Origin of the sequence: Arthrobacter sp. CAU 1506, from assembly GCF_005047635.1 — a bacterium.
Classification (GTDB): Bacteria; Actinomycetota; Actinomycetes; order Actinomycetales; family Micrococcaceae; genus Crystallibacter.
In genome coordinates, this window is the sequence record NZ_SUKC01000009.1 from 57,672 (window position 1) to 112,845 (window position 55,174).

Annotated in this window: 56 protein-coding genes and 1 riboswitch (2 of these 57 only partly in view); of the genes, 28 read left to right on the plus strand and 28 right to left on the minus strand. The window is 67.2% G+C overall.

Annotation, left to right across the window (positions count from 1 at the left end):
• The 3 genes from E4J89_RS11485 to E4J89_RS11495 all read right to left on the minus strand — a co-directional run.
• A protein-coding gene (locus E4J89_RS11485; protein ID WP_136786280.1) for an ABC transporter ATP-binding protein crosses the window boundary here: on the minus strand, positions 1-168 show its beginning. The gene continues 573 nt to the left of window position 1, outside the view; the window shows 168 of its 741 coding nt (coding positions 1-168); it begins with the start codon at positions 166-168; its stop codon lies beyond the left edge, outside the window.
• Positions 165-1,472, minus strand: a complete 1,308-nt coding sequence (locus tag E4J89_RS11490; protein WP_169303990.1) for an ABC transporter substrate-binding protein — start codon at positions 1,470-1,472, stop codon at positions 165-167. The genes E4J89_RS11485 and E4J89_RS11490 overlap by 4 nt, the downstream gene beginning before the upstream one ends.
• A gap of 517 nt (positions 1,473-1,989) precedes the next feature.
• Positions 1,990-2,580, minus strand: coding sequence for a helix-turn-helix transcriptional regulator (locus E4J89_RS11495; RefSeq protein ID WP_136786282.1), 591 nt, complete (start codon positions 2,578-2,580; stop codon positions 1,990-1,992).
• A gap of 42 nt (positions 2,581-2,622) precedes the next feature.
• On the opposite strand from E4J89_RS11495, the gene E4J89_RS11500 reads away from it, so the two are divergent.
• Positions 2,623-3,114, plus strand: a complete 492-nt coding sequence (locus E4J89_RS11500) for a DUF2127 domain-containing protein (RefSeq protein WP_169303991.1) — start codon at positions 2,623-2,625, stop codon at positions 3,112-3,114.
• An 89-nt stretch (positions 3,115-3,203) separates the two neighbouring features.
• On the opposite strand, the gene E4J89_RS11505 is transcribed toward E4J89_RS11500, so the two are convergent.
• The 4 genes from E4J89_RS11505 to E4J89_RS11520 form a co-directional block, all read right to left on the minus strand.
• A complete protein-coding gene (locus E4J89_RS11505; RefSeq protein ID WP_136786284.1) occupies positions 3,204-3,578 on the minus strand; it encodes a PH domain-containing protein in 375 nt (124 codons plus the stop codon).
• A gap of 62 nt (positions 3,579-3,640) precedes the next feature.
• The gene (locus E4J89_RS11510; RefSeq protein ID WP_136786285.1) at positions 3,641-4,246 is read right to left on the minus strand and encodes an isochorismatase family cysteine hydrolase; all 606 of its coding nucleotides are present in this window, start codon (positions 4,244-4,246) and stop codon (positions 3,641-3,643) included.
• A 94-nt stretch (positions 4,247-4,340) separates the two neighbouring features.
• Entirely contained in the window at positions 4,341-5,276 is a 936-nt protein-coding gene (locus tag E4J89_RS11515) for a hypothetical protein (RefSeq protein WP_136786286.1), read from the minus strand.
• A gap of 55 nt (positions 5,277-5,331) precedes the next feature.
• Positions 5,332-5,748, minus strand: coding sequence for a ChaB family protein (locus E4J89_RS11520; RefSeq protein ID WP_136786287.1), 417 nt, complete (start codon positions 5,746-5,748; stop codon positions 5,332-5,334).
• Positions 5,749-5,891: 143 nt separating this feature from the next.
• Between E4J89_RS11520 and hrpB the strand changes: the two genes are divergently transcribed.
• Complete coding sequence (hrpB, locus tag E4J89_RS11525) at positions 5,892-8,636, plus strand: ATP-dependent helicase HrpB (RefSeq protein WP_205754482.1); 2,745 nt, start codon at positions 5,892-5,894, stop codon at positions 8,634-8,636.
• Positions 8,637-8,687: 51 nt separating this feature from the next.
• On the opposite strand, the gene E4J89_RS11530 is transcribed toward hrpB, so the two are convergent.
• Positions 8,688-9,830, minus strand: a complete 1,143-nt coding sequence (locus tag E4J89_RS11530) for an acyl-CoA dehydrogenase family protein (RefSeq protein ID WP_136786403.1) — start codon at positions 9,828-9,830, stop codon at positions 8,688-8,690.
• A gap of 296 nt (positions 9,831-10,126) precedes the next feature.
• Between E4J89_RS11530 and E4J89_RS11535 the strand changes: the two genes are divergently transcribed.
• The 4 genes from E4J89_RS11535 (at position 10,127) to E4J89_RS11550 (ending at position 14,137) form a co-directional block, all read left to right on the plus strand.
• Entirely contained in the window at positions 10,127-11,224 is a 1,098-nt protein-coding gene (locus E4J89_RS11535; protein WP_136786288.1) for a hypothetical protein, read from the plus strand.
• Positions 11,221-12,186 (plus strand): ABC transporter ATP-binding protein, encoded by a 966-nt coding sequence (locus E4J89_RS11540; protein WP_240691862.1) that lies wholly within the window; start codon positions 11,221-11,223, stop codon positions 12,184-12,186. The genes E4J89_RS11535 and E4J89_RS11540 overlap by 4 nt, the downstream gene beginning before the upstream one ends.
• A gap of 208 nt (positions 12,187-12,394) precedes the next feature.
• The gene (locus tag E4J89_RS11545; protein WP_205754486.1) at positions 12,395-13,249 is read left to right on the plus strand and encodes an ABC transporter permease subunit; all 855 of its coding nucleotides are present in this window, start codon (positions 12,395-12,397) and stop codon (positions 13,247-13,249) included.
• 102 nt (positions 13,250-13,351) lie between these two features.
• Entirely contained in the window at positions 13,352-14,137 is a 786-nt protein-coding gene (locus tag E4J89_RS11550; protein WP_136786290.1) for an isocitrate lyase/phosphoenolpyruvate mutase family protein, read from the plus strand.
• 93 nt (positions 14,138-14,230) lie between these two features.
• Here the strand turns inward: E4J89_RS11550 and E4J89_RS11555 are convergent, their stop codons facing one another.
• The 6 genes from E4J89_RS11555 to E4J89_RS11580 form a co-directional block, all read right to left on the minus strand.
• Entirely contained in the window at positions 14,231-16,282 is a 2,052-nt protein-coding gene (locus tag E4J89_RS11555) for a metallophosphoesterase family protein (RefSeq protein ID WP_136786291.1), read from the minus strand.
• A 320-nt stretch (positions 16,283-16,602) separates the two neighbouring features.
• On the minus strand, positions 16,603-16,830 hold the full coding sequence (locus E4J89_RS11560; RefSeq protein WP_136786292.1) for a hypothetical protein: 228 nt from the start codon (positions 16,828-16,830) through the stop codon (positions 16,603-16,605).
• Between the two features lie 300 nt (positions 16,831-17,130).
• A complete protein-coding gene (locus E4J89_RS11565) occupies positions 17,131-17,586 on the minus strand; it encodes an SRPBCC domain-containing protein (RefSeq protein ID WP_136786293.1) in 456 nt (151 codons plus the stop codon).
• Positions 17,579-17,917, minus strand: coding sequence for a metalloregulator ArsR/SmtB family transcription factor (locus tag E4J89_RS11570; protein ID WP_136786294.1), 339 nt, complete (start codon positions 17,915-17,917; stop codon positions 17,579-17,581). Before E4J89_RS11570 ends, E4J89_RS11565 begins: the two co-directional genes overlap by 8 nt.
• Before the next feature lie 84 nt (positions 17,918-18,001).
• On the minus strand, positions 18,002-19,438 hold the full coding sequence (locus E4J89_RS11575) for a DUF5129 domain-containing protein (RefSeq protein ID WP_136786295.1): 1,437 nt from the start codon (positions 19,436-19,438) through the stop codon (positions 18,002-18,004).
• 143 nt (positions 19,439-19,581) lie between these two features.
• Entirely contained in the window at positions 19,582-20,058 is a 477-nt protein-coding gene (locus E4J89_RS11580) for an SRPBCC family protein (RefSeq protein WP_136786296.1), read from the minus strand.
• Between the two features lie 159 nt (positions 20,059-20,217).
• Between E4J89_RS11580 and E4J89_RS11585 the strand changes: the two genes are divergently transcribed.
• Positions 20,218-21,264: an NAD(P)-dependent alcohol dehydrogenase gene (locus E4J89_RS11585; RefSeq protein WP_136786297.1), complete on the plus strand. Its 1,047-nt coding sequence runs from the start codon at positions 20,218-20,220 to the stop codon at positions 21,262-21,264.
• Between the two features lie 208 nt (positions 21,265-21,472).
• A complete protein-coding gene (locus tag E4J89_RS11590; RefSeq protein ID WP_136786298.1) occupies positions 21,473-22,816 on the plus strand; it encodes a DUF4232 domain-containing protein in 1,344 nt (447 codons plus the stop codon).
• Between the two features lie 103 nt (positions 22,817-22,919).
• On the opposite strand, the gene E4J89_RS11595 is transcribed toward E4J89_RS11590, so the two are convergent.
• Positions 22,920-23,483 (minus strand): dihydrofolate reductase family protein, encoded by a 564-nt coding sequence (locus E4J89_RS11595; protein ID WP_136786299.1) that lies wholly within the window; start codon positions 23,481-23,483, stop codon positions 22,920-22,922.
• Positions 23,484-23,580: 97 nt separating this feature from the next.
• Positions 23,581-24,060, minus strand: coding sequence for a hypothetical protein (locus tag E4J89_RS11600; protein ID WP_205754483.1), 480 nt, complete (start codon positions 24,058-24,060; stop codon positions 23,581-23,583).
• A 265-nt stretch (positions 24,061-24,325) separates the two neighbouring features.
• On the opposite strand from E4J89_RS11600, the gene E4J89_RS11605 reads away from it, so the two are divergent.
• Both E4J89_RS11605 and E4J89_RS11610 read left to right on the plus strand, forming a co-directional pair.
• The gene (locus E4J89_RS11605) at positions 24,326-24,928 is read left to right on the plus strand and encodes a TetR-like C-terminal domain-containing protein (protein WP_169303992.1); all 603 of its coding nucleotides are present in this window, start codon (positions 24,326-24,328) and stop codon (positions 24,926-24,928) included.
• A gap of 77 nt (positions 24,929-25,005) precedes the next feature.
• Positions 25,006-26,031: an LLM class flavin-dependent oxidoreductase gene (locus tag E4J89_RS11610; protein WP_240691868.1), complete on the plus strand. Its 1,026-nt coding sequence runs from the start codon at positions 25,006-25,008 to the stop codon at positions 26,029-26,031.
• A gap of 127 nt (positions 26,032-26,158) precedes the next feature.
• Here the strand turns inward: E4J89_RS11610 and E4J89_RS11615 are convergent, their stop codons facing one another.
• Together E4J89_RS11615 and E4J89_RS11620 are read right to left on the minus strand one after the other, a co-directional pair.
• Positions 26,159-27,223: an ATP-dependent DNA ligase gene (locus E4J89_RS11615; protein ID WP_136786302.1), complete on the minus strand. Its 1,065-nt coding sequence runs from the start codon at positions 27,221-27,223 to the stop codon at positions 26,159-26,161.
• A 213-nt stretch (positions 27,224-27,436) separates the two neighbouring features.
• A complete protein-coding gene (locus tag E4J89_RS11620; RefSeq protein ID WP_136786303.1) occupies positions 27,437-28,306 on the minus strand; it encodes an IclR family transcriptional regulator in 870 nt (289 codons plus the stop codon).
• A 129-nt stretch (positions 28,307-28,435) separates the two neighbouring features.
• On the opposite strand from E4J89_RS11620, the gene E4J89_RS11625 reads away from it, so the two are divergent.
• From E4J89_RS11625 to E4J89_RS11640, 4 genes are read left to right on the plus strand one after another with little or no spacing between them, the layout of a single operon-like run.
• Positions 28,436-29,404 (plus strand): ABC transporter substrate-binding protein, encoded by a 969-nt coding sequence (locus E4J89_RS11625; protein WP_136786304.1) that lies wholly within the window; start codon positions 28,436-28,438, stop codon positions 29,402-29,404.
• Positions 29,405-29,414: 10 nt separating this feature from the next.
• Positions 29,415-30,623 carry a cytochrome P450 gene (locus E4J89_RS11630; protein ID WP_136786305.1) on the plus strand — a complete coding sequence of 403 codons (1,209 nt, stop codon included), beginning with the start codon at positions 29,415-29,417 and terminating at the stop codon, positions 30,621-30,623.
• 21 nt (positions 30,624-30,644) lie between these two features.
• The gene (locus E4J89_RS11635; protein ID WP_136786306.1) at positions 30,645-30,959 is read left to right on the plus strand and encodes a 2Fe-2S iron-sulfur cluster-binding protein; all 315 of its coding nucleotides are present in this window, start codon (positions 30,645-30,647) and stop codon (positions 30,957-30,959) included.
• 2 nt (positions 30,960-30,961) lie between these two features.
• On the plus strand, positions 30,962-32,218 hold the full coding sequence (locus tag E4J89_RS11640; protein WP_136786307.1) for an FAD-dependent oxidoreductase: 1,257 nt from the start codon (positions 30,962-30,964) through the stop codon (positions 32,216-32,218).
• 153 nt (positions 32,219-32,371) lie between these two features.
• On the opposite strand, the gene E4J89_RS11645 is transcribed toward E4J89_RS11640, so the two are convergent.
• Complete coding sequence (locus E4J89_RS11645; RefSeq protein ID WP_136786308.1) at positions 32,372-33,778, minus strand: NAD-dependent succinate-semialdehyde dehydrogenase; 1,407 nt, start codon at positions 33,776-33,778, stop codon at positions 32,372-32,374.
• A 173-nt stretch (positions 33,779-33,951) separates the two neighbouring features.
• On the opposite strand from E4J89_RS11645, the gene E4J89_RS11650 reads away from it, so the two are divergent.
• A complete protein-coding gene (locus E4J89_RS11650) occupies positions 33,952-34,389 on the plus strand; it encodes an SRPBCC family protein (protein WP_136786309.1) in 438 nt (145 codons plus the stop codon).
• Between the two features lie 140 nt (positions 34,390-34,529).
• Here E4J89_RS11650 and E4J89_RS11655 read toward each other — a convergent pair whose 3' ends face one another.
• Complete coding sequence (locus tag E4J89_RS11655) at positions 34,530-34,913, minus strand: RNA-binding S4 domain-containing protein (RefSeq protein ID WP_136786310.1); 384 nt, start codon at positions 34,911-34,913, stop codon at positions 34,530-34,532.
• Positions 34,914-35,112: 199 nt separating this feature from the next.
• On the opposite strand from E4J89_RS11655, the gene E4J89_RS11660 reads away from it, so the two are divergent.
• Positions 35,113-36,369: a glycerophosphodiester phosphodiesterase family protein gene (locus tag E4J89_RS11660; RefSeq protein WP_346763381.1), complete on the plus strand. Its 1,257-nt coding sequence runs from the start codon at positions 35,113-35,115 to the stop codon at positions 36,367-36,369.
• Positions 36,370-36,483: 114 nt separating this feature from the next.
• Here the strand turns inward: E4J89_RS11660 and E4J89_RS11665 are convergent, their stop codons facing one another.
• A complete protein-coding gene (locus E4J89_RS11665) occupies positions 36,484-37,371 on the minus strand; it encodes a LysR family transcriptional regulator (protein WP_136786312.1) in 888 nt (295 codons plus the stop codon).
• A 139-nt stretch (positions 37,372-37,510) separates the two neighbouring features.
• Here E4J89_RS11665 and E4J89_RS11670 point away from each other — a divergent pair, with 139 nt between their 5' ends.
• The 7 genes from E4J89_RS11670 to E4J89_RS11700 all read left to right on the plus strand — a co-directional run bounded on the left by E4J89_RS11670 (position 37,511) and on the right by E4J89_RS11700 (position 45,567).
• Complete coding sequence (locus E4J89_RS11670; protein WP_136786313.1) at positions 37,511-38,833, plus strand: MFS transporter; 1,323 nt, start codon at positions 37,511-37,513, stop codon at positions 38,831-38,833.
• A gap of 149 nt (positions 38,834-38,982) precedes the next feature.
• The gene (locus E4J89_RS11675) at positions 38,983-40,530 is read left to right on the plus strand and encodes an amidohydrolase (RefSeq protein ID WP_240691864.1); all 1,548 of its coding nucleotides are present in this window, start codon (positions 38,983-38,985) and stop codon (positions 40,528-40,530) included.
• 67 nt (positions 40,531-40,597) lie between these two features.
• Positions 40,598-41,995, plus strand: a complete 1,398-nt coding sequence (locus tag E4J89_RS11680; RefSeq protein ID WP_240691865.1) for an MFS transporter — start codon at positions 40,598-40,600, stop codon at positions 41,993-41,995.
• A complete protein-coding gene (locus tag E4J89_RS11685; protein WP_136786315.1) occupies positions 41,992-42,804 on the plus strand; it encodes an FCD domain-containing protein in 813 nt (270 codons plus the stop codon). The genes E4J89_RS11680 and E4J89_RS11685 overlap by 4 nt, the downstream gene beginning before the upstream one ends.
• A 178-nt stretch (positions 42,805-42,982) precedes the next feature.
• Positions 42,983-43,915, plus strand: a complete 933-nt coding sequence (locus tag E4J89_RS11690) for a cytochrome b/b6 domain-containing protein (RefSeq protein WP_136786316.1) — start codon at positions 42,983-42,985, stop codon at positions 43,913-43,915.
• 156 nt (positions 43,916-44,071) lie between these two features.
• A complete protein-coding gene (locus E4J89_RS11695) occupies positions 44,072-44,449 on the plus strand; it encodes a hypothetical protein (protein ID WP_136786317.1) in 378 nt (125 codons plus the stop codon).
• 101 nt (positions 44,450-44,550) lie between these two features.
• Positions 44,551-45,567, plus strand: coding sequence for an alpha/beta hydrolase (locus E4J89_RS11700; RefSeq protein ID WP_136786318.1), 1,017 nt, complete (start codon positions 44,551-44,553; stop codon positions 45,565-45,567).
• Between the two features lie 14 nt (positions 45,568-45,581).
• On the opposite strand, the gene E4J89_RS11705 is transcribed toward E4J89_RS11700, so the two are convergent.
• Both E4J89_RS11705 and E4J89_RS11710 read right to left on the minus strand, forming a co-directional pair.
• The gene (locus tag E4J89_RS11705; RefSeq protein WP_136786319.1) at positions 45,582-46,577 is read right to left on the minus strand and encodes an aldo/keto reductase; all 996 of its coding nucleotides are present in this window, start codon (positions 46,575-46,577) and stop codon (positions 45,582-45,584) included.
• A 129-nt stretch (positions 46,578-46,706) separates the two neighbouring features.
• Entirely contained in the window at positions 46,707-48,335 is a 1,629-nt protein-coding gene (locus tag E4J89_RS11710) for an MDR family MFS transporter (RefSeq protein WP_136786320.1), read from the minus strand.
• Between the two features lie 169 nt (positions 48,336-48,504).
• Between E4J89_RS11710 and E4J89_RS11715 the strand changes: the two genes are divergently transcribed.
• Positions 48,505-49,497 carry an aldo/keto reductase gene (locus tag E4J89_RS11715; RefSeq protein ID WP_136786321.1) on the plus strand — a complete coding sequence of 331 codons (993 nt, stop codon included), beginning with the start codon at positions 48,505-48,507 and terminating at the stop codon, positions 49,495-49,497.
• A 35-nt stretch (positions 49,498-49,532) separates the two neighbouring features.
• Here E4J89_RS11715 and E4J89_RS11720 read toward each other — a convergent pair whose 3' ends face one another.
• Complete coding sequence (locus E4J89_RS11720; protein ID WP_136786322.1) at positions 49,533-50,039, minus strand: flavin reductase family protein; 507 nt, start codon at positions 50,037-50,039, stop codon at positions 49,533-49,535.
• Positions 50,040-50,081: 42 nt separating this feature from the next.
• A riboswitch (SAM riboswitch) is annotated at positions 50,082-50,196 on the minus strand.
• Positions 50,197-50,298: 102 nt separating this feature from the next.
• Positions 50,299-51,168, minus strand: a complete 870-nt coding sequence (locus tag E4J89_RS11725; protein WP_136786323.1) for a prephenate dehydratase — start codon at positions 51,166-51,168, stop codon at positions 50,299-50,301.
• Between the two features lie 95 nt (positions 51,169-51,263).
• Between E4J89_RS11725 and E4J89_RS11730 the strand changes: the two genes are divergently transcribed.
• Positions 51,264-51,467: a hypothetical protein gene (locus E4J89_RS11730; RefSeq protein WP_136786324.1), complete on the plus strand. Its 204-nt coding sequence runs from the start codon at positions 51,264-51,266 to the stop codon at positions 51,465-51,467.
• Here E4J89_RS11730 and soxR read toward each other — a convergent pair.
• Positions 51,464-51,979 carry a redox-sensitive transcriptional activator SoxR gene (soxR, locus tag E4J89_RS11735; protein WP_136786325.1) on the minus strand — a complete coding sequence of 172 codons (516 nt, stop codon included), beginning with the start codon at positions 51,977-51,979 and terminating at the stop codon, positions 51,464-51,466. The genes E4J89_RS11730 and soxR overlap by 4 nt on opposite strands.
• A 97-nt stretch (positions 51,980-52,076) precedes the next feature.
• Here soxR and E4J89_RS11740 point away from each other — a divergent pair, with 97 nt between their 5' ends.
• Genes E4J89_RS11740 through E4J89_RS11750 form a run of 3 tightly spaced genes read left to right on the plus strand, consistent with a single transcriptional unit; the run spans position 52,077 to position 54,391 of the window.
• Complete coding sequence (locus E4J89_RS11740; RefSeq protein ID WP_136786326.1) at positions 52,077-53,051, plus strand: zinc-binding dehydrogenase; 975 nt, start codon at positions 52,077-52,079, stop codon at positions 53,049-53,051.
• The gene (locus E4J89_RS11745) at positions 53,048-54,100 is read left to right on the plus strand and encodes an MFS transporter (protein WP_136786327.1); all 1,053 of its coding nucleotides are present in this window, start codon (positions 53,048-53,050) and stop codon (positions 54,098-54,100) included. The genes E4J89_RS11740 and E4J89_RS11745 overlap by 4 nt, the downstream gene beginning before the upstream one ends.
• Before the next feature lie 12 nt (positions 54,101-54,112).
• Positions 54,113-54,391 carry a hypothetical protein gene (locus tag E4J89_RS11750; protein WP_136786328.1) on the plus strand — a complete coding sequence of 93 codons (279 nt, stop codon included), beginning with the start codon at positions 54,113-54,115 and terminating at the stop codon, positions 54,389-54,391.
• Positions 54,392-54,446: 55 nt separating this feature from the next.
• On the opposite strand, the gene E4J89_RS11755 is transcribed toward E4J89_RS11750, so the two are convergent.
• On the minus strand, positions 54,447-55,019 hold the full coding sequence (locus E4J89_RS11755; protein WP_136786329.1) for an NADPH-dependent F420 reductase: 573 nt from the start codon (positions 55,017-55,019) through the stop codon (positions 54,447-54,449).
• A 118-nt stretch (positions 55,020-55,137) separates the two neighbouring features.
• A protein-coding gene (locus tag E4J89_RS11760) for a hypothetical protein (RefSeq protein WP_136786330.1) crosses the window boundary here: on the minus strand, positions 55,138-55,174 show its 3' end. The gene runs 176 nt beyond the window's last position; 37 of the gene's 213 nt are visible here — the last part of the coding sequence; its start codon lies beyond the right edge, outside the window; it ends in the stop codon at positions 55,138-55,140.

Sequence of the window (55,174 nt, forward strand, 5' to 3'; positions counted from 1 at the left end):
GGGCTTCAGATCTCCGGAAACCATCGCGAACAGCGATGACTTGCCGGCACCATTGGGGCCGACGATGCCGACGGCTTCGCCTTCCCCAACGGTGAGGTCAAGCGCTTCGGCCACCACTACCTGGCCGAAGCGCTTGTCCAGTCCGGACAGTTGGAGCAAAGGACTCACGCGTTGGTCGCCTCGAGATCGCCGCCCACCGGAACGTCCGGGTTGGGGGTGTTGTCCACGATGGTGATGTCCCAGTCGAACTTGGTGCCCTTGCGCCACTGGCCGCCCACCGGGTGCTGGACGGCGATGCCCGGCTCCGGTCCCTTGGTGAAGTCCAGCGGGCCGGACATGCCTACGGTGTTCATGTTGCGCAGCTTGTCCGCCACGTCGTCGCGGTCCTTCGGGTCGCTGGCCTGCTTGAAGCCTTCGACCGCCAGCTCGAACAGCGAGTAGACCGAGCCCAGGGCCTGGGTCCACTGGTTGCCGGTCTCCTCGGCGAAGCCGTCGGCCAGCTGCTGCGCGGTGGTACCGTCCAGCGAGGACTTGTACGGGTGGTACGGGCTCCACCAGATGTCGGTGGCGATGTTGTTGGACAGCTTGCCCAGCGCCTCGGCCTCGGACGGGAACAGCATCACCTTGGCGACGGTGGCCAGCTTCGGCCGGTAGTCCTGCTGCGCGGCCTGCTTCCAGAAGGTCTGGAAGTCCGGCGGGATCGGGGTGCAGGTGAACAGCTCCGCGTTCTCGGCCTTGAACTTGGCAATCTGCGAGCTGTAGTCGCTGGCGCCGTTCTGGAAGGCGCCGCCGTCGATCATCTTGAAGCCCTGGGCCTCGGCCAGCGGGGTCAGGCCCTTGCGGAAGGCGTTGGCGTCGGTGTCGTCCGGCCACAGCGCCGCGACGTTCTGGTTCGCCACGTCCATGCGCTTCCACATCGGGGTGAAGCAGTCGGCGAATTCCTGCATGCCGAAGAAGAACAGGGTGGTGTACTTGAAGCCCTCGCCGGAGACGCCGCTGCGGCCGTGGAACCACGCCTCCCACGGCGCGATCGTGGTGATGTTCGGGACGCCGGAGGCTTCACACTGGTCGGCGACCGGGTTGGTGGTGTCCGGGGTGCCGGAGCCGACGACGATGTCCACCTGGTCCTGGGTGATCAGTTCCTTGGTGACGGCGGTGGCGCGGGTGGAGTTGGACTGGGTGTCCTTGACGACGATTTCGATCTGCCGGGTGGAGCCGCCGGCGGTGAACCCCTTGGCCAGCGCCTGCTGGACCTGCTTGACCACGTAGTTGTCCGCGCTGGCGAAGCTGGCCAGCGGGCCGGTCTGCGGGCTGACGAAACCGATCTTGAGCACGTCGCTGGTGCCGCTCGCCGAGCCCTTGAGGCCACCGCAGGCCGTGAGCGTGGAGGCGCCGCCGATCGCGGCGGCGCTCAGGCCCAGGACCTTGAGCAGCTGGCGGCGGTCCATGCCGCCGACGATCGTTTTGGACATACGTGTCTCCTTTGACGCACAAAAAAGTGAACGGGGATGAGCGCCGGACACGAACCCGGCGTAACCGTCGAATGAACAAAGAACATTGCTGAATGAACACTGACCACACCAAGATATGGTGCACATCACCGTAGGTCAAATGGTCTGCATCACATTCGCGTCACGATGCGGGAAGGCCCTGGGTGGCGCCGTAGGACCGTCCTGTATCCGGCGGGCCGGCGTCCGGGCGTGACCGCGGGGCGGCGTGGTCGTCGGAGAACCGGTGATCGGCGTGGCCGTCGGGCTGGCGTGGTCGTCGGGCGGCCGGTGTCCGGTGTGGTTGTCACCGTTCCGCGGGCAGGATGCGCCACATTGTCGCCCACTGGTAAGCAAAGCTGGCGCTGCTTCGGTCAGCTGGTCCATATCACTGCGGAGCTACAGCGCCAGCAAGAGGAAAGCTGGCCCTTCCAGGGTGAATGTGGCGCCCACTGTACAAGCGGGGAGTATCTCGCGACGAGCGGCCCCCGCTAGCGGGAAATCAGCCGTTCTCTGGGGCCGGAACTTCTTTCAGGGCCGTGGTCCGCGGGAAGGTGTGCACGATCCACAACGTGCAGTCGCCGCCCTCGGCCTGCCAGCGGTGCGACTGGTCCGCAAGGTAGGTGACGTACGTGCCGGCGTGGACCAGCACTTCCTGCCCGAGCGGTCCCAAGCGGATGGAGCCGGTCCGGATGAACACATGCTCGCGTGTGCCCGGGCCGTGGGAGACGGAGAGCTGGACTTTCCCGTGGTGGAACGTCTTGGCGTGGATTTCCACCGTTCCGGCGCCGACCAGTTGGCGGCGCAGCACATGGCCGACGGCGGCTTCATCGGTGATTTCCTCGCCCTCGCCATCCAGCATGATTTCGACGGCGGGGGCCTGCGGCGGCGACAGCAGTTCCGTGACGTGGATGTCGAACGTCTGCGCGATCGCCTGCAGCGTCTCGATGTTTGCGTTCGTTTGGCCCCGCTCCACCTTGAACAGGGTCCCCTTGGCCACGCCTGACTTTTCGCCCAGCTGGGACAGCGACATCCCATGGACATCGCGCAGCCGGCGGACGTTGGCAGCCAGATGCTCCAAAAGCTCACTCATGGAAACATTCTGCACTACGCATGGAAGCTGTACATTCGGAGCGTGAGCCTGTGGAGGGGTGAGGCGAAGGACTGGTGGGACTGGCTGTTCATCGCCGGGGTCATCCTCAAGGGACTGGACGGTGCTGTCGAAATCATCGGCGGATTGCTGCTGCTGGTGGCCGATCCAGCGCAGATCCACGGTCTGGTCCTGCGGCTGACCCAGCCCGAACTCGCTGAGGACCCGCAGGACTTCATCGCCACGCATTTGCTGCACGCATCGGGCACCTTGACCGGCAGCGCCGTGGCGTATGCGGCCGTCTACCTACTGGTGCACGGGGCCGTGAAGGTCGTGCTGGTGACGGCTGTACTGATGAACAAGCTCTGGGCCTATCCGTGGATGATCGCTGTCCTGTTGGTTTTTATTGGCTACCAGATCTACCAGTTCGCGGTCTCGCCCACGCCGGGTTTGGTGGCCCTGACCGTCTTTGACGCACTGGTGGTGGTGCTGACCTGGCACGAATACCGCCGGCAGCGGGAACGCCAAGCCGCCTGACCGCGGGCCGCGCGATCACCAAATCGTCCCGCAAGCCACGCGACCGCCAGATCTTCCGATCGCCAACAGCCGCGCGGGCGGTTCCGAACCTACAGCACGTGAGAGGCAATGAGTTGCGACAGCGATCGGATGTCTACGCTGCCCTTGAACTCAAGCCGCACTTTGCCCAACCCGCTGAACCACAGATCAAGTTCCGTATCCAGGTCGAAAGTGCCCGCGGTTTCCACTGAGAACGATTGAATCTTGGAGTACGGCAGTGAGGTGTAGTCGCGTTTCTTGCCGGTCATGCCTTGGGCATTCACCGCGATCAGGCGTTTGTCGGTGAAGACAACATAGTCGCGGATGCCCTTGAAGGTGGCCAGGATGTTTTCCCCGTGGATGAAAATCTGGGTGACGTCCCGGGCCACCTCGCCGGGATCGCAGGGGCCGAGTTTGACGAAGGAGGCGTTGTTGAAATCGATCATGCCGCAACGGTAATGGTTCGCACTGACAACCCGCTGTAACCGGCCGCCGTGGCGCCTGCCGGTTACGCAGTGGTGCCGATTTCCTGTTCCATGTCCGCGGTGCTCAGCACCCGGCCGAAGAAGGTCCCGATCGCGTCCAAGCTGGCGTTTTGGGCAGCTTCGGAGCGGCCTCCGGTGGCGTCCGAAAGGAACGCGACTTTGTAGTCGTTCATGTAGGCGCTTCGGGCCGTGGACTCGCAGCACACCTCGGTCAGCGTGCCGGCAATGATCACCGTGTCCACGGTGTTGAGCCCTCGGATGGTGGCCAGCACGCTTTTCAGCGGGGTGTTGTGGAACGCGTCATACCGGTGCTTGTCCAGCACGTAGTCGTCGGCTTCGGGTTTGAGCTCCTCGACGACTTCCACGCCGTTGGTTCCGCGGCGCATGCCGACGGTCTGCAGCCGCTGGTTGTAGGTGGTCTCCAGCGGCGACACATCAAACGAGTCGAGCAGCACGTGCCGGGTGTAGATCACCGGGATGCCGGCCTGCCGGCAGGCCGCGACGGCGGTCACCATCTCGGGCAGCCGCTTGCGTGCCATCGGCACCTCCATCGGCGCGCCTTCCAGCACAAAGTCGTTCTGCATATCGATCATCAACAGTGCGGACCTGGCCGCATCAATGCTCCACATGGTTCCCCCTGGCGAGGTTCTGGCCGGCGCGCGGCAGCTGACTGGACTTGAGACCTAGGTTACATGGCCCGCACCCTGCCGCGGGCGGCAGAGGCTACGCCTGCTCGCCCAACTCCCGCTGCGCGGCGGCAGCAGCTTTCCGCGTCCGGTCAGCGGTCCTGGCCGCAGACACCAGGTCTTCCTCGGCCGCTTCGATCGTGCGGTCGGTGGCGGCAATCTCGCGCGTCAGCTCCTCGATGCGCTTTTTCAGTTCACTTAGCTCGTCGGAGAGTGCATCGCGGCGGTTCTGCAACTGGTCCAGCTTGTCCAAGACCTTCTGTTCTTTGGCCTCGGCATCGTCTTTTCGGCGCTCGGCTTTCTCCACCTCGGCCCGCGCCAACCGGCGGCGCCGCTCCGCCTCCTCGGCTTCCTGCTTCGCGGCCCGGTCGGCCTTGGCGGCCCGGCGTTCGGCCAGCTCGTCCCGCGCCGGAGCCTTGGCGCTGCGGCGGGGCGGGGCAGCGGACACCGGCGCGGGTGATCCAACGGCTTCCGGCACGGCGACGATACCGTCCAAGTCCACCGGGTCCAGCCCGGTGGAAGCGAATGATGTGGTGAGCAGTCCGCTGGCCAGCGCAGCACCCGCCGCAGGGTCGGACATGGCGGCACGCAGCGTCTGCTCCACTTCGGTGACGACGGCCGGGCCGACTGAATGGCCCAGTTCGTCGGCCAACTGCCGTCCGCTCGACGCCATGGCGGACAGAAGCCCGCGGCGCTGGTCGCCCAGCGCCCGCATCTGGCTGGGGTCCAGTTCCTGCTGCGCCTGGCTCATCGCCGCCCCCAGCTCGATGACCCCGTCGATCTCATCGCGGCGGTGGACTGCCATCATGTTGAGCAGCCAAGCCGCTGCCGTGGGTTTCGACAGGCCGCGCAACCGTGCTGCCAGAGCCTTGTCCCCGGCCTGCGCGGCTTCCTTGGCCTTGGCGTTGCGGGCCGCGGTGAACTCACCCGGCAGCAGCGCATACAGCTCCCGGGCCGCGCTCTCCAAATCCATGCGCCCTAGCCTAATCGGCCCTGTTCCCGGTGCCTCTCAGGCACGGCGCAGCCGCCTACCGGGACTTTCGAGTCTCCCTGTTGTTGGCCTTGCGCAGCGCCTCGACCAACTGGGACTTGTCCATTTTCGACCGGCCGGGCACGTCGAGCTTTTTCGCCAGGTCGTAAAGGTGTTCCTTGGAAGCGTTCGCGTCCACCCCACCCTTGGTCTGCCGCGAGGTGTTCTTGCCGCCCTTGGCCTGCTGGTCCGAGGGGCCGTACTTCTCCTTCGGCTCCCAGTGGTCGCCGACTTTTTCGTGGGAATGCTTGAGTGCACTGTAGGCAACGCGGTGGGCGCGTTCCTCGTCGCCGTACGTTTCGGCGGCCGAGTCATGGGCCTCCGCGAAAGTCTCCTGCGCCTTCTTGCCTGAACGCTGCAGTGTGCTGGGCAGTTCGCTTTGCTTCGGCTTGCCGCTCTTGGTCGTCTTGGGCATCCGGGCCACGTCCCTTCACCAGAGATTGTTTCCGTTTCCATCTCCAACGTGGCACAGTTCCCCGGCCCTGCCAAGGGACAAACCGGGCTTGTGGAGGGGAAGAAGGGCCGGGGGACCGCATCCCGCCACGGCACAATGTAAGGGTGACCCAGCCAGCCTCCCGCACCACTCAACCTCCGCGTGGCCACTATCGTCCGTTCGATCTGGCGGTCATCGGCGCGGGTCTGGTTTTCGCCGAGTCGCTGGACGGTTTGGCCGCGGCGTTGACGGTGGCGCCCGACGAGGCGACCCCCGGCGCTGCCGCAACCGGACCCTTCGCAGGCGGCACCGCCGTCGTGCAGGCTCCGCCGGGCACGGGCAAGACCACGTTGGTGCCGCCGCTGGTGGCGAACCTGGCCGCCGGGGCTGCGCTGAGCCGCCAGCCAAGCGTGGTGGTGACCCAGCCGCGCCGGGTCGCGGCCCGTTCGGCGGCGCGGCGGCTGGCGTTCCTCGACGGCAGCACGCTGGGCGGCCGCGTCGGCTACACGGTCCGCGGCGAGCGTCGGGCCGGTGCTCAGACCCTGGTCGAGTTCGTCACGCCGGGGATCCTGCTGCGCCGGCTGCTCGCCGACCCCGGCCTGGAGGGCACGGACGCGGTGATCCTGGACGAAGTGCACGAGCGCGGGCTGGAAACCGACCTGCTGCTGGGCATGCTCGGCGAGGTGCGCCAGCTGCGTGCGGACCTCACATTGGTGGCGATGTCCGCCACCCTGGATGCTCCGCGGTTCGCCTCCCTGATCGGAGCGCCCGACGGCGTTGGGCCGGCTCCGGTGGTCGACTGCCCTTCCGCCCTGCATCCCTTGGAGGTGCGGTGGGCGCCGGCGGCTGGACCGCGGCTGGATGAGCGGGGCGTTACCCGAGGTTTCCTGGACCACGTCGCCGCCACTGCGGTTGCCGCCCACGCCACGGCGATCGGCGGCGATCCTGCCATTGATGCCCTGGTGTTCGTTCCCGGAGCGTGGGAAGTGCAGCAGGTCGCGGCATTGATCCGGGACAAGGTTCGGAGCGCAGGCGGCAGCCCCGGCCTCGAGCGGGCCGGAGGCCGGAACACCGAGGTGCTGGAACTGCACGGTCAGGTCGACGCCGCCACGCAGGATCGCGCCGTCTCCGGCCGGGAACCCGGCGGAGTTCCGCGCATCATCGTTTCCACCTCGCTGGCCGAGTCCTCGCTCACCGTGCCCGGAGTGCGGCTGGTGATTGACTCCGGTCTGTCGCGCGAGCCGCGCCGTGATGCCGCCCGCGGCATGTCCGGCCTGGTCACCGTCTCGGCTTCGCGGGCCTCAGCCGACCAGCGCGCCGGCCGCGCTGCCCGCCAAGGACCGGGCACTGTGGTGCGCTGCTATGACCAAAAGACGTTCGGTGCCGCCCCGGCACACCCCACGCCGGAGATTGCCGTCGCGGATCTCACCGCGGCCGCTTTGGTGCTGGCGTGCTGGGGTGCTCTCGGCGGCGAGGGGCTGCAGCTTCCGGATGCACCGCCGGCCGCGGCCATGGGCGATGCCCTGCGAACCCTGCACGATCTAGGCGCCATCGACGACGACGGCCGCGCTACCGAATTGGGGCGGGTCTTGTCCCGGGTTCCAGCCGACCCGCGGCTAGGTCGGGCGCTGCTGGACGGCGCGGCCGTCGCGGGGCCGCAGTTCGCCGCGGACGTCGTTGCGCTGGTGGCCGGGGACCAACGCGCCCCCGGCGCCGACCTGGCCAAACTGCTGGCCTCCCTCCGCGCGGCTGGCCGGGGCGATCCGGCAGCCCGGCGCTGGCGCGAGGAGGCGCGGCGGTTGGCGGAGATCGCACGGCAGGAGGGCGCCGCCGTCGTGCCATCCCGCAGCGGTGCACCGCTGGGCGCGGCGGAAACAGCGGAAACAACGGGACAGATTCTGGCACTGGCCTTCCCGGAACGGGTTGCCCGCCGCGTCAACGGCGCTACCGGCCAGACCTATCTGCTGGCGTCCGGAACGCGCGCCGGTCTGCCGGCGGGCAGTCCGCTGGCGGGCCACGAGTGGCTGGCCGTGGCCGAGGTGTCCAGGGCGCAGGGCCGCGATGCCGCCGGAACCGGGGCGGTGATCCGTTCAGCGGCCCCGCTGGACGCGGACACGGCGGAAGCCGCCGCGGGAACGCTGCTGACCGACCGGGTGGAAGCGCGTTTCGAGGCCGGGCGGGTGGCGGCGCGCCGCGAGCGCCGGCTGGGGGCGATTGTGCTCTCCTCGACGCCGGTCAAACCGTCGCCCGCCGACGGACGGGAAGCGGTGGCACGTGCACTGGAGACTGGCGGGCTGGGCACTATCGGCTGGTCCGAACCGGCCGAGGCATTGCGCCGCCGCCTGGCCCTGCTGCACCGGGAGTTGGGGGAGCCCTGGCCTGATGTCGCCGAACGCGCGTTGCTGGCCCGGCTCTCCGACTGGTTGTCGCCGGAACTGGAGGCGCTGGCCGGCGGCAAGCCCGCCGCGGCTGTGGACCTGGCCGAGCCGCTGCGCCGGCTGCTGCCCTGGCCCGACGCTGCCCGGTTCGATGAGCTGGCACCCGAGCGCCTCCAGGTGCCTAGCGGGTCGCGGGTGTGGATCGATTACCCGGCCCCGGAGGACAGCGGGCGCCCGGTGGTGGCGGTCAAACTGCAGGAATGCTTCGGCTGGGCCGAGACGCCGCGGCTGGTGGACGGGCGGGTGCCGGTGCTGTTCCATCTGCTCTCGCCCGCCGGCCGGCCGCTGGCCGTCACCGACGACCTGGCGTCCTTCTGGTCCGGCCCGTACGCGCAGGTGCGCGCGGAAATGCGCGGCCGGTATCCGAAGCATCCGTGGCCGGAGGACCCGTGGACCGCGCCGGCCACCGCCCGGACTAAGAACCGGATGTAGCCCGGGTCGAGGGAGCAGCGCCCGCCGAGATACCTGCGGCGAGTCGCGCGGTCACCGCCTGAGCTGGCGTGAGATCAGCAGCCGCTGGATTTGGTTGGTGCCTTCGAAGATCTGCATCACCTTCGCCTCGCGCATGTACCGCTCGGCCGGGAAATCCCGGGTGTAGCCGGCGCCGCCCAGTACCTGAACGGCATTGGTGGTCACGCTCATCGCGTTGTCGGTCGCCACCAGTTTGGCGATCGAGGCCTCCCGGCCGTATGGCAGGCCGGCGTCCTTTAACCGGGCGGCGGACAGGTACATGGCGCGCGCGGTTTCGGTTTCCACGGCCATGTCGGCGAGCAGGAAGGCCAGTCCCTCGTGCTCGATCAGCCGCTTGCCGAAGGCTTCCCGCTCGTTGGCGTAGGACGCGGCCAAATCCAGCGCGGCCTGTGCCAGCCCGGTGGCGACGGCGGCGATGCCCAGCCGGCCGGAATCAAGCGCGGCGTAGGCGATGGCCAGGCCTTGGCCATCCTCGCCGATCATCCGGTCGGCGGCAACGTGCACGTCGTCGAAATGCATGGTGGCCGTGGTGGAACCGGTCAGTCCCATCTTGTGCTCCGGTGGCGCCGCGCTCAGCCCTGCCGCATCCGCCGGCACCAGGAAACACGAGACCCCGCGCCGCGGATCGTCGGAGGTCCTGGCCATGACCGTATAGAAGTCGGCCTGGCCGGCATGCGTGGTCCAGGCTTTCGCGCCGCGGATCAGATAGCCGTCGCCGTGCCGCACGGCCTTGGTCCGCATGGCCGCCGGATCCGATCCGGCGTGTGCTTCGGAAAGGCAGTAGGCGCCCAGGGTTTCGCCGGAGAGCATGTCCGGCAGCCAGGTCTTGCGCTGCGCGTCGCTGCCGAAGTGCACCAGCGGGAAGCAGGAGAGGGCGTGCACGCTGACGCCCACGGCCACGCTGCTCCAGGCAGCCCCGAGTTCCTCGAGGACCTGCAGGTAGACCTCGGCCGGCTGGCTGCCCCCGCCGAACTCCTCGGGATACGGCAGGCTGAGCAGCCCGGTTTCCCCGAGCGTCCGAAAGACCTCGCGCGGAAACCGTTCGGCTTCTTCGGCCGCCGACGCCTGCGGCATCAATTCGCGGGCAGCGATGCCACGCACCAGCTCCAGCAGGTCCTGCGCTTCCTCCGTTGGCAACAACCGCTGCACAACCATCGTCACTCACCCCTCCGGCTGCCGGCCTGGGTGTGGGCCGGCTTGAGGATTTCCACAGTGCAGGCGGGTTCGCCGCCGCGCCGCGGAGCATCCGTATGTGATTGCGTGCGTCAACTACAACACGGGGGCAGGGCGGGTACAAGCACGTGTGGATCACGATGTCGGCCGTGGCGCAAGGTCCGCTGAGCGCCGTCCGGAGGATCGGGTGCGGAGGTCCGGGTGCTGTGACCAGTGACCCCGGCGCCCGGCGGGCGTAGTCTGGGACGAAGCCCTTCAGCATCGGAAGGTGGTATGCCGTGGCCCGGACCTGGAAGCGGTGGCTGCCCGCCGCCGTCGTGCCTGCGGTGATTGCCGGCGGAGCGCTGACCGCTTCGCTGCAAGCCAACGCCGCCGCCGATCTGCCGGACAAAACACCGCAGCAGCTGCTGGAAATGGCGGCCGGCAGCGACGTCCATGAGCTGACCGGGACGCTGGAACAGCAATCCGCGCTGGGACTTCCAGAGCTGCCAAAGGATCTGCCGGCGGAAGAGGGCGGGCAACTGGCCACCGCGCTGGAGATGCTCACCGGCACCCACACCGCCAGGGTTTACCGGGGCGGACCGGACCGGACCCGGCTGCAGGTTTTCGACCGCTTTGCCGAGCGCGACGTGATCCGCAACGGTCTGGAGGGGTGGGTCTACAACTCCAAGCAGAACGAGGCTGTCCACCTGACCCTGCCGCCGGTAACCGACGGCGGGGACACGTCCGAAGACGGGGGTGCCGCGCAGACCGAGGCGTACTCTCCGGAACAGCTCGTCGACCAGTTGCTGGAGAGCATGACTTCCGAAACCAAGTTGTCCGTCGGCGACGACACGTCGGTCGCGGGCCGCAGCGCGTACCAGTTGGTGGTGGAACCGAACAGCGCTCAAACGCTGGTGGGGTCCATGGTGCTGGCCATCGATGCCGAGACGGGACTGCCGCTCAACGTCCAGGTGCAGGCCCGCGGACAGCAGGAGCCGGCGTTCCAGCTGGGCTACACCAAGCTGAGTCTTGGTGCGCCGGACCCCGGGCTGTTCGAATTCACTCCGCCCGCCGGCGCCACGGTGACCGAGCACGCCGTGCCGCGGCACGGCTCGGACGCGGAGAAGCACCACGGCAAGAACGACGGCGGTGCGGACCCGGGGGGTCAGGTCACCAGACATGGCTCCGGCTGGGAGACGGTGACGGAAGTCCCCGCGGCGGCCCTTCCGGACGGCTGGGCGGATTCTCCGCTGCTGGCCCAGGCGACGGAGGTTGTGGACGGCGGCCGGCTGATCTCCACCGCGCTGCTCAACGTGTACCTGACCGATGACGGACGCGTCTTCACCGGCTCCGTCCCGTTGGAGCAGTTGCAGGCAGCCGCGGAGGGCCGGTGAACGGCAGCGGCACCTCTGCCGCCCTGGCCATCGAAACCTCCGGACTGACCAAACGCTTCGGCCGGCAAACCGCCGTCGATTCCCTTAATCTGGCCGTTCCGCACGGATCGGTCTTCGGCTTCCTGGGCCCGAACGGCTCCGGGAAAACCACCACCATCCGGGTGATGCTCGGACTGGCAGGCGCCACCAGCGGCAGTGTTCGGATCTTCGGGCAGGAGATGCCCGCGCACCTTCGGAGCGTGCTGCCGCGGGTCGGGGCGCTGATCGAAGGCCCGGCCTTCTATCCTTTCCTCTCCGGCGCCGCCAACCTGCGCCGGCTGGACACGGCAGACCGGCATGCCCCGGCAGCAACCCGCCGCCGCCGGATCGCCGAGGCACTTGAACGGGTCGGGCTGTCGCATGCGGCGAACAAGAAGGTCCGGGCGTATTCGCTGGGCATGAAGCAGCGGCTGGGCATCGCGAACGCGTTGCTGATGCCGCGCCAACTGCTGGTGCTGGACGAACCGACCAACGGACTGGATCCGCAGGGCACCCGCGAGGTCCGCAGCCTGGTGCGCTCGCTGGCCGGCGAAGGCACCACGGTGTTCGTCTCCAGCCACCTGCTCTCCGAGGTGGAACAGATCTGCAGCCACGCCGCCGTGATGCGCGCCGGCCAGCTGGTGGCCCAAGGAACCCTGGACGAACTGCGCCGCGTGGGCCTGACCCACCTGAACATCCAGACCCCGGACGCCAACGCCGCCCGGGCTGTGCTGCGCCGGCTCGGCCTGGAACCGGACGGCACGGCGGCAGCACTCGACGGGCAGGTCAGCACGCCGATGAACCGACCCGACCTGCTGCCGGAGAACATCGCCGCCGCGCTGGTGGCCGACGGCGTGCGGATCCGCGGCTTCGTGGTGGAGGCGGGCAGCCTGGAGGACCGGTACGTGGAACTGACGGGGGAGGGGTTCGACGTTGTCCAATGACGCGCAGCCCGTTTCGCCGCAGTCTGTTCCTGCGCTGCCCGTTCCTGCGCTGCCCGTTCCTGCGCAGCCCGTTCCTGCGCAGCCCGTTTCCTCGGCGGCGGCTCGGCAGAGTTCCGAACCTGGGGGCGGACCCGTGGACCGTTCCGTGCTCCATTCTGGTGCCGGGCCTAACACGACTGCCGGTTCTGAGCCGGCCGGATCTGCCCGACTGGAACAGCCGTCCGCCCCGGAGAACCGCCGGGCGTCGGCGGGCTGGGCACTCTTCGGCTCCGAACTCAGCGTGCTCTTCCGGCGCCTGCGGACCTGGGCCATGCTGCTGGCCCTGGCCGCGGTTCCGGTGCTGATTGCCGTGGTGGTCCGGCTGGCCGCCGACGAAGGAGGGCCCGGCGGAGGCCCGCCGTTCCTGAACCAGATCACCCAGAACGGCCTGTTCGTTGCGCTAACCGGTCTGGTGGTCTCCATTCCGCTGTTCCTGCCGCTGACCATCAGCGTGGTGGCCGGCGACACCATCGCCGGCGAGGCAGGCCACGGCACGCTGCGCTACCTGCTCACCGCCCCGGCCGGCCGGCTGCGGCTACTGGCGGTCAAGTACGGGGCGGCCGTCGTCTTCTGCATCGCGGCGGCGCTCACCATCGTGGTGACCGGCGCGCTCATCGGCACCATCCTCTTCGGCACCGGACCGGTGACCCTGCTCTCCGGCGACACCATCGGCGTCGGCGACTCCCTGGTCCGGCTACTGCTGGTGGCCGTCTATGTCGCGTTGTCCCTGGCCGGGCTGGCCGCGATCGGGCTGTTCATCTCCACCCTCACCGAGGTTCCGGTCGGGGCCATGGCGACGACGGCGGTGCTCGCCGTCGTTACCCAGATCGTTGGCGCCCTGCCGCAGCTCGACTGGCTGCACCCCTGGCTGTTCACCTACCACTGGCTCGACTTCGCCGACCTGCTCCGCCAGCCCATCTCCTGGGATGCCTTCGGCGCCAACGCCCTCCTGCAGGGCGGCTACATCGCCGTCTTCTGCGCCCTCGCCTACAGCCGCTTCAGCACCAAGGACGTGCTGTCCTAGTCATTCACGGGAGTCCTGCGGCTTGCGCGCCGCTGCGGTCGTTGACCGCGCTTGTAGGATGACGGGAATTCACCTGCGACGAATACCCCGGGACGGACTGACATGGCCACTTTTACGGAACTCCACCACGCTGGTGCGCCGCTGCTGCTGCCGAATGCGTGGGACGTCGGCTCGGCCCTGGCCTTTGCGGCGGCAGGGTTCGCCGCCATCGGCACCACCAGCTTCGGCATTGCGGCCAGCGCCGGCCAGCCCGACGGCGGCCGATCCAGCAAGACTGCAACGGCGGACCTCGTGGCGCAATTGGTTCGGTTGCCGGTCCACGTCACCGCGGACATCGAGGACGGCTACTCGGATGACCCCGACGAGGTTGCGGACGTTGTGGCCGAATTGGCGGACCACGGCGTGGCCGGGATCAATATCGAAGACAGCAAAGCCGGGCGTTTGGTGGAGCCCGCAGTCCTGGCCAGCAAGGTGGATGCCATCAAACACCGCACCCCGGACGTGTTTATCAACGCGCGGGTGGACAACTTCTGGCTAGCCGAACAAGCCACCGTGGACGCGGTCCTGCTCCGCTCGCAGGCCTACGCTGACGCCGGGGCCGACGGGATCTTTGTCCCCGGCCTGGCAGCCCCGGAAGACATCAGCCGTGTCGCCGCCGGGATCGGATTGCCGGTCAACCTGCTGGCGCATCCCACGCTCAGTGTTGCCGAGCTGGGGGACTTGGGCATCCGAAGAGTGAGTTCCGGATCGCTGCCTTACCGCGCAGCCGTGGATGCGGCAGTCAACGTTGCCACCGTGCTGCGCGACGGCGGCCAACTGCCGGCAGCCACCTCCTACGGTGAGATGCAGGCGCGCCTCGAGGCTTTCATCAAAGACCCGAGGACCTGACGCCCCGGCTGTGACAGAAGCGCCGCCCTCTGATGGGAGGACGGCGCTTCTGCGCGACTGGCCGGCGACGGTCAGTTTGCCTGCTGCAGTGAATTACTTGTTGTGGCCCGGGGCCAGGTGGGAGCGGCCGCGGTCATGCATGGTGTCCTTGTTGTGGCCGGGGGCGTCGGCCGACTTGCCGCGCTTCTTCTCCGGCTCGGCCGGCATTTCATAGGTCACCCACAGAATCGGGGCCTCAGCACCGGAGCCGCCTTCGTACGCTTCGGCGGTCCGGTTGCCGGTTCCGGAGAGCGCCAGCGTGAGCGCGTTGCCCTCTTCCCAGCCTTCGCCGTCGACGATCGACTGGATCAGTGCGGACAGGTCAGGGGTGCGCTGGTCGGGGCCGGCTTCCTGCGCCAGGGTCCAGAGCGGGATGTCCTTCCACTCCACCGTGGTGTCCAGGAAGCTACGCGAGGAGAGGTTGTTGTCCTCCTCCTTGAACGGCAGGGAGTCGGCCGAATTCTCGACGGCGATGGCCACGTTGAACGGGTCAGCGGACTTCTTGGGCTCATCAGTGGTGAACTGCAGGTGTGCGGAGGTGATCTTGGCACCTGCCGGAATGGCCAACCGGTCGTAGCGCAGCCCGATGATCTGCTGTTCGGTGTCGGCCTCGCCGGGGCTCTCTTCGGTGACCTCGAGGTCGGACGAGTCCAGGTACACCTCGCCCGTTGCGACGTACTGCTCGATGTCGTCATTGCCGGTCAGGATACGTGCCTGCGCGGTCACCTCGCCGGTTTTTTCGTCAACCACGGGTGCGATCGGCTCGTCGAAGACAGGCTCCGGTTCGAACACGGTCTCCGCCGGGTAGTCCGGAACGGGGTTCGGCGTAGCGCCCTCGGGTGCATCGGAGAGCGTGACGTCGTCCAGGACCTTTCCGTCGGCTACCTGGTAGGTGACGGCACGCAGGGACTCGTCCGTTACCGTCACATGCGTGTAGCTCGGGGTCCGTTCCTGGCTGGTGATGGCGTTGAACGGGTAGTCCATGCCGGTGACTTGGTAGTACTTGGAGCCGGTGGAGGAGTTGTGGCTCATGTAGAGCACTTCGCCCGGGAATTTCTCCAGCTTGCTCGGCGCGGAAAGATCGCCGACCGCATGGCCGCTGTGCAGCAGGTGCGAGCGGGTGTAGACGTGGTCGTGGCCGGAGAGGACCAAGTCGATGTCCAGCTTCGACATCTCCAGCGGCATATCCGTGCGGCGGGCCTCGACGTCGCTGTCGGTGGAGTGCGACGCGGTCGAGTAGAGGGCGTGGTGCCAGGTTGCGACCTTCCACTTGGCGTCTTGGCCGTGCTCGGCTATGACCTGTTCCATCCAGTCGAAGTGCTGCTGGTTGTCCCGAACGTTCGAGTTCAGGGACAGGAACAGCACGTCGTTGTAGACGTACCAGTAGTTGCCCAGGCCCGGGTGCTGGGCACCGGCTACCGGGTCGGAGTTAGGCATGAAGAAGTGCTCACCGTAGCTGGGGCCCACGTCGTGGTTGCCGACGTTCGTGGCCAGGGCGTTTTCGCGCAACTGGTCGGGAGCCAGGAAATCGGCGTACTCGGCCGCATCGTCGTGAGTGTTCACCTGGTCGCCGACGGACAGCAGGAAGTCCGCGCCGGGGAATTTCGAGGTCGACGTCGTCAGTGTGTTCTGCCAGGCGCCGCCGTCCGTGGGCTGGCCGCCGCCGGAACCGATCTGCGGGTCGCCGTACACCAGGAAATCGAAATCGCCGTCGGTCTGCGTCGAGAACTCGTAGCTTTCGGACCAGCCGTCAACGTCCGAACCCACCTGGTAGGTGTAAGTCGTTGAGGCGGCCAAGTCCGAGAACGTGGCCTGGTAGTAGGTCTGTCCCTCGGCCTGAGCAGCACCGGACTTGACCGGCAGGACCGTACGGGTGGTGTTGGCTTCGTTGCCCTTGACAGCGATGCGGGCTGCCTGGGGATTGGACGAACTGGAGTACCAGACAAGGTTGCGTTCGGACTCGTTGGCGCCAACGTTGAGGACGGTGGAAGTGGATTCGGCGGCGCCGTCAATCGGCGCTGCCGTGGCAGAAGCGATCGGACCCACAACGACGGCCAGCCCCAGTGTTGCCGCGGCGCAGCGCGTGAACACCTTTCGGTTCTTCATCAAGTCTCCTGTTGAGTTCGCGAGTGGGGCACTTGCTGGCCCCACCGTCGGACTCTAGGAGCACGGGGAGTGGCATTGATGGAATCGGGCTGAATCCCGGGTGAACCGCCGCCGACGGATCGAAATGCATCGATTACCCGGATGGTGTGCGCTTACCGGCGCGGAAGACGGTGGTGGGCTGGCACCTGCGGAGGTGCCAGCCCACGATTGCGTCATGGAAACGGACAGGAGGGTCTCTGGCAACCATCGCCGGATTAGCTTCACCGGTAGGTTGCGGAACCTATCCGTTGACCGGAGCCCGCCTGTTCTTCAGGCCCGATTCAGGCCAGGCGGTGCCGGCCGGTTCCACGGCTCCACGGAATCCAGCTGCGGCTGCGGCGCGGCCGGTCGAGATGGCCTACCTGTTCCATCGGATCCGCGGCGTCGTCCGGCAGCCGCCGGTCCTCGCCGGCCACCACGTGTGCGGTTCCCGGACCGGGTATTTGGGCGGCGGCAAGGTTCGGCATGCCGATGTCCCTGCCCATCCCGTGGAGGGGCTTTGGGCCCATACGCTCCATTGTTTCGGACGAATTGTCGTCACGACGTTGCTGATTTTCCCGCATGTTGTGCCCCCATTGGCTGATCGGTAAATCCCCTGCGGCCTAGAGTAAACCGGTTTCCTCGGAAATGGTCGAAAAATCCCGAGAAATTTTGCCCGACGACCCCTGTGACCGATCGTTACATCGGCGAGTAGAGGTCACTCCGCCCCGAAGAATACGGGCATGGCAAGCCGGGCTCCCGCGTCATGGCGGGCGGCCTCCGACCGAAGCCGGACGCCGCCGTCGTCATGGCAGACGCCAGCTTAGGAGTCAGCCGAGTTGCTCCGCGAGGATGTCCAGCGCCTCGCTCCAACCGTCGAAGACATTGTTATCCCCGGCGAAGCCAGCGATGCCCCGGAGGTGGAAGGTCATCTCGGTGCGACCGCCTTCCAGCTCGGCCAGCTGCACCGTGATGATCGGTGAATCTTCGACCCGGTCACCGGGCGAAGCCCACGTGAAGACGAGCAGTTCCGGTTCCACCACTTCGAGATACTGCCCGGCCGTGGGATATTCGCTGCCGTCGGGCGCGATCATCTTGTACTCATAGGTCCCGCCGACGCGTCCGTCGATCCGGACAAACTCGCGCGGGCTGGTGACTTCGCGGGGGTGCCACCAGCGAGCGGCTTCGTCCGGGTCGGTCCATGCGCGCCAGACGCTCTCGCGCGGTGCGTCGAAAACCCGGGTGATGGTGAACTGCTTGTCTTGGGTAGCGGTTTGTTCAGTCATTTTCGGTTTTCTCCTTGAGTTCGCGGAGCCGCTCGTCCAACAAATCAAAGCGCTCGTTCCAGAGACCGCGGTGATGGTCAATCCAGGCCGAAACGTCGTCCAAAGGTTCGGTGCGGAGGGTGCAGTTTCGCCACTGCGCGGTGGCGGTCCGTTCGATCAGGCCAGCCTTTTCCAGCACCCGCAGATGCTGTGACACAGCGGGCCGGCTGATCTGGAACGGTTCTGCGAGTTGGCCGGCGGTGGCCGAACCTTGCCGCAAGCGGGACAGGATGGCCCTGCGGGTCGGATCAGCCAGCGCGGCGAAGACCAAGCTCAGCTGATCCCCTGCCATGTAAGCAACTCCTTATGTAAGAGATGCCTTAACCATACTCAGGCCTGCGCGGTCGTCAAGAGCTCCAGTCGCCGGAGGCACACCCTAGAACCTGGACGAACTGCCCGAGCCGCTGAAGCTCCCGCCGCTGCTGCCATAGCCGGTGGTGCTGCCGCTGCTGCGTGAGGAATCGACGCTGCTTTGCGCCGAGCTATAGCCGGCGTTGAACGAGTAGGCGGAGTAGAACATGTACGGCGGGTACACCGTGTCCAAGATGGTGGGGGAGGACCGGCGCTCTCCGCTGCGGAGTTCCTCGTCCATCTCCTCGCGCATTTTGTCCTTCTCCGAGGACGTTTTCGCATACGCATCGATGACCGTGTCCGCGTGCGCCTTCAGCAACTCGGTGAATTCGCCCCGGCTGTCCTGCACCAAGCGCAGCGCGCTGTCCGGTGTGGTCCGTCCGTCGGCGAGGCCGGCGGCCCAGTCCTCCAGTTCCTCCCGGATGTGGTCGCGGAAAGAGCGCAGCGACGCAGCCGTTGCCGATGATCTTGCGCTCTCCGGCCCCTCCTCGATCAGCGAATCAATGCCGTCCAGGTCCTCGCGCAAGGGTGCCAGTTGCCGGTCCCAGACACGCTCCCAACCGGATGCCAAGTTCAGGAACGTGTTGGTATCGGCGATGACGTCATCCAGGGCATCCAGCTCCGTCGCCATGCGCGCGTACTCGGCCGCTGTCTTGACGTTCTTGCCCGACTTCAAATCCTTCTCGCTCATGGCGTGGACCCTGTCGTTGAGCTTGCTGGCTTCGGTGTAGCCGGTCATGAAGCCGCGGTATTTTTCCAGCACCCGCGAGCCGTACTCAGACGTCGGCGGAATGGTGTTCGCATTGACCTCCGTGGCGTCCAGGTCCATGGAGACGTTGGAGTAGCTGCGGTCCCCGCGCTCAATCTCGCGACGGGCCCTGATCAGGTTCTGCCGGCGTACACCAAAGCGGACTCCGAAGAACCCGACGACGGCGATGCCGCCCGCCCAGAGGCTGCCGATGAAGGCCCCGGAGCGGTACCACGGGCGGTTGATCAACTCAGCGCCGCGCTCGATGCCGGCGATGGTTCCGTCGGTCCACTGGGCATCACGGAACAGTTCTTTGGTGGCCTCCTGGATGTCCTCGCGCTGCTCCAGCGGGATCTTGCGGTCCTCGCCCATATAGGTTCCGACCCACCGGCCCACCGGATCCAGCGCGAAGATAAAGAGCCCGTCCGCCCACTTCTGACCGTCGGCGCTGAGCCACTCCGGATGCTCCGCGCGGGCGAAGCGAAGCACTTCTTCGTTGAGGTTGGCAGAGGCAGAGCCGTTGTAGGTATAGACAGCGACTTTGGTCGGTTGGTAGAAGTCGATCGCCTCGACCGCGGGCAGGAGCGTGTTCTGGTCAAGGACGCCGGCGGTGTCCTCTACGACCACCTCCGTGGGGGTCACGGCGTGCGCGGCCGAAGCTGTTCCCAGCAGTCCCGCCAGCACCAACATGAGGGCGCCGATCATCCTTTTCATCTGTCCAATTCCTTCGGTTCCGCAGATTTATGGCCTCACCGGAACCCTACCGGGTATGGGCAGCGGACAGATGGACGCCGCACATGGCGGTGGGCCGGCTCCAGGAGCCGGCCCACCGCCGTCGTTATGAGGGGAAGTAAGGTCTAGAGCTGGGTGCCGGTGGGGCCGCTGTCGTTCACTTCGCCGCGCCAGGCGCCGGTCTCGGTGCCGCGGGTTTCGATGAACTCCTTGAACTTCTTCATGTCCGACTTCACTTGCCTGTCGTCAAGGTTCAGGGCCGCGCCTGCCTTCTCGGTGAAGGTTTCGGGGTCCCATTCGAAGCGGACGGACACCTGGGTGCTGTCGGCTCCGAGCTGGCTGAACGTGACGACGCCGGCGTGCGACTTGCCGTCGACGCTGCGCCACGCGATGCGCTGGTCCGGCTGCTGCTCCACGATCTCGGTATCGAACTCGCGCTCGACACCGCCGATCTTCGTCTTCCAATGGTTGGTGGTGTCGGTCAGCTGCGTCACCGACTCCACCCCGGACATGAAGTTAGAAAAGGACTCGAACTGCGTCCACTGGTCGTACGCGGTACGGACCGGAACGGCTACATCAATGGTTTCTTCCACGGTCTGCATTCATTGCCTCCTTTGGAATCGGGCCGGCCCCGCCGTTGCGGGTTCGTGACGGCCTCACAAACCCCACGGTACACAAAAGACAGCTTGCTGACTAATGATGTTTTGATGGGTAGGGTGGCTGGCGGAACCATCCAGCAGGATCGATCGAAGGAGTGGAGCATGCGCGCCGTAGTGTTCGAGGAATTCAAGACGTTCCCCACGATCAAGGACGTGGAGCGGCCGAAGCTGCAGGCCGGCGAAGTGCTGCTGAAGGTTGCCGGCGCGGGCGCCTGCCACTCCGATGTGGCGATCTACCACGATTTCGAGGCCGGCCGACCGGGCGCGGTGCCGCCGCCGTTCACCCTGGGGCACGAGAATTCCGGCTGGGTGGAGGAACTTGGCGAAGGTGTTGAGGGGTTCAATGTCGGTGACGCCTACCTGGTCTACGGGCCGATCGGCTGCGGGCACTGCAAGGCCTGTTCGCGCGGCCAGGACACCTACTGCGAGAATGCCGCCAAGATGCCGTACCTCGGCGTTGGTTTGGGGCGCGACGGCGGGATGGCTGAGTATGTTTCGGTCCCCGCCCGGAATCTGGTGCCGCTGGGCGATGCCGACCCGGTTGCCGCGGCGCCGCTGGCCGACGCCGCACTCACCCCGTACCACGCGATCAAACAAGCGCTGCCGCATCTGGCCGGCGGCGGCAAATATGCGCTGGTGATCGGGCTCGGCGGACTGGGGCAGATCGCCGTGCAGATCCTGAAGGCGCTGACCGGTGCCACCGTGATTGCCACGGACATGAAGGAAGACGCCATGCGCAGGGCCGAAGAAGCCGGCGCGGTGACCGTCCCCGGCGGGGAAGGGCAGGCGGAGCGGATCCGCGAGATCACCGGCGGCCGCGGAGTCGACGCCGCGTTCGACTTTGTGGGCGTCGGGCCTACCGTCAAGACGGCCGCCGCCTCGATGGCCCGGCTGTCCCGGCTGACCGTCGTGGGCATCGCCGGCGGCACCCTTGAGTGGAGCTTCTTCACCAACCCGTACGAGTCGGTCATCACCAACACCTACTGGGGCACCATCGAGGACCTGCACGAGGTGGTGGACATGTACAAGGCCGGCCAGATAGTGCCGGAAGTCCAGCGCTTCAGCATGAATGAGGCACTGGACGCCTACCGCAAGCTGCAGGCCGGCGAAATCTCCGGCCGCGCCGTGGTGGTCCCGCACGGCGGCTAGCCAAAGTCACGGCCCGACGGCGGTGGGACGGCTGAGATTGCTCGCCCCCGTCATCGGGGTGGGGGCTGGCTGAGTCTGTTGCTCCGTCGTTTGGGGCGGGGCCCGCGGGGTGGCCCGCACGGGGCTGCGGCGCCCGCGGTGGGCGAGGCGGATTCATGCCTCAACCAAGCTGGCCGAGGCATGAATCCGCCTCGACTACGCTGGCCCCGTGACTGAATCCCGGCGCGCAGCGCCTCCTTCCCGGCGTCCGGCTGGTTCCCGCCGGCGCGCCGCCCTGGTCCTGGGCGCGGCTTCTTCGGCAGTGTGGCTGCTGACCACCGGCGCCTTTGCCCTGATGGCGGCCGGCGGTCGGCCGGTTCCGATGAGCGCGGTGGGGTTGGTCTTTCCGGCTACGGTGCCGGGCTGGCTGGCATCATCGGTGGCCCCTTGGCCGCTGGCAGCCGTGCTGGTCTCCGCGCTCGCTGTGGGAGGGGTGGCGTACGCCCTGGCCCCGCTCGCCAGCGCGGCTACGACTGGAACTGCCACGGCTGCTGGGCGCACCCCTGCTGCTGGAACCGTCTCCGCTGCCGCTGGCCACACCCCTGGCATCACCACCCCTGACATCACCTCAGCCGGCACGGCGCGCCGCGGCACGGTGATCCTGGCACTGTGGTGCGTCGTTATTCTCGCTGCGGCCGCGACCGGCGGATTGGTAGCACTGGGCGGGATCGCCGCGAACTGGCCGCCTGCCCGGTTGTTGGAGCTGGCAAGCCCGGTGATGCCAGCGGTGTCAACGGCCGCCTACTGGGGATTGCTCTGGGGTTGGCTGCCGGCCGTGCTGGCCGCCCGCCCGCTGCTGCAGCAAGCCGTCGGCGGACCGGCCAGCCCCGCCACCTCCGCCAGCCCCGCCACCTCCGCCCGCTCCGCCAGCCGGGATGAACCGGGCTCGCGGAGCTGGCTCCGACTGCTCCCGGCTGCATTGTTCGCTGTACTGCTGGTTGCGGCCTTTCCGCTGGCGCAGAACGCGAACCAGGCGGCAGCACCCGCGCCGCCGGTTGCCGAACCGCTGCCCGAGCCAGTGGTCTATGGTTCGCCGCTGGTGTCGGCAGCGGTTGAATCAGGGGCGCCTGAATCGCCCCATCCCGATCCCGAGGGCGAGCGGTGGTGCACCGGCGGGGACACCGCCGTCGTACTGGGAGGGGGCGATGCAGCAACCGGACACCGGGCGCAGGAACTGCTCATCAACAACACCGGCGAGGGTGCCTGCACGCTAGCCCGCTATCCGGACATCGCGTTCGACGACGAGGGCGGCTCCGCGATGAGCGTGCTGGTTTTCCGGGGTGGCACCTTCATGACGGACGACCCCGGGCTGGAACCCGTCGTGCTGCAGCCGGGGGCCTCGGCGCGGGCGGTGCTGGGCTGGAACGCGATGGCCGCGGCCGGTGACCCCCGGGTCGGCACCGTGCTGGCGGCACCGTACGCGGGCACCGAGCGGGAGAAGCTGCCGGTGGTGCTGGACATCGTCAACGGCGGGGCGGTGGCCGTCACCGCGTGGCAGGCCGTCGACGGATGAACGGCCGAGGCAAACCCGGACCGTAGGGCAACGCCGACGCTGGCGGGACCGAGCTGACGCTGGTGTAACCACGCGTGGTGGACGTGCCGCCCGCCGCGGGTATTCAGCGCCTGGACACGTACCTCGTCAGGAGCACGCCGTCGGGAAACTTCCGGGTCTCCACCAGATCCAGGTTCACCCAGTTGTCCAGGGCCGTGAAGAACGGCGTGCCGCCGCCCACCAGGACGGGGTGGGTGGCCAGCGCGTACTCGTCGATCAACCCGGCCCGCATGGCCGCCGCAGCGAGGGTGGCGCTGCTGACGTCCATGGGGCCGCCATTCTCAGTCTTGAGCCGGGTGATCTCGGTGACAGCATCGCCGCTGACCAGGCGGGTGTTCCAGTCGACCGAGCTGATCGTCGAGGAGAACACCACCTTCGGCATGTCGCGCCAGCGTCGGGCGAACTCGATCTGCGCCGGTGTGGCGCCGGGCTGCTGGTCGGCGGTCGGCCAATGGGAGCTCATCATCTCCCAGAGCTTGCGCCCGTACAGCGCCAAGCCAGTGGCCCCCACCCGGTCCGACCACCACTGGAACAGCTCGTCGCTCGGAACGCTCCAGCCGAGGTCGCCACCGGGCGCCGTGATGTAGCCGTCCAGGCTCAGGTTCATGGCGTAGGTCAGTTTCCGCATGATGTCAGCTTCCCGTGAATCGGTATTCGGCGTACAGAGGGTACCGGCGGTCGTTCGCAGTTTCGATGGTCGGCAAGGGCGGGGCGAGACGTCGGGGTTACCATCCGACGATGGCCAGCACGATGGCCGCGACCCCGAAGGGGATGTCGAGCACAAAGCAGAATTCGGCCAGCGACCGAGGGACCACCGTATTGCGCCGCCAGTGCACGTAGTCCCAAGCGGCGTGACTGGCCAATGCGACACCGGCCAAAGCGAGTCCTAGACGTGGGGAGACCAAGACGGCGACGACGGCCACGCCGCCAAAGCCGAGCATCGCCAGCCCCTGGGCGCTGAGGGAGCGGACCTGGGCACGGCGCAGCACACCGACCACGACTAATATGGCCGCGAAGCCCGCCAGGCCCACCCACCAGAAGATGCCGGCGATCTCGCTGACGATGACCACGATGGACGCGACGGGGATCGCGGCCCAGCCGATCCAGGGGCGACCCAGCGCGGCGGCGGCCAGGTAACAGCTGGCCGCCGCCGCCACCGTGATGGCCACCGCGCCGGTGGCCACTCCGGTGGCGATCTGAAACATTGCAGCGGACAACCCCAACGCTGCGGGCCAGTACGCCAGTACCGGCCGCCGCCCAGCACGGGCAGTACCATCGGCAGCTGCGGTCGCTGATCGATTCGTCGACATCATGGCGCAACCACCATGCAGAAATAGTGGTCAGTGAACCTGAAAACCTGTCGCTTCATGGCGCAACCCTCAGTTTTTCGGTAACGCGAAGATCCTCGCGGTAGCGACTATACGCTGATCGGGAAAATTAATGCAAGGAAATTCGCGTTATGATTCCGGCATGGACCACGGACGAACCATGCAGCGCCCCGGAGGACGGTCGGCACGTGTGCGCTCGGCCGTTCACACGGCAGTGCTGGAGTTGTTGGAAGCGCGCTCGTGGGAGGAGTTAAGCGTCCCGCTGGTGGCCGAGGTGTCGGGGGTGCACCAAGCGACGATCTATCGAAGGTGGGGGACGATGTCAGCCCTGCTGAATGACGTGGTCAACGAGTGGTCGGCCACCACCGCGTCGCTTCCGTCCACCGGATCCCTGCGCGATGACCTCCACATCTATGCCGCGGCGGTCGCGAAGTCGCTGAGGGATGGGAGCGTTCCGCTGATCCTCCGGGCCGTGGTCTTGGAGATCCGTCCGGGAGAGCGGCATCGGGCTTCGCCTGCGTTCGCCGAACGCGAGCGTCAGCTGCAGTTGATGCTCGACCAGTCAGCGGAGCGCGGCGAATCGGTGCCAACGCTGGCGGAACTTCTGGAACTGGTGGTGGCGCCCTTGTACTTCTACGCGCTGTTCACCGAACCGATGGCCGAGGCGGAGGCGGCACGTCTCGTCGATCGGCTACTCGACATCGTTGCCCGTCGTGGCCCCAACACCCCCGAGGTGACCTCATGAGCTCCTCGTGGGACGGACTGCGCGCAACGGAATCGGCGCCACGGAATCAGCGGAGCGTCCGCGGTGTTGAGCCGGATGTGAAGCGTCTAGGTTTTCTCTCGTTCGGCCATTGGAGCCCGGCTATCGGTTCGCCCGTCCCTACCGCTGCGGAGGGCCTGCTGCAGAGCATCGACCTGGCCGTGGCCGCGGAAGAAGCCGGCGTGGACGGCGCCTACTTCCGGGTGCACCACTTCGCCCGCCAGCAGTCTTCGCCCTTTCCGCTGCTGTCGGCCATCGCCGCGCGCACCAGCCGGATCGAGATCGGCACCGGCGTGATCGACATGCGCTACGAAAACCCGCTGTACATGGCCGAAGAGGCTGCGGCGACGGACCTGATCAGCGGAGGGCGCCTGCAGCTGGGGATCAGTCGCGGGTCGCCCGAACCGGCGTTGAACGGGGCCACGGCCTTCGGCTACCGGCCGGCCGACGGCGAGACCGACGCGGACATGGCCCGCCGCCACACCACGGTGTTCCGCCGCGCCATCACCGGCGCGGGAATGGCGCCGGCGGACCCGAACCACATGCAGGGCCGACATGTCGGCATGCTTCCGGTGGAACCGGTCTCTGCCGGGTTGCCGGAACGGATCTGGTGGGGTGCAGGATCGCGGGCCACTGCGGTCTGGACCGCCGAGCAGGGGATGAACCTGATGAGCTCCACGCTGCTGATCGAAGACACCGGCGTGCCCTTCGACCAACTGCAGGCTGAACAGATCCACCTGTTCCACGAAGCTTGGCAAAAGGCCGGCCACGCCCATGTTCCCCGGGTCTCGGTCAGCCGTAGCGTGATGCCCATTGTCGACGACGAAGACCGCCGGTACTTCGGGCTGCGCGGCCAGACCGACCAGCATGACCAGGTCGGCATGCTGGACGGTACCCGCTCCCGGTTCGGCAAGAGCTACATCGGCGAGCCGGACAAGATTGCCGCGGACCTGGCTGCCGACCAGGCCGTGCAAGCCGCGGACACGGTGCTGCTAACCGTGCCGAACTACCTGGGCGTGGACTACAACGCCAAGCTGCTGGGCAACATCGTGCAGCACGTGGCGCCGGCCGCCGGCTGGCGCTGAACCGGATCGACTGTACGGATCTGGCCCGTCCCAAGCGGTTTGAGGGGCCAGGTCAGTACAGTCGATCGTCGGGGGTTGAACCTGGGGCTGCCCAAGCTGGAGTTGGCCAAGCTGAAGCAGCTCCCGGCTACTGCAGCACGTCGTTCAGGTCGTAGGAGACCGGCTCGTCCAACTGCCCGTAGGTGCATGATTCTGGATCGCGGTCCGGCCGCCAGCGGACAAACTGCGCGGTGTGCCGGAAGCGCTCGCCCTCCATGTGGTCGTACTTGACCTCCAGCACCCGCTCCGGCCGCAGCGGCACGAAGGACAAGTCCTTGCCCCCGCTCCACCGGCTGCCCTCCGAGGTGAGCGGCGTGCGCTGGCCGGCCTCGTGCTGCTCCCGGTTCCAGGGGTGCTCGCCGGAATCGGCGATCAGCGGCTGGAGTTCCTCGAACAGTTCCTCCCGGCGCTTCATGCTGAATGCCCCGGCCACGCCCACATGGACCAGCGTCCCGTCGTCGTTGTAGATGCCCAGCAGCAGCGACCCCACCCGGCCCGGACCGCTCTTGTGCACCCGGTAGCCGGCCAGCACGCAATCGGCCGTGCGCTCATGCTTGATCTTGAACATGGTCCGCTTGTCCGGCTGGTAGGTCCCATCCAGCGGTTTAGCCACCACGCCGTCCAGCCCGGCGCCCTCGAATTCGTGGAACCACTTCTGGGCCACCGCCGGATCATCCGTGGTCCGCGTCATGTGGATGGGATTGACGACGGCGGAGAGCGCCTTCTCCAGTGCGGCGCGGCGTTCCTCGAACGGGCGGGAGGTCAGGTCTTCGTCGCCGAGCGCCAGCAGATCGAACGCCACGAACCGGGCCGGTGTCTGCACCGACAGCAGCTTGACCCGGCTGGCCGCGGGGTGGATGCGCTGCTGCAGCATCTCGAAGTCCAACCGGTCGCCGCCTTCGCCCACCAGGATGATTTCCCCGTCCACCACACAGCGCTCCGGCAGTTGCTCGCGGAAAGCCTCCACCAATTCTGGGAAGTAACGGGTCATCGGCTTCTCGTTCCGGCTGCCGATCTCCACGGCGTCGCCGTCGCGGAAGATGATCGAGCGGAAACCGTCCCACTTCGGCTCGTATTTCATTCCGCTGTCGGGGATTTTGGCCACCCCTTTGGCCAGCATGGGCGGTACGGGCGGCATCAGCGGCAGGTCCATGCGCCCATTCTGCGTGCTGTCCGTCCCGGTGTCCACGGCACCCTATCCCCAACGACTATTCAATAGGTGCCCTTCCCGCGGCTGGAAAGGGCGCCTGCTGAACAGTGGATGTGGCTAACAGTGGATGCGCTGAACACCGGATGCCCGGATCAGCGGGCGGTGCTGGTGGGCGCCGGAAGCCGACGTGACACCGAGCCGGAAACGGAGATCAGCTCAGCGGCGGGTCTGGGGGCGGGGCGCGCTGGGTAGGTATTCCATCGAATCGAGGGAGGAGCTAACCAGCGTCCGGTACCGGCCGCCGGGAGTCGCGGCGGGGTCATTCGAGGGAGCGTAGGCTGCGTGGAGATCCTTGCCGATGCCCTGCGCCGCAGCTTGCAGCAACCGCACGAGCCCGGTGACGGGCGCGTCGTCGTTCGGCACCACCACACTCACTGCGGCCACCACCAGATCGTTGACCCCGCGGATGGGAACAGCGATTCCGCGCGCTTCGGGGTGGATGTAGCCCCTGCCGCAGGCATAGCCGTCGCGGCGGATCTGCTGCAGCAGGCTGCGCAGGCTTTCCGGTGTTTGGACAGTCTGGTCGGTGTAGCGGAACAGGTCGCCGGCCAGAACCTCGTCCTGGAATGTGGCATCCGAGTGGGCCAGCAACACCAGCCCGCTGCTGGAGGCGTGTAGCGGCAGCCGGCCGCCTACCAGGGTCACATTGACCACTGCGTCGCGCGCGGAGAGGCGTTCCAGGAAAAGCACTTCGTACCCTTCCAAAATCCCGAGCTGGGTATGTTGGCGCACCCGTGCCTGTACCTCCTGCAGGTACGGCTTGGCGATCTCGCGCAGGCCCAGCGCGCCGGGTGTCCGGCAAGCGATTTCCCACAGGCGCACGCCCAAGCGGTAGGTCTTGTCCAACTGGCGTTCCAGCAGGCCGAACTGTTCCATCTCGGCGACCAGCCGGTGGGTGGTCGCCAGCGCCAGCCCGCTCCGGGCCGACAGTTGCGAGACGGTCAGGAAGACGGCATCGACGTCGAACGCGGCAAGGATCTGCATGATCCGGCTTAGAGCAGAGCGTCCGGCTGACGACTTCGCCATGAGTTTTTCCTTTCATCGGAAAGCACACTGTTCGGCAATTGTGGCACACCTCATAGTTCTGAGTGCCGGCAGAGGTCGCCGGGAACTACGGATGCGGGACGGACAGGTCCCGGCGCGGGAAGGATGAAGATGCTTCGACGGAGAAACATCACCACAGCGGCAACCTTCGCAGTATTGACGACGGCGGCGCTCGCCCTGAGCGCGTGCAGCGGCAACGCGGCGGCAGATTCGGAGGCCAGTGCCGGAGCGGGCGACTCGGTCCAGGTGGGCTACTTCCCGCTGGTGCACACCTCCACCGCCGTCAACGCGGATGAGGCCGGAATCTTCGCGGAGAACGGCCTCGACGCCGAGCTGGTGGCCACCCAAGGTGGTGCCGCCGCTATTCCGGCGCTGATTTCCGGCAGCGTCGACATCACCTACAGCAACTACACCTCGGCGTTGTTGGCCGTGGAGAAGGGCCTGCCCATCCGTTTGCTCTCTGGCAACGACGTCGGCAGCGCCGATCACGGCATCTTCGTCACCGCCGAGTCCGGCATCGAAAAAGTGGCGGATCTCAAAGGCAAGACGTTCGCCGTGAACAACCTGCAGAACATCGGAACCGTGGCGATCAAGGCGCTGATGGAGGACGCGGGCCTCGCTGCCGACGACGTGAAGCTGGTGGAGATGCCCTACCCGGACATGCAGGCCGCGCTTGAACGCGGCGCGGTGGATGCCATCTGGCAGGTGGAGCCCTTCCAGTCCAGCGCCACTGCTGCGGGACTGGTCAAGATCGGCGACTTGTTCAGCGGACCGGTGGCGGACATGCCGGTGGCCGGCTGGATCACCACGGAGGCCTTCGCCAAGGAAAACCCCGAAGCGGTCGCCGCCTTCAAGAAGTCCATCGCGGCGTCGGCTGACGAACTTCAAGGCAACCGGGAACGCCTGGTCGAGTTGGTGCCGAGTTTCACGAAGGTGACCGCGGACGTGGTCGAGGCCGCGGAAATGCCCCGGTTCCAAGGCGAACTGGATGTGGAGCAGTTGCAGAAAACCGCCGACCTGATGCTCAAGTACAAGATCACCGGCAGCGAGCTGGACGTCCAGTCGCTGGTCGCCGAGTAGGAGGAACTCCATGACAGCCGAAACCCTCGCCACGAACGCGCCGGTGCTGGACCTGGACCCGTTCAGCGACGACTTCCTCACCGATCCCTACGACGCGCACGAGCAGATGCGTGAAGCCGGCCCGGTCTTCTGGCTGGAGCGCTACGGGGTCTATGGTGTGGCCCGCCACGACGAAGTCTCCCGCGTGCTAACCGATCATGAAACCTTCGTCTCCTCGCGCGGCGTCGGCATCTCCGACTTCGCCAAGGAAAAGCCGTGGCGGCCGCCGAGCCTGCTGCTGGAGGCGGACCCGCCGCAGCACACGAAGGCCCGGCAGGTGGTCACCAAGATCCTGACCGTGAAACTGCTGCGCTCGTTGAAGGACGGCTTCCAGGCACACGCGGATGAACTGGTGGCACGGGTGGCCGCACAAGGTGGCGTCATTGACGGCGTCCACGACCTGGCCGAGCCCTATCCGCTCGCCGTGTTCCCGGATTTCATCGGACTGGCCAAGGACGGCCGCGAGAACCTGCTGCCCTACGGCTCGATGGTCTTCAATACCTTCGGTCCGCGAAACGGCCACTTCGAACGAGCCCTCGAGCGCGGAGCCGCAGCGCAAGGCTGGATCATGGAACAGTGCCGGCCGGGTTCCCCTGCATCGGAAGGGCTGGGCGCCCAGATCCACGCCGCTGCTGCCCAGGCCGGGTTCAACGAGGAGGACCAGGCCAAGCTGCTCCGTTCCTTCCTTTCCGCGGGGGTGGACACCACGGTGCACGGCATCGGCAACGCCCTGCAATGCCTGGCGGAGAACCCGGAGCAGTTCGCTGCCCTGCGGGATGATCCCTCGCTGGCCCGGGCTGCCTTTGAAGAAACCGTGCGCTACTCCTCGCCCGTGCAGACCTTTTTCCGCACCACCAGCAAGGACACCGAGGTCTCCGGCGTCGCTCTGCCGGAAGGCTCCAAGGTGCTGATGTTCCTGGCCGCAGCAAACCGTGATCCGCGCCAGTGGGAGAGCCCCGCCGCGTTCGACATCCAGCGCAAGGCCGCGGGACACGTCGGCTTCGGCTTCGGCATCCATGCCTGCCTGGGCCAGATGCTGGCGCGGCTGGAAGGCGAGTGCTTCCTGACCGCTCTGGCCCGGCACGTTTCGCGGATCGAGCTGGCCGGCCAGCCGAAACAGCAGCTCAACAACACGCTCCGCGGCCTGGACAGCCTCCCGCTGCACCTGACCGCCGCCTGAGCACCACCGAGGGAATGAACCATGCCTAAAGTAACCTTCATCCAGCCCGACGGCCTGCAAAACGTGCTGGACGCCGAGGCCGAAACCAGCGTGATGCGCGTAGCCGTTTCCAACGGACTCCCCGGAATCGTTGCCGAGTGCGGCGGATCGGCCATGTGCGCCACCTGCCACGTGTATATCGAAGACGGCTACCTGGACGGGCTTCCGGAGATGAGCGAGGTGGAGGACGAGATGCTGGACTGCACCGCCTCCGAACGCTGCGCCAACAGCCGGCTCTCCTGCCAGCTGCCCGTGGTGTCCGACCTCGCCGTCCGGCTCCCTGACGCGCAGGTCTGACGATGGCGATGGATGCAGGCACCCTGATTATCGGCGCGTGCCAGACAGGAGTGCAGTTGGCGGCCAGCCTGCGCGAGTTGGGCGACACCTCGCCCATCACGTTGGTGGGGGAGGAGCCTCATGCCCCGTACCAGCGCCCGCCGCTGTCCAAGGAACTGCACGGCGGAACCATTGACGTCGCTGCGCTCTCGCTCCGCACCGCGGACTGGTACCGGGGCCAGGACATCTCGCTGATTACCGGTGAGCGGATAGTCCACCTTGAACGGGACAACGACGGCGGTGCTGCGACTTCCGCAGGCGGCCGCACCTTCCGCTTCTCCCGGCTCGCTTTGGCCACCGGGGCCGCCGTGCGGCGGCTGCCGCTGGAGGGCGCGGAACTGGCCGGCGTGCACTATCTGCGCGATGCCTCCGACGCGGCACGGCTGGCTGCGGATCTCGCAGCTGCCCGGGATGTGGTGGTGATCGGCGGCGGGTTCATCGGGCTGGAAGTGGCTGCCGGCGCCCGGGCCGCCGGAAAACGCGTCACGGTCCTGGAGGCCGCTCCGCGGCTGGTGGGCCGCGCCGTCGCGGAGGAGACCAGCGAGTACTTCCGTGCCGCGCACCAGCGCCGCGGCACCCTCGTGGTGCTGGATGCGCAGATCACCCGGCTGGCCGGCACCGGCGGCCAGGTGGCCGGTGTCGAACTGGCCGATGGCACCCAGGTCAGCGCCGACGTCGTGCTGATTGGCGTTGGCGTGGTGCCGCGCACCGAACTGGCCGAGCAGCTGGGACTCGCCGTGGAGAACGGGATCGAAGTGGACGAGCACGGGCTCTGCTCCGACGGCAGGACCGTGGCCGCCGGTGACTGCGCCAACCTGCCCAATCCCTATGTCCGCGGCAGCGGCGGTCGGGTGCGGATGGAGTCGGTGCCGCACGCCTTAGAACACGCGAAAACCGCTGCCGCAGCGTTGCTGGGCCGCCGCGAGCCGTACCGGATGCTGCCATGGTTCTGGTCCGATCAAGGCGACATCAAACTGCAAATTGCCGGCCTCTCCGCAGGCTTCGACCAGACGGTGCTGCGCGGTGACCCTGAGGCGGACAAGTTCTCGCTGCTGTATTACCGGGAAGGCAAGATCATCGCCGCCGACTGCGTCAACTCCGCCGCCGACTTCATGGCCGTGCGGAATGCCTTGGCACGCGGGCAGGACATTCCGGCCGCGGCGGCTGCGGACGTGGGCGCCCGGTTGAAGCAGTTGACCAGGGAGCCGGCCGTCGCCTGAGCTGTCCCTTGGTCCGGTGCCGCCGGTGTCCGCGGCCGACCGCGTCCGGACCCGGCCTCGCCGGCGTTACAGGCCCCCAAACGACGAGTGGGCAGGCGCCCTTCCCCCGCGGGGAAAGGGCGCCTGCCCACTCGTGGACGCTGTGCGCCGGGATTACTCGCCGATGTAGAAGAGGCGCTTGTTGACGAATTCGTCCATGCCCAGCGGGCCGAGTTCGCGGCCGAAACCGGAGCGCTTCACGCCGCCGAAGGGCAGGTCCGCGGCTTCGCCGACGCCGTTTACGTTGGCCATGCCGACTTCCAGGCGCTGGGCCACCTTGCGCGCGCGGTCCTCATCGGTGGAGAACACCGCGCCGCCGAGGCCGTAGTCGGTGTCGTTGGCCAGCTTCAGGGCTTCTTCGTCGCTGGAGACCTTGTAGACCACGGCCACCGGACCGAAGAGCTCTTCGCGGTAGGCGCGCATCTCCGGGGTCACGCCGGTGAGCACGGCCGGGGCCAGGTAGGCGGCGGGTCCGTCGTGCAGGGTGCCTCCGGCGTGCAGGGTGGCGCCCTTGTTCACTGCGTCCTTGAGCTGCTCGTGCAGTCCTTCCGCGGCGGCGCGCGAGGAGAGCGGGGCGTAGGTGCCTTCGAGCTCTTCGGCCGGGTTGCCGGGCTTGAGGTCCTTGGCCAGGTTGGTCAGCTCGGCCACGAAGTCGTCGTAGATGTCCTCCATGACGATCATGCGCTTGTTGGAGTTGCAGGCCTGGCCGGTGTTCTCGATCCGGGTGGCCCAGGCCGCTGCGGCGGTGGCCTTCACGTCGTCGGTGTCCAGCACCACGTACGGGTCGGAGCCGCCCAGTTCCAGCACGGCCTTCTTCAGGTTCTTGCCGGCGAGCTCGCCGATGATCGCGCCGGCCCGCTCGGAGCCGGTCAGCGAGACGCCCTGGATGCGGGGGTCGGCGATGATGTCCGCGATCTGTTCGTGGCTGGCGAAGACGTTGATGTACACGCCCTCGGGGACACCGGCGTCGTCCATGATCTGCTGGATGGCAAGCGCCGAGCGCGGGCAGGTTTCGGCGTGCTTGAGGACGATGGTGTTGCCCAGCACCAGGTTCGGCGCGGCGAAGCGGGCCACCTGGTAATACGGGTAGTTCCACGGCATGATGCCCAGCAGCGGGCCGACCGGCAGCCGCTGGATCATGGCACGGCCGCCGCCGATGGCCTTGATCTCCTGCTCCGCTGCCAGCGCGGGGCCCTCGGTGGCGAAGTAGTCGAAGATGTCGGTGCAGAACTCGGCCTCGCCCTTGGACTCGGACAGCGGCTTGCCCATCTCCTCGGTGATGATCGCCGCGAGCTCGTCGGCGCGTTCGGTGAACAGTTCAGCCAGGCGGGCCACCACCTTGGCGCGGTCCGCGATCGGCACCTCGCGCCAGGAAGTGTAGGCGGCCTGGGACCTGGCGATGGCGTCCTGAACCTCGGCATCCGTGGCGGTGGGGAACTCCGCTACCACCTCGCCGGTGGAGGGGTTTTGGACCCGGTAGCCCGGCTGGGTGGACGAAGCGGCATGGGAAGTGGTGGTCACAGCCCTGGTCTCCTTCAGATAATGACGAATCTAAGGGACGGCGGCGTGGCCGTCTCCGATTCCCATCTTGTACCGTCCGGTCGGTTCTGTGAAGTGGGTTACGCTCAAGGCATGAAGGGGAAAATGCCGGTCCCGGCCATGCGACGGGATGCAGCACGGCCGGGCGGTGCGAAATGAAGCGCTCCGGCTCCATTGTCATTGAGCAGCCCGCAGGTGCAGTGTTCGCTTTCCTCGCCGCCGTGGGCAACGAAACCAGCTGGCGGGACTCGGTGACCGGCTCCGGATATGTCGGTGGAGGAGCCGCTGCCGCGGGCACTGCCGGATATACCGAAGTCTCGATGGGCGGCAAACAGGTCAGGATGGATTGGCGCATCAGGTCCTTCGAGCCCGGCCGCCATGTGTCGTGGCAACTGACCGGGGGGCCTTGGCGCGGCGGCGGGGCCTACACCGTTCGGCCGCTGAACGACGGTACGGAGGTGACGGCTGACCTCGAGGTCCGGCTGTCCGGTGCCCTGCGGCTGCTCGAGCCGGTCTTGGGGTTCCAGTTGGGCCGCGGGCTGAGGGCAGACCTCGCCCGCCTGCGGCGACTGCTGGTCGTTCCGGCGAACTGAGGGGCCTGGGGCGGCCCTCCGGCGACCATTGTTCCCGCAGCCGGGGCGCCATCCAGTGCCCAGCGCAGCTGCTGGATGGCCGGTCGCCGATCCGCTTTCACCCGGCCGGACCGTCCACCCCTCAGCCGAGTAGCAGGCTCCTAGCGTTCGCCGAGCAGCTTCTCCATGTCCCGCCGATCCTTCTTGGTGGGCCGGCCGGTGCCGCGGTCGCGCTGCGGGATGCCCAGCGCCGGAGCCACCGGACGCGGCGGAGTGTGGTCGGTGAAGCAATGCGAGGCCGCCTCGGCACCGACGCGCTTGGCGATCAACCGGCGGACTTCCAGGATCCGCTCGTAGCCGGGCTGCCGCACCCGCAGGGTATCGCCGGGCACCACGGACTGGGAGGCCTTGACCGGGTTGCCGTTCAAGCGCACGTGGCCAGCGCGGCAGGCGGCAGTGGCCGCTGAGCGCGTCTTGTAGGCGCGGATGGCCCACAGCCACGCATCAACGCGCACCGAACTTGGGGTATTGGCTGAAGTGTTCATGCCCCTCCGAGTCTAGCGCCGGCAACCGCGCCAGTCCCGGCAGGGGAGGTAGCCGTCCCTTCGTCGTCGGAAGTGATATTTCCTTTCACCGGACGTTCACAGCCAATTGGCCGGCAGGTCCGCCACCACTGTGAGGCTCGATCGCAGGGGGACCGCACGAACACCACCTACGAAGGGCCTCATTCCCATGGCATCTCGCTTGATCAGAACATTGACCTGCTCCGTCGCGGCCGTTGCCGTCGGCGCTACCCTCGGCGCCATTCCGGCCAGCGCCCAGAACACCGCCTTGAACACAGCCCAGAACACAGCGCAGAACACCGGCCAGACCAACAAGGCCGGGCAGCAAGAAGCACCGCTGCTGATCGGCCACCGCGGTGCCGCCGGCACGGCCCCGGAAAATACCGTGGCCGCCTTCAAGGACGGCCGAGCCTCCGGCGCCGACTTCTTCGAAATCGATGTCCAGCTCAGCGCCGACGGTGTGCCGTTCCTGTTCCACGACGACACCCCGGCCCGGACCACCAACGTCGAGGACGTCTTCCCGGAGCGCGCAAGCGACCCGATCACCTCCTTCACCTGGGCCGAACTGCAGCAGCTCGACGCCGGCTCCTACTTCGGCGCCGAGTTTGCCGGCGAACGCATCCCACACCTGGACGACGCCGCCAAGGTCGCCACGGTCAACACCGGGGTGTACATCGAGATCAAGTCGCCGAAGAACTCCCCGGGCATCGAGCAGCTCGTCGCCGACGAGCTGCGCACCGACGCCAAGTGGAAGAAGCTCGTCGCAGCGGAGAAGATCCAGGTCCTGAGTTTCGATGAGTCCTCCAACCGCACGTTCGCGCAGATCGCCCCGGAGATCGTGCTGCAGCAACTGGCCAGCACCGTGCCGGGTCCGGCCGTCCTGGAATCCTGGGCCAGCTTCGCCGATTCGGTCGGTACCAACTACCGCACCCTGACGGCGCAAAACGTGGCCGACACCAAGGCCGCCGGCCTGGTGATCGGCGTCTACACCGCCAACTCGCCCGAAGCCGTCCAGCATTCCATCGATCTGGGCGTCGACGCGGTCACCGGCGACTTCCCGATCCAGACCGTCCGCTACCTGGACGGGCAGAAGCCCTTCCCTGCCGGCGCCGGAGTGGAGATCGCCGGCGCGGTCAACGATCCGGCCGGCAACGATGTGCAGCCGGAGACCGGTGAGCACGTGGTGCTGCGCAACGTCACCGGACACGCCCTGGACGTCAGCGGCTACATCATCCGCGACGCGGCCAACAACGTGCTGGAAATCGGCACCGGCTACGTCCTTGCCCCAGGCACCGAGCTACGGGTCTACACCGGCCCCGGCACCAACAGCGACGACGCCTACTACAACGGCGGAACCGCATCCGTGCTGAACAACGGCGGCGACTCGCTGGCCCTGTGGAGCCCGCAGGGGCAGCTGCAGGACGTCTTCGCGAACTAGCGGACAGCATCTCCACCAACGACGTCGGTGCTTGCGGCCTGCTTCCATGCAGCCTAGGTGCCGACGTCGTTCGGTTGAGGGGCGACGGGAGCGTGCAGAAGGACCAGCCCAGCCCTACACGTTGTGCACCGGCGGAACCGGGTGGCGGTCACGCAGCCACTCCTGGATGCCCAGCATGACGTCCCGGATTTCCCGGTGCGCATAGTGCATCCTGTCCCAGCCTCCGTAGATCGGGCTGGTCACTACCTCGCCCTCGCAGGTCAGGGGGCGCGATGCCAGTCCGTAGTTCGGGTCGTCGAGCACCAAACATGCCCCGCGCCCTGCGGCCGCCATCGCCTGGGCCATGCTGGATGACTCAGGCTCGGCGAAATCAGTGAGCAGGACGCCCGCGCGGCGGAAAGCCGCATCGGTCGCTGCCCGTACGGCGCTGCGCCGTCCCATCAGGATGAGCCCGTGGCGGGCAGCGTCGACGACGTCGATCTGGGATAGGGCTGCGAGTGGATGGTCCGTTGGCATCTGGACATTCACCGGTGTCTCGTGCAGCAGCATGCGCTCCAGTGACGCGGGCGGCAATGCTGTGGTGACCGCCATGTCCGCGTCGCCGTGCCGCAATGCGGAGTAAACGTCAGCGGGGTCCCGGATCAAAGCGTCCCCAATCGGGGCTCCCGTCGCCGCGAGGAAAGGTGCAATGACATGCGTGACGGTGGCCGAGGGGCAAGCCACGGAGAGCTGCGCCGGTGCTCCTCCGTGCGCCCGCATCATGTTCAGTCCGGTCTCCGCGCGATTGCAGAGATCCGTCGCTATAGGCAGGAAGTACCGTCCGGCCGCGTTGAGTGCCATTCCCTGTGCGCTGCGCTCGAAGAGTTCCCTGCCCAGCTCCCGCTCCAGGGCGGACAGCTGCCGTGATAGCGACGGCTGGCTGATGTGGACCTTGTGGGCTGCTGCGGACAGCGAGCCGGTTTCGGCCACGGCGATGAAATGACGCAGGGCCCGCAGTTCCACGGAGCCTCCTCAGGGCTATGCGCTAGATGAATAGCGAGTAAAGAAAATAAGTATTAGACAGCATAGCTGTGGGGGTGGGCACAATGGACCGCGATGAAACGCATCGTGCGGGTCATCACAGAACGAATATGAGGATCACATGAGCACCAGCAACACAGCGGTCACCGCAGCGGCCCGGGGACGCAAAGCCACGGTCGGCGCGTTCGTCGGCACCGCCATTGAGTGGTATGACTTCTACATCTTCGGCACGGCGGCGGCCCTTGTTTTCGGCAGGCTGTTCTATCCGGATGCGGACCCGGCGACCGGACTGCTGGCTTCATTTGCCACGTTCTGGGTCGGGTTCCTGGCCCGGCCCATCGGCGGACTGGTCTTCGGCCACATCGGTGACCGTATCGGCCGCAAGAACACCCTGGTGATCACGCTGCTGCTGATGGGTATTGCAACCACCTGCATCGGCTTGCTGCCAACCTACGCCTCGATCGGTGTGGCGGCCCCGCTGTTGTTGGTCCTGCTGCGAGCAGTGCAAGGACTGGCTGTCGGCGGTGAATGGGGCGGCGCCGTGGTGCTCGCCACCGAGAGCGCTGCCAAGGGGCGCAAGGGAACCGCCGGGATGTGGGTGCAGCAGGGCTCTCCCGCGGGCGCTGTGCTGGCCAGTGTGATGTTCTTGCTGGTCGGACGCCTACCCGAAGAAGCCTTCCTGGGGTGGGGGTGGCGGGTGCCGTTCCTGCTGTCGGCGGTGCTGGTCATTGTCGCCCTCGTGATCCGGGTGAAGCTCGAAGAGTCCGAGGAATTCACCCGCTCGAAGAAGGCCGATGCGGTCGTCAAAGTCCCTGTGGTTGAGGTCTTCCGCACGGCACGCGTCCAGGTGTTCCTTGGCATCGGCGCTTCGATTATGGGCATCTCCGCGGCCTACTTCAGCAACACCTTCGTGCTGTCCTGGACCACCACGGAACTTGAAGTACCCCGCCAAACCATGCTCAATGTCATGCTCGTCATCTCAATCCTGCAGTTCGCGTGGCAGCCGGTTGCTGCGTGGGTGTCCAGCCGGATTGGCCGCACTCGCCTGATGATGGTGGCACTACTGGGCAATGTCGTGGTGGCAGTCCCGATGTTTCTGCTGATCATGACGCGGGATCCCGTGCTGATCGGGCTGGGCCTGAGCCTGTCAGTGATCACCGGGGCGTCGTACTACGCGATGTTGGCCGGGTTGCTGGCAGCGTCCTTCCCGGCGCCGCTGCGCTACACCGGCGTCTCGGTGGCGTACCAGGTGTGTTCATCGATCATCGGTGGGTCGACACCATTGGTGGCGCAGTGGTTGCTGAATCTCTCCGGCGGTTCGCCCTGGGCCGTCGTGGGCTACTACATGGTGCTGCTGCTGGTCACTGCAGCTTGCGTGTTTGCCCTCTCGAAACGGACCCAGGCGGAGGATATTCCGGCTGCGGAGGCCATGGCCCGGGCGTGAACACGGCCGCCTTCAATACCTATAGCACCTACGTCTGAAGAGGACTGACTTCTATGCAGCTCGATGCAATTTTCGAGAACGGCCGATTCCGCACGTTAGATCCGCAGCGCCCCGCTGCGACCCGTATGGGTGTGTTCGGCGGAAGAATCGTGGGGTTTGATGCGGAACTGGAGGGCTGTACAGCCCTTGAGCGCTACGATCTAGGCGGCGCGCACGCGGTGCCGGGCTTCAACGACGCGCACCAGCACCTGAGCATGCGGGGGCGTCGACTCCGGTCGTTGGATCTGCGCGCGCACGTGGTGGGCAGCCTGGATGACCTGTACGCCGCCGTCGAGCTATTTGCCCGCGATCTGCCACCCGGAACGTGGATCAAAGGATCGGGATACGACCAGAACAAGATCGGCGCCCATCCCACGGCCGAGATGCTGGACAAGGTCTCGGCGGGCCACCCGGTCTGGCTTGAGCACGTTTCCGCGCACATGGGCGTGGCCAACTCCGAGGCTTTCCGGCTGGCCGGTTTCTCCGAAAGGTATGGAGTCCCCGACGTCGCGGGCGGTGCCGTAGAGCGCGACCCGTCGGGTCGGGCCGTCGGGCTGTTGCAGGAGACCGCACAGCGACTGGTCACGGACGCGTTTCGGCCCATAGGTACAGACGAAATCGTGGATTACATCAAGGCTGGCTCCGAGGTTGGTGTCTCGGAGGGCCTCACCAGCGCCACCGAACCCGGCATCGGGGCCATCGACCACATCGGCAACAGCACCATCGACTTGTACGCCTTCCAGCGGGCACGCGATGAAGGAGTACTCGACGTCCGGATGACGCTAATGCCGTACATCACCGTGCTGCGGGACATCGGCGCGTTGGAGGGGGAGTCGACGTGGCGCGGCCTGGACCTAGGCGTCCGGACGGGATTTGGCGACGACTACGTCCGCCTCGGGCCGACGAAGATTGCCACCGACGGTTCTTTGATCGGCCGATCGGCGTACATGTCCTGCTGCTACCACGACGACGGCGACAACCGCGGCTTCCTCCAGTTCGAAGAGGACGAGGTTCGGCTCCTGATCACTCAAGCGCACCGCGCTGGCTGGTCTGTCGCCGCCCATGCCATCGGTGATGCCGCTGTCGACGCAGCGCTGGATGCTTTCGAGATGGCCCAAGCCCAGTACCCCCGGCACGATCCTCGCCACCGGATAGAGCACTTTGCCGTGGCCAGCGACGCGCAGGTGGCCCGGCTGGTGGAGCTAGGGGTGACCGCAGTGCCTCAGGGGCGGTTCATTAGCGAACTCGGTGACGGCATGATGCGGGCATTGGGTCCGAGCCGGTCGCTGCAGTGCTATCGGATGGGTTCGCTGATCGAGGCCGGAGCAGTCCTTCCCGGCAGCAGCGACTCTCCGGTCGTGCACGGCGCGCCTTTGTTGAATATCCACGACATGGTCAACCGGCTCACTGCCGACGGCGTGCCACTGGCACCGAACGAAGCCGTCACCCCGGCGCAGGCACTGGAAGCCTACACTGCGGGATCTGCCTACGCGGCTGGCGAAGAGAAGACGAAGGGCCGGCTGCAGCGGGGAATGTTGGCTGACTTTGCGGTGCTCTCGGACGACTTGTTGGCAGTGGACCCGGGGGCCATTAAGGATATGTCAGTGGGGGCCACCATCATCGGCGGCCGGGTGGTTTTCAACGACGGGGCGCTGTAGGCCCTGTCGATCGCCCGGTTTCAGCGTCAGCTCGACGGGACAAACATCAAACGTCTAATGTTTAGGGATGACATTGGACCGGACCCAGACAGAATTTCCCGCGAGCGTGAAGGACGACGTCCGCGACGTCGCAGCGGTGGAGTTTGCTGACGCCCTGGTCCCGGAACTGCAGGTACCGGACGCGGCGCCTGAGCCCGCACCGGCCAGGGACGCGGCACCTGAGCCGGCCATGGTTCAGAACGCAGTCCAGAAGCCGGCCCCTGAGCCGGCCCCCGAGCCGGTTTCGGCCGCCCGCCGCCGCTGGCTGACCGCGGCGGCGGTGGCCGCCGTCGTCCTGATCGGGCTGAACCTGCGGGCGGGTATTGCCAGTGCGGCGGCGCTGTTCCACGATCTGCAGCAGTTGTTGGGCTACGGCCCGCTGGTCGCGGCGCTGCTGCCTACCGTCCCGGTGCTGTGCTTTGCTCTGGCCGGCGCGGCGACCGCCTGGCTGAGCAGCCGGATGGGGTTGGAACGGGCCATCGCGCTGGCGCTGGCGCTGTTGGCCGCAGGACTGGGGCTGCGCGGCGTGGAGTCGGTCGGCTTCCTGCTGGCGGGCACGGTGGTGTCCATGTCGGGGCTGGCGGTCTGCAACGTGGCGATGCCGACGTTCATCCGCAAGTACTTCGCGCACCGGCCGTCGACGATGACCGGCGCCTACACCATCTCCATGTCCGTGGGAGCAACGGTGGCCGCCGCCATCAGCGTGCCGCTGGCCCTGCAGTTGGAGTCACCGCTGCTCGGCCTGGCCGCGTGGGCGCTGCTGGCCGTCGTCGGACTGGCCGTCTTCCTGCCGATGACGTTTGTTGGCCGGCGCCGCCCGGCTGCCGGCACCCGCTCCCACCTGTCGCCGTGGCCGCTGCTGCGCACGCGCAAAGGTTTGTTGCTCACCGGGTTGTTCACCATCCAGGCCCTGCTGGTGTACACGGTGATGGGTTGGTTCCCGTACATCCTGATCTCCCGTGGGATGTCCTCGGCGGCGGCGGGGCAGACGCTGGCGCTGGTCCAGGTGGTCTCCATTCCGGCTGTCGTCCTGCTGCTGGCGATGGCGGCCCGGTCCGGCCTGCTGCGGCGGGCCTTCATGCTCACCTGCGCGGCCTCGCTGGCCGGCTATCTTGCCCTGCTGGTGCTGCCCGCGGAGCTGGCCGTGGTCCCGGCCATCCTGATCGGATTGGGATTCGGTGTCTTCCCGCTGCTGATGCTGGTGATCAGCCGCACCGGTTCCGACGCCGCCGAGACCACCGCGCTCTCCACGCTGGCCCAGTCTGTGGGCTACCTCTTCGCTGCGCTCGGCCCGTTCGGGTTGGGCCTGCTGCACGATGCCCTGGCTAGCTGGACCGTTCCACTGGTGCTGCTGGTGGCCGGCGCGGTGCTGCAGTTGCTGCTGGCGTACGGCGTGAGTTCCCTGGTGCGGGAGGGGCGGAAATGACCGCGGCTTCAGGGCAGGGCCCCTTGCACCGGCCGCCGCTGGCGGAAGAAGTCACCGCCCGGCTGCGCGAGTCCATCGCGGCGGGGCAATGGCCGCTGGGTGGACGGATCCCACCGGAGCCGGAACTGATGTCCAGCCTGGGCGTCTCCCGCGGCACATTGCGCGAGGCGGTCAAGGCCCTGGCCCACGCCGGCATGTTGGAGGTGCGCCGCGGCGACGGCACCTATGTGCGCGCCACCAGCGAGATCAGCGGCACCGCACGCCGTGCCTACCGCGAGTACGACGACGAGGATGTACTGCAGGTGCGGTTCGCCCTGGACACCCAGGCCGCCCGGCTGGCGGCACAAGCGGTGCAGGCGGCGCAGGAAGCACCCACGGCGCAGCCGGAACACACAGCGCAGCCGGAGCACACAGCGCAGCCGGAGCAATCGGAACAGACCGCCGCCCTAGAGACTCCTGCTCCGAACAACGGTCCGGTAGCGGCGATGCGCGGCATGCTTGCCCGGCGCCGGGAGGCGTGGGCCGAGCAGGATCTGGAGGGCTGGATCGCCGCTGACTGGGCCTTTCACCAGGCGGTGGCCGTGGCCTCCGGAAATCCGCTGCTGCATGAGCTGTATTCCACTTTTGGCGACGTGTTCCACGGGGCAAAGATGGCCCAGCGTTTGCGCGACGGCTTTGACGGGTGCCTGCGCGCCGGCCATGAGGACCTCGCGGATGCCATTGAAGCGGGCGACGCCGAGGCTGCGGCGCAGACGGTCATCGCCAACTTGCAGTACTGCTTGGCCTGGATGCCGCCGCGCACGCCATAGGTCCGCGCGGCAGGCAACTCGGGTCTCCACGCCCGTGGCGCAACGGCTGGCGGAGCGCCATGGGGGAGCCCACAACCAGCCACCGGTGGGGCTTGTGGCACGATCGCGCGCGGCCGGGGTACCTTGAATCACGAACCCCGGAATGTACGGGACGTGAGGGAACGAGGAAAAGCTGGCGATGTCCACTTCGACGAAACCGTCCGGAAGCACGCGCAAGACGTGGCTGAAGATCACCGCGGCAGTAGCGGGCGCCGTCGTCGTGCTGTTGCTGGTGGTGTTGCTGGCTAAATGGCTGCGGACCCTGCCGGGCGTGCAGGAGTTCCTGGTCACGTACCCGGGCACCTCTGAACTGCCCGAGTCGGCCCCGGTGGGGCTGCCGGCCTGGCTGGGCTGGCAGCATTTCCTCAACTTCTTCTTCCTGGTGCTGATCATCCGCACCGGGCTGCAGGTGCGCACCGGCACGCGCTCGCCGGCCTACTGGACGCGCAACAACCAGGGTCTGGTCAAGACCAAGAACAAGCCCACCAAAATCACGCTGAATCTTTGGTTCCACCTGACGCTGGATGCGCTGTGGGTGCTCAACGGCATCGTGTTCATGGTGCTGATCTTCGCCACCGGGCACTGGATGCGGATTGTGCCCACCAGTTGGGACGTTTTCCCGAATGCGCTGTCCACCGCCCTGCAGTACGCCTCACTCGACTGGCCGCTGGAAAACGGCTGGGTGAACTACAACGCCCTGCAGTTGCTGAGCTACTTCGCCACCGTCTTCATCGCTGCGCCGCTGGCCATCATTTCCGGCCTGCGCACCTCGGCCGCCTGGCCCAAGAAGGCCGCGGTAAACAAGTACTTCCCGATTGAGGCTGCCCGGGCCATCCACTTCCCGGTGATGGTGTACTTCGTCGCCTTCGTCGTGGTGCACGTGACGCTGGTGCTGGCCACCGGCGCCCTGCGCAACCTCAACCACATGTATGCAGCAACGGACGACGGCGGTTGGGCCGGCTTCTGGATCTTCGCCGCCTCGCTCGCGGTGACGGTTGCGGCGTGGTTCCTGGCCCGGCCGATCTTCCTGCGGCCGATCGCCTCGCTGACCGGAAAGGTCACCTCCCGCTGACCACGGACGTCACCTCGCGCTGACTTTCCAAGCCGCCTCCGGCTGGGCAGCGGCGTCACTTCCGAAGGACGCGCGGTCGGTCCTCTGCCGACCGCGACACGCTGCAGCCCGCGCGAGTGGCGGGTGCCGCGGCTTCGCGCGGCTACACTGCTCCTCGTGATCACTGTTGCGGCCGTTGCCGCGTGCTGCGTCCTCGCCCTGCTGGCCGTCTTCCAGATCCTGCTTGCCGCGGGCCTGCCGCTGGGCCGGTTCGCCTGGGGAGGCAGCCACCGCGTGCTGCCGGCCAAGTTCCGCATCGGCAGCGTGGTCTCCGTCATCCTCTATGCCCTCTTTGCGGTCATCCTCCTGGATCGGGCGCAGATAGTGGAGGCGCTGCCGGAGACTCTGTCCTCGGTGCTGATCTGGGTCTGGACGGCTTACCTGTTTGTGGGCGTGCTGATGAACGCCATCTCGCGCAGCAAGCCAGAGCGGTGGACCATGACGCCCGTCGCCTTGGTGCTGGGCGTGCTCAGCCTGGCGGTTGCCCTCAGCTGACGGGCTCGCTCCGGACCGTACACGGGAGAGACAAAATCGGGGCTTGCCCCGCGCGCAACGCAGGCTCACGATTGGTTCACCACGCCAATCGGGAGGCAGCCATGCAGGTCCGTTTCCGCCGCGCACTGATGGTCCTTGCGGTGATGGCGGCTGTCCCGGCCGCCCTTGCCGGCGGCGTGGTCCTCTGGCTGCGCTTCAGCCCCCGGCCGCTGGCGGTGTTGCTTCGGGTATTGGCCGAGCGGGATGGCCGGCGCACCGCCCACGCCATGACCCGCCATGTGCCGGACGGCGTCAGCGAAATCCTGGACCAGCAGTACCTCAGCAACCATGGCCACACCTACTTGGACGTGTTCTTCCCGGACGAGGCCGCGCGGGACTCGCTACGCTTGCCCACGATCGTTTGGATCCACGGCGGAGCCTGGATCTCCGGCACCAAGGACGACGTCGCCAATTACCTCCGGATCCTGGCCTCCTATGGCTTCACCACGGTGGGCGTGGACTATTCGCTGGCGCACAAGCGGCGCTACCCGGCGCCGGTGCGCCAGAGCGCCGCGGCCCTGCGCTATCTGGAGCACAATGCCGAGCGGCTGCACATCGATACCGAGCGGGTGGTGCTCGCCGGGGACTCGGCCGGGGCTCAGATCGCGGCGCAGTTGGCGCTGGTGGTCTCAGACCCGAAGTACGCCACCAAGCTGGGCATCGCCTCGCCGACGACTCCAGACCGGCTGCGCGCGGTGCTGTTGCATTGCGGCGCCTATGACCTGTCGCTGGCGGGGGCGGACCAAGCCGGGAACCAGAACTACCTGCGCACCGTGCTGTGGTCCTACACCGGGGCCAAGGATTACCTGGAGCGGCCGTACATTGCCCTGGCCTCCGTGGCCCGGCATGTGGGCGGCAACTTCCCGCCGGCGTTTGTCGCCGCGGGCAATACCGACCCGCTGCTGCCGCACTCACTGGCGCTGGTCAAGGCGCTCCAGAAGAACGGCACTCCGGTCGAGGAATTCTTCCCGCAAACAACTGCCGGGCTGGGGCACCAGTTCCAGTTCAACCTGGATCTGGAGGCGGCCTGGCGGGCGCTGGAGCGCAGCGTGCAATTCCTCCGCCAGTACACGGCTTGAGTGTTTGCGCCCCGCTAGGCGGCGGCGAACTCCTCCGTGTCCACGTCCGCTTGGGCGGCCGTGTTGTAGCGGGGCCCGTGGACGGTGCCCTGGTTGATCAGCGCCTCCAGCCGCTGCAGCACGGCGGCCTCCAGCGCCACCTCCGCGGCGGCCAGGTCCTCGTCCAAGTGGGCGGTGCTCCGGGTGCCGGGCAGCGCGATGACATGCTCGCCGCGGGAGATCACCCAGGCGAGGGCAAGCTGGGCAGGTGAGCAGCCGGCGTCGTCCGCGATGGAACGGAATCCATCAAGCAGCGCCAGATTCTGCGGGTAGTTCTCCGGCAGGAAGCGCGGCATGCCGCGGCGGATGTCCTTCTCCGGCAGCGCCGATGGGTCACCCAGGGTGCCGGTGAGGAACCCGCGCGCCAGTGGGCTGAAGGCGACGAAGGCCGTGCCAAGCTCCGCGCAAGCGGCCAGCGTGCCCAATTCGGGGTTGCGCGTCCAGAGCGAGTATTCGGTCTGCAGGGCGGCGATCGGATGCACCGCATGCGCCCGGCGCAGGGTTGCGGCGGAGACTTCGGACAGGCCGATTGCACCGATCTTTCCGGCGGTAACCAGCTCGGCCAGCGCGCCGACCGACTCCTCGATCGGGATGGTCTTGTCCCAGCGGTGCAGATAGTAGAGGTCAATGTGGTCGGTGCGCAGCCGTTGCAGCGCCGCGTCGCAGGTAGCCTTGAGCGTTTCCGGGCGTCCGTCGATGACCCGCCGGCCGTCCACGCTGGTCATGCCGCATTTGCTGGCCAGGAAATACTCGTCCCGCCGCGGGCCCAGCACCTCACCGACCAGTTGCTCGTTCGCGGCGGCACCGTAGAGCGCGGCGGTGTCAAAGTGCCGCACACCCGAGTCCAGTGCATGCAGCAGAAGTTTTGCCGCGTCCGCGCGGGTTGGCGGTACCCCGTAGGCGTGGCTGAGGTTCATGCAGCCCAGCCCAATGCTGCCGACGTCCAGCGTGCCGATGGTTCGCGTAGTCATGCTTTTACGTTACACAGCCGCACCGGCTGCCGCCGTCCAGCAAGCCGCGAGACGGGCATTCCGCCGGCCGCCGGACGGGCATCCAGCCGGCAGCTCCGGCCTGCTCCGGCCTGCGCCAACCTGCTCCGGCTAGTCTCCCCGGTTGCCGGGTGTGCCCACTTCCTCGGAGAGCGGGATCTCCTTGACGAAGCAGGCAAGGACCAGGGCGGCCAGCACGATGGGCACGGCGTACAGATAGATCGGCGGCAGTGCCTGGGCGAAGGCATGCGCGATGAACTCCTGGGCCGGTGCCGGCAGCGACGCGAGCACCGCGGGACCGAGCGAACCGAAGCGTTGGCCGCCGCCTGAGCCAAGCGCCGTCACCATGCCTGGCGGCACTGCCGAAAATTGCTCGGTCAGCCGGCTGATGAAAATAGCTCCGAAGAGTGAAATGCCGAAGGTTGCGCCGATCTGGCGGAAGTAGTTGGTGGCCGAGGTGGCCGTGCCCAGGTCCCGGCGCCGGACGCTGTTCTGCACGATTAGCACCAGGTTCTGCATGATGGAGCCCAGTCCCAGCCCGAGCACCAGCATGCCGGCGGCGGTGAACGCGTACGGTGTGGTGTCCGAAATCTGCGAGAGCATGACCAGCCCCGCCGCGATCAGCACGGTGCCGAGGATCGGGAAGATCTTGTAGCGGCCGGTGCGTGTCACCAGCTGCCCGGTTGCGGTGGTGGCTCCCACCATGCCCACCGTCATCGGAATCATCATCAGGCCGGACTCGGTGGCGCTGGCCCCGTTCACCATCTGCAGGAACGTGGGCAAATAGGCGATCGCCGAGAACATCGCGATGCCCACGCACACACCCATCAAGGTAGGCAGCGTGAAGTCCCGGTCCCGGAACAGCCGCAGCGGCAGTACCGGCTCCACGGCCCGGCGCTCGGCCAGCACGAACAACACCGAAGCGACCACGGTGACCGCGCCGAGCCCGATGATCACCGGGCTGTCCCACGGATAGGTGGTCCCGCCCCAGCTGGTGAACAAGATGACAGCCGCACTGGCGACGGCCAGCAGGAAGGTACCCAGGTAGTCCAGCTTGGGCCGCGGGCCGCCCGGTTTGTGCAGGTGCAGCGTGGTGGTGATGACCGCCAGCGCCGCCGCTCCGAGCGGCAGGTTGATGTAGAAGACCCAGCGCCAGTTCCAGTGGTCGGTGATGAATCCGCCCAGCAGCGGTCCGCTGACCGAGGCGAGACCGAAGGCGGCCCCGATCAGGCCCATGTACTTGCCGCGTTCCCGCGGCGAAACGAGGTCTCCGATGATCGCCTGCGCGCCGATCATCAACCCGCCGCCGCCCACCCCCTGGATGGCGCGGAAGGCAATCAGTTGCGGCATGCTCTGGGCCATGCCGGAGAGCATGGAGCCGCCCAGGAACACCGCGATCGCGAAGATGAAGATGCTCTTGCGCCCGAAGAGGTCGCCGAGCTTGCCATAGATCGGCAGCCCGATGGTGGCGGCCAGGATGTAGGCGGTGATCACCCAGGAGATGTGCTCCAGCCCGTTCAGGTCCCCGACGATCGTGGGCAGCGCGGTCGAAACAATGGTCTGGTCCAGCGCGGCGAGCAGGACGGCGAGCATCAGCCCGAGGAACACCACCGTGACCCGCGGCTGCGACGTGGTCGTGCCGTCCCGGATACGGTCCCGGTCCGTGGGTGCGGAAACCGGTGCTGCCGAAGGACCGAAGGGCTGGTCTGGACCTCGGTCGGGACTGGGAGGAACTGCCATGGTGTAACTTCCTGGCGGTGCGGGTGGCGCAGGCGGCCTGATGGTGGTTGCCTGGGGACGCTATCGCCCCGCGACTGTTACCGTACTGCCGTCCGCGGGGCGGCACAACCCCCGGTTTCGGCGCCGTGTTGACGTACTCTGGAAGCCTGCCCAGCGAAGGGACATGCCAATGGACGACGCCGGATCCCGCCTGATTTTCGGCTGCATGGGGTTGGGCGGTGGCTGGGGGCGCGGCCCGCTGGAAGCAGCCGATGTCGCTGCCGCGCACACTGCCGTGGACGCGGCGCTGGACATCGGCATCAGCGTATTTGACCACGCCGACATCTACGCCTACGGCAAGGCGGAGGCAGCGTTCGGCCGGGTGCTGGCCGATCGCCCGGAACTTCGCGAGACCATCCAGCTGCAAACCAAATGCGGCATCCGGCTGCCGGCTCCGGGGCTGGCCGGCCACTACGACTCATCGCGCGAGGCCATTGTGGGCAGCACCGAGGAAAGCCTGCGCCGCCTGCACACCGATTACGTGGACACGCTGCTGATCCACCGGCCGGATCCGCTGGCCCCGGCTGAAGAGATTGCCGAGGCCTTCACCCGCCTCCGGCTGGCCGGGAAGGTCCGCCGGCTGGGCGTCTCGAACATGTCCGGCGAGCAGATGCGGTGGCTTCAGGCGGCGCTGGATGAGCCACTTGCAGCGAACCAGTTGGAAATGAGCCTGTACCGGCGGGACTGGCTTGAATCAAGCGTGCTGGTCAACCATCCGGAAGGGTCGGCGGTCGGCTTTCCGCACGGCACCCTGGAGTATTGCGCTGCCCACCGGGTTGAACTGCAGGCCTGGGGCTCGCTGGCCCGGGGCCGCTACAGCGGCCGGCCCGTGGAACCGGCCGCCGGCGCGCAGGACGCCCCCGGCGCAGGGACGGCAGCGGGCGGCCCGGATGGAGCGACGGCGGCGCTGGTCGCCGAGCTGGCCCGGGACAAGGGCTGCACCCAGGAAGCCGTGGTGCTGGGCTGGCTGCTGCGCCATCCGGCCACCATCCGGCCGGTTGTCGGGACCAGCAACCCGGACCGCATCAAAGCCTGCGCCCAGGCCGAGGAGATCGGCGCCGCGATGACCCGGCAGGAATGGTACGCCCTGTGGGTGGCGGCCCGAGGGCGCCCGCTGCCGTAAACAGCTGGCCTAGACGGCTGCCCTCAACCGTGGCCCTAGACGAAGACGGGCTGCTCCAGCCGGCGGAAGGCAGAGTCGTGGAAGACCAGCGGTTCGTGCGCGCCGTCGTGCGTGGTCAGTCCGTGCACCTCCAACAGCACCACCTGGTGGTCCCCAGCCGGGAACTCCTGGTGCACGGAGCAGTCCAGCCACAGCGCCGCGTCGTTGAGGAAGAGCGCGTCCTGGTCGGTGCGGTGCAGGCTCAGCCCGGCGAAGCGGTCGCCGTTCTTGGAAGCAATCTGGCGGCAGACGCCGTCGTGCTCGGTGCCCAGCACCGAAACGCCGATGCGCCCGGCCTGGCGCACCACCGGCCACGTCCGGGAGGTGTTCTGGACGGCGAACATCACCAGCGGCGGCTCCAGCGAAACGCCCACGGTGAAGGAGGAGGCGACGATGCCCTGGGGTTTGCCGTCGATGACGGCGCAGAGGGCCGCGATCCCGGAGGGGAAACGACCGAAGGCGGAGCGCAGGGTGTTCGGGGTCAAGTCGTTGTGCAGGGACATGGCCATCCTTGAAGCTAGGGCGCATCCGCTGCTGCCGGAGGATACGCGTACTTGCCTGCCGACAAACCCGGCGGGCCGAATCATCACCTGGAGCACCCCGCTACGGTAGAGGGTTGCCGGCCAACCAGCCAGGGCTGAGAAGTTGGCGCTCGTGATTCATTTCCAAGGTAAGAGCCGGAAGTGGCCCCGGTCAAACACGGGTAACAGTTCGTTAAGAACCCTGGGAGGCGCTCTGCGTGCCGCTCGGCAGGCGCTTCCCTTAGGCGCCGGCCGGCTGTTCCGCGCCGCGGTGCAGCCGGAACGGGTGGGCCGGGTAGACGCCGAGTATCCGGATTTCGGTGGTGAAGAATTCCAGTTCCTCGAAGGCATGGACCATGGACTGGTCCTCCGGATGGCCCTCGACGTCCACCATGAACATGGTGGCCGCGAATTCGCCGCCCACCATGTAGCTCTCCAGCCGGGTCATGTTGATGCCGTTGGTCGCGAAGCCGCCCAAGGCCTTGTACAGCGCAGAGGGAACGTTCCGCACCCGGAAGACAAAGCTGGTCACGGCGGGACCGGGCAGTTCCTCGCGGCTGGGGACGGGCCGGCTATCGGCCAGGACCACGAACCGGGTGGTGTTCGTCGGATCGTCTTCCACCTTTTCGGCGAAGACTTCCAGGCCGTACAGCTCCGCAGCCATCGGCGGCGCGAGCGAGACCTTGGTCGGGTCGTTCCATTCGGCCACTTCGCGGGCCGAGCCGGCAGTGTCGCCCGCGATGACCGGAGTCAGTCCCAAGCGGCGGATCAGCTTGCGGCACTGGCCCAGGGCATGGATATGGCTGTGCACCTCGCGGGCCTGTTCCACCGTGGCGCCCGGGATGCCCAGCAGGCTGAAGCGGATGGGCAGGAAGAATTCCTCCACGATCTGCAGCGTGGTCTTGGGCAGCAGGGCGTGGATATCCGCCACCCGGCCGGCGATCGAGTTGTCGATCGGAATCATGGCCAGCTCGGTCTCGCCGCTGGTGACGGCGGCGAAGGCGTCTTCAAAGCTGGCGCACGGCACCGCGTCCCACCCTGGACGGACCTCAAGGCACGCCATATGCGAGTTGGAGCCGGGTTCACCTTGGTACGCGATTGCTGGAGCCATGGGCGAAATTATCCCACCCGGACAGCACAGCGCTTCATTCGGCGGGACACCTTCGGCGTCACAAAGCCGGACGATCCGCCGATACAGTGGAGAACGTGGAAGGACCCAACCCCCGTGCCGTTGCCCTGTGGCTGGCGGCTGCCGTCGTCGCCCTTTTCGCCGTCAGCCTGACGGTGATGCCGTCCATCATGGGGCTGGACGTGATGCCGGCACTGATCGTGGTGTCCGTGCTGCTGCTGGCTGCCGCCGGCGTGCTGGCCGGAATGGCTATTGCGGCCAAGCGGTCGGGACGGCGCTAGGTCCGGCCGGCTGAGGCAACCACAGCGCTGGCCCCGCGGTTGTCCGCAGGGCCTACCTGCGGATCCTCCGGCAACAACCGTCGCGCTCCCGGGCCGCTTTGACCGAGCCTGTCGGCTGGATTGTAGAGCGTGCAGGACCGCAAGGAGAGGCAGCCGCAGCCAATGCAGCCGGTGAGATCGTCGCGCAGGCGCTGCATTTCATCGATCCGCGCGTCCAGATGATCCCGCCATCCCGCAGACAGCGTTGCCCAGTTGGCCTTGGTGGGCGCACTGTCCCGTGGGAGCGAGTCCAGCGCTGCCTTGATCTCGCGCAGCGGGATGCCCACTTGCTGCGAGACCCGGATGAACGCGACTCGGCGCAGCATATGCCGTGGATATCGCCGCTGGTTCCCGGACGTGCGACGGCTGCTGATCAGCCCTTCCCGTTCATAAAAATGAAGTGCTGAAATGGCGGCCCCGCTGCGCTTGGACAGCTCGCCGGGGGTCAGTTCCTTCACGTTGGCCGCGGGCATGGTGACGGTCGCCCTCCTTCCTCTTGACCTGAAGCCTAGTTGAGGTTGTCGACTGGGGAAGTCCCGTAGTTGCAGGCAACAGACCCAAGGAGAAACTATGCACGCAATAGTCCAGCGCGAATTCGGCGGCCCGGACGTTTTGGTCTATGAGGAGCTTCCGGATCTTGCTCCCCAGGCCGGGCAGGTTCGCATCGCGGTTGGCGCCAGCGGTGTGCACTTGCTCGACACCAGCATCCGCAATGGCACCAGCTTCGGTGCGCTGCCCCGGCCGGAGCTGCCGATGGTTCCTGGGCGTGAAGTGGCCGGTGTGGTGGACCGGGTGGGGCCAGGGGTGGACGCACAGTGGCTGGGCAAGCGGGTGGCCGTCCATTTGGGCATGGCCAGCGGCGGCTACGCTGAGCAGGCGCTGCCAGCAGTGGATTCCTTGCACGAGCTGAATGCTGGCCTCGGCTTTGACGCCGCGGTCGCTGCGATCGGCACCGGTCGGACCGCCACCGGCATTCTCGACCAGCTCGCGCTTGGCGCCGAGGACACCGTAATGATCCCGTCGGCCGCCGGCGGGCTGGGCATCCTGTTGGTTCAGGCGGCGCGGAACGCGGGGGCCACCGTGATTGGACTTGCCAGCGGGCCGGCGAAGGCTGCCCATGCGCTGAACGCGGGCGCCGGCGTCGTTGTTGATTACCGTGTCCGGGGCTGGCAGCAGCAGTTGCGCAAACTCGGCCGCCCCACCGTGGTGTATGACGGCGTGGGTGGGGAAGTGGGGCGGCTCGCCTTTGAGCTGTTGGCCGAGGGCGGGACCCAACTGGTGTTCGGCTGGTCATCGGGTGAGGAAAACACTTACCGGCACGAGGGCAAGACGGCGGTGACGATCTTGGGACCGGCGCTCACAGCGCGCGCCGGCGGGCTGCGGTCATTGGAGACGGAAGCGCTGGAGCGCGCGGCGGACGGCACGCGGATGCCGCTGACGGACACCCGCTTCCCGCTCTCGCGGGCGGCCGAGGCACACCGTGCGCTGCAGGCGCGGGAAAGCTTCGGCAAGCTGGTCCTGGTTGCTGAGGGGACCCACGCGTGAGCGTGGTTCTGGCGCCGGCGCCGCTGCTGTCCCGCTCCTACCGCGCCACCACGGCAGGGCTGTTTGCGCTGGCCTTCCTCTTCGCCTTCGAATCAATGGCCGTGGCCACGGTCATGCCTGTGGTCGGCCGGGAACTCGACGGACTGGCAGCCTACGCCATTGCCTTCTCGGCCCCGATGGCCGTCTCCGTGCTTGGTATCGCGCTGGCCGGGAGTTGGACCGACTCGCGCGGCCCGGCACCGGCATTGCGCTGGGGTGTGGGCCTGTTCTCGCTGGGGCTCGCCGCGGCCGCGCTGGCGCCCACCATGGCGGTGTTTTTGGTGGGACGGGGTGTCCAAGGCTTTGGTTCCGGCCTGGCCGGCGTCGGCATGTACGTACTGATCGCCAAGGCCTACCCGCAAGCGATGCGCCCCCGGGTGTTCACCGTACTGACCAGCGGTTGGGTGCTGCCGGCGCTGGTCGGGCCCGCGGCCGCGGGGGCGCTGAACGAACTGTTGGGCTGGCGCTGGGTCTTCGGTCTTGCGCCTGCCCTGGCCGTGGTCGCGTGGCTGGCCCTGGTTCCTGCCCTGCGCCGCACCTCGGGCACCGGGGCTGTGAAGAACGACGGCGCCCGTGCGGCCTGGGCGGCTGCCGTCGCCGCCGGGATTCTCGGTGTGGGATACGCGGGGCAGCGCGAGACGGAATGGTGGGTGCTGTTGTTCTCGGTGTCCGTCGCCGCAGTGCTCCTTGCAGCACCTCGGCTGCTGCCGCCGGGCACGTGGACGCTGCGCCGCGGTCTTCCGGCCGTCATTGCGGTTCGCGGCTTGGTCGGCTCGGCATTCTTGGGCGCGGAGGTCTACCTGCCGCTGGCCTTGGTGCAGCAGCGAGGTTTCAGCCCCGTACAGGCCGGACTGTTGCTGACGGCATCGGCCGTGGCGTGGTTCGCCGGGTCCTGGCTGGCGGCAAACGTGCGGTATCTGGCCCACAAGGTTCGGCGCGTGGGACTCGGAGCTGCGATGCTGACCTTCGGCGTAGGGGTCTCGGTACTGAGCATTGACGCCGGCACATGAATTGGAATAGTCGTGGCCGGTTGGTCCGTGGCGGGACTCGGAATCGGCATGGCCTTTTCCACGCTCTCCGTGCTGATGCTGGACCGCTCCGAAGACGGGGAAGAAGGCGCGAACAGTTCTGCCATGCAGATCAACGACGCAGTGGTGCAGTCCCTTTGGCTGGCGTTGGGAAGTGTCGCCTTCGCACTGTTGCTGCCTGTTGCCCCGCTCTGGGCGTTCGTGCTGGCGTTCGGCAGTTCATTCCTGCTGGCCGCCGCCGCGCTGCTGCTGGTCAGGCGGCTGCGAAACTAATGGCAGCCGCCGGAGGGCGGAAGTGATGAGTTTCGACCGCCCGGCGAGGAAGTGGTCAGGCGACGACCCCAAAGCCTCCGGTCCACGGGAGCTTCTCGGCAGCTGCCAGGGAGATCTGCAGGAATCCAAGGGCCTCGAGTTCCCTGGCCCGGGACAGTGCGCCGGCATCGATGGCGTTCAGCCCGGCGGCAGTGACCACCTCGGCAAGCTGGGACTTGGCTGCGGCGTCGTCCCCGGCCATCAGCACGGTGGTGGTTAGGTCGCCGACCGTGCCGGAGGACAGCGTGGCGGCGAAGGTGGTGTTGAAGGCCTTGACCACATGAGAATTCGGCAGCGAGGCGCTGAGTTCGGCTGCTGCCGAGCTGTCAGAGGGCACGGTGAGCGAGTCGAATGTTTCAAAGTTCATCGGGTTGGTGATGTCGACCACGACCTTGCCGGCCAACTGGTCGCCGCGGCTGCGAACGATGTCAGACAGGGCGGGGTAGGGCACCGCGAGGATAACAATATCGCCGGTGACGGGCCGGTCGTCGTCGTGCTCGAACGTATCGACCACGTTCCCGCCCTTGCTGACGACGCTGGAGATGGCTTGGCCCATGTTGCCGGTACCGATGATGCTGACGTTGGCCACGGGAACGCTCCTCAGATTGCCGGATGGCTACAGGTACGAGCGAAACGGTAGCAGCCTAGGGTCCGGAGTCAAGGCTGCAGGAGCATCTGCTGGCGGACTCGGCCGTTGCCGAAAGGTTTTAGCTGAGGTGTGATTCCTGGGTGATGCCGTAGGGC

Excerpts from the sequence above, each read along its gene's own strand:
- E4J89_RS11630 (WP_136786305.1), top strand. The coding sequence starts at position 29,415 with ATGACAGCCGAAACCCTCGCCACGAACGCGCCGGTGCTGGACCTGGAC.
- E4J89_RS11550 (WP_136786290.1), top strand. The coding sequence starts at position 13,352 with ATGGCCACTTTTACGGAACTCCACCACGCTGGTGCGCCGCTGCTGCTG.
- E4J89_RS11570 (WP_136786294.1), bottom strand. The coding sequence starts at position 17,917 with ATGGCAGGGGATCAGCTGAGCTTGGTCTTCGCCGCGCTGGCTGATCCG.
- E4J89_RS11600 (WP_205754483.1), bottom strand. The coding sequence starts at position 24,060 with ATGTTTCAGATCGCCACCGGAGTGGCCACCGGCGCGGTGGCCATCACG.
- E4J89_RS11595 (WP_136786299.1), bottom strand. The coding sequence starts at position 23,483 with ATGCGGAAACTGACCTACGCCATGAACCTGAGCCTGGACGGCTACATC.
- E4J89_RS11515 (WP_136786286.1), bottom strand. The coding sequence starts at position 5,276 with ATGGATTTGGAGAGCGCGGCCCGGGAGCTGTATGCGCTGCTGCCGGGT.
- E4J89_RS11625 (WP_136786304.1), top strand. The coding sequence starts at position 28,436 with ATGCTTCGACGGAGAAACATCACCACAGCGGCAACCTTCGCAGTATTG.
- E4J89_RS11505 (WP_136786284.1), bottom strand. The coding sequence starts at position 3,578 with ATGATCGATTTCAACAACGCCTCCTTCGTCAAACTCGGCCCCTGCGAT.
- E4J89_RS11725 (WP_136786323.1), bottom strand. The coding sequence starts at position 51,168 with ATGGCTCCAGCAATCGCGTACCAAGGTGAACCCGGCTCCAACTCGCAT.
- soxR (WP_136786325.1), bottom strand. The coding sequence starts at position 51,979 with ATGCCCGCGGCCAACGTGAAGGAACTGACCCCCGGCGAGCTGTCCAAG.
- E4J89_RS11495 (WP_136786282.1), bottom strand. The coding sequence starts at position 2,580 with ATGAGTGAGCTTTTGGAGCATCTGGCTGCCAACGTCCGCCGGCTGCGC.
- E4J89_RS11680 (WP_240691865.1), top strand. The coding sequence starts at position 40,598 with ATGACATTGGACCGGACCCAGACAGAATTTCCCGCGAGCGTGAAGGAC.
- E4J89_RS11690 (WP_136786316.1), top strand. The coding sequence starts at position 42,983 with ATGTCCACTTCGACGAAACCGTCCGGAAGCACGCGCAAGACGTGGCTG.
- E4J89_RS11575 (WP_136786295.1), bottom strand. The coding sequence starts at position 19,438 with ATGAAAAGGATGATCGGCGCCCTCATGTTGGTGCTGGCGGGACTGCTG.
- E4J89_RS11555 (WP_136786291.1), bottom strand. The coding sequence starts at position 16,282 with ATGAAGAACCGAAAGGTGTTCACGCGCTGCGCCGCGGCAACACTGGGG.
- E4J89_RS11710 (WP_136786320.1), bottom strand. The coding sequence starts at position 48,335 with ATGGCAGTTCCTCCCAGTCCCGACCGAGGTCCAGACCAGCCCTTCGGT.
- E4J89_RS11720 (WP_136786322.1), bottom strand. The coding sequence starts at position 50,039 with ATGTCCCTGCACAACGACTTGACCCCGAACACCCTGCGCTCCGCCTTC.
- E4J89_RS11670 (WP_136786313.1), top strand. The coding sequence starts at position 37,511 with ATGAGCACCAGCAACACAGCGGTCACCGCAGCGGCCCGGGGACGCAAA.
- E4J89_RS11685 (WP_136786315.1), top strand. The coding sequence starts at position 41,992 with ATGACCGCGGCTTCAGGGCAGGGCCCCTTGCACCGGCCGCCGCTGGCG.
- E4J89_RS11705 (WP_136786319.1), bottom strand. The coding sequence starts at position 46,577 with ATGACTACGCGAACCATCGGCACGCTGGACGTCGGCAGCATTGGGCTG.
- E4J89_RS11585 (WP_136786297.1), top strand. The coding sequence starts at position 20,218 with ATGCGCGCCGTAGTGTTCGAGGAATTCAAGACGTTCCCCACGATCAAG.
- E4J89_RS11605 (WP_169303992.1), top strand. The coding sequence starts at position 24,326 with ATGGACCACGGACGAACCATGCAGCGCCCCGGAGGACGGTCGGCACGT.
- E4J89_RS11520 (WP_136786287.1), bottom strand. The coding sequence starts at position 5,748 with ATGCCCAAGACGACCAAGAGCGGCAAGCCGAAGCAAAGCGAACTGCCC.
- E4J89_RS11715 (WP_136786321.1), top strand. The coding sequence starts at position 48,505 with ATGGACGACGCCGGATCCCGCCTGATTTTCGGCTGCATGGGGTTGGGC.
- E4J89_RS11650 (WP_136786309.1), top strand. The coding sequence starts at position 33,952 with ATGAAGCGCTCCGGCTCCATTGTCATTGAGCAGCCCGCAGGTGCAGTG.
- E4J89_RS11560 (WP_136786292.1), bottom strand. The coding sequence starts at position 16,830 with ATGGGCCCAAAGCCCCTCCACGGGATGGGCAGGGACATCGGCATGCCG.
- E4J89_RS11565 (WP_136786293.1), bottom strand. The coding sequence starts at position 17,586 with ATGACTGAACAAACCGCTACCCAAGACAAGCAGTTCACCATCACCCGG.
- E4J89_RS11635 (WP_136786306.1), top strand. The coding sequence starts at position 30,645 with ATGCCTAAAGTAACCTTCATCCAGCCCGACGGCCTGCAAAACGTGCTG.
- E4J89_RS11740 (WP_136786326.1), top strand. The coding sequence starts at position 52,077 with ATGCACGCAATAGTCCAGCGCGAATTCGGCGGCCCGGACGTTTTGGTC.
- E4J89_RS11530 (WP_136786403.1), bottom strand. The coding sequence starts at position 9,830 with ATGGTTGTGCAGCGGTTGTTGCCAACGGAGGAAGCGCAGGACCTGCTG.
- E4J89_RS11580 (WP_136786296.1), bottom strand. The coding sequence starts at position 20,058 with ATGCAGACCGTGGAAGAAACCATTGATGTAGCCGTTCCGGTCCGTACC.
- E4J89_RS11510 (WP_136786285.1), bottom strand. The coding sequence starts at position 4,246 with ATGTGGAGCATTGATGCGGCCAGGTCCGCACTGTTGATGATCGATATG.
- E4J89_RS11655 (WP_136786310.1), bottom strand. The coding sequence starts at position 34,913 with ATGAACACTTCAGCCAATACCCCAAGTTCGGTGCGCGTTGATGCGTGG.
- E4J89_RS11640 (WP_136786307.1), top strand. The coding sequence starts at position 30,962 with ATGGCGATGGATGCAGGCACCCTGATTATCGGCGCGTGCCAGACAGGA.
- E4J89_RS11700 (WP_136786318.1), top strand. The coding sequence starts at position 44,551 with ATGCAGGTCCGTTTCCGCCGCGCACTGATGGTCCTTGCGGTGATGGCG.
- E4J89_RS11490 (WP_169303990.1), bottom strand. The coding sequence starts at position 1,472 with ATGTCCAAAACGATCGTCGGCGGCATGGACCGCCGCCAGCTGCTCAAG.
- E4J89_RS11615 (WP_136786302.1), bottom strand. The coding sequence starts at position 27,223 with ATGGACCTGCCGCTGATGCCGCCCGTACCGCCCATGCTGGCCAAAGGG.
- E4J89_RS11620 (WP_136786303.1), bottom strand. The coding sequence starts at position 28,306 with ATGGCGAAGTCGTCAGCCGGACGCTCTGCTCTAAGCCGGATCATGCAG.